At 51.2% G+C, this 57,541-nt stretch carries 56 protein-coding genes (1 of these 56 running past the window's edge); 30 read left to right on the top strand and 26 right to left on the bottom strand.

Features of this window, described 5'->3' with window-relative positions:
• Positions 1-1,041, top strand: the 3' portion of a protein-coding gene (locus B2R29_RS07820; RefSeq protein ID WP_301180528.1) for an AI-2E family transporter. The gene continues 132 nt to the left of window position 1, outside the view; the window shows 1,041 of its 1,173 coding nt (coding positions 133-1,173); its start codon lies off the left edge, out of view; the stop codon is at positions 1,039-1,041.
• 57 nt (positions 1,042-1,098) lie between these two features.
• Here B2R29_RS07820 and B2R29_RS07815 read toward each other — a convergent pair whose 3' ends face one another.
• The gene (locus B2R29_RS07815) at positions 1,099-1,434 is read right to left on the bottom strand and encodes a zinc ribbon domain-containing protein YjdM (RefSeq protein WP_301180527.1); all 336 of its coding nucleotides are present in this window, start codon (positions 1,432-1,434) and stop codon (positions 1,099-1,101) included.
• Positions 1,435-1,505: 71 nt separating this feature from the next.
• Entirely contained in the window at positions 1,506-1,721 is a 216-nt protein-coding gene (locus B2R29_RS07810) for a hypothetical protein (RefSeq protein WP_301180526.1), read from the bottom strand.
• A 159-nt stretch (positions 1,722-1,880) separates the two neighbouring features.
• On the opposite strand from B2R29_RS07810, the gene B2R29_RS07805 reads away from it, so the two are divergent.
• Positions 1,881-2,060 carry a DUF6435 family protein gene (locus B2R29_RS07805; protein WP_301180525.1) on the top strand — a complete coding sequence of 60 codons (180 nt, stop codon included), beginning with the start codon at positions 1,881-1,883 and terminating at the stop codon, positions 2,058-2,060.
• A gap of 481 nt (positions 2,061-2,541) precedes the next feature.
• Here B2R29_RS07805 and B2R29_RS07800 read toward each other — a convergent pair whose 3' ends face one another.
• From B2R29_RS07800 to rluD, 7 genes are all read right to left on the bottom strand, one after another.
• Positions 2,542-4,320: an ATP-dependent nuclease gene (locus tag B2R29_RS07800; protein ID WP_301180524.1), complete on the bottom strand. Its 1,779-nt coding sequence runs from the start codon at positions 4,318-4,320 to the stop codon at positions 2,542-2,544.
• A 115-nt stretch (positions 4,321-4,435) separates the two neighbouring features.
• A complete protein-coding gene (locus tag B2R29_RS07795) occupies positions 4,436-5,362 on the bottom strand; it encodes a hypothetical protein (protein WP_301180523.1) in 927 nt (308 codons plus the stop codon).
• A gap of 5 nt (positions 5,363-5,367) precedes the next feature.
• Positions 5,368-6,519, bottom strand: coding sequence for a hypothetical protein (locus B2R29_RS07790; protein WP_301180522.1), 1,152 nt, complete (start codon positions 6,517-6,519; stop codon positions 5,368-5,370).
• A 242-nt stretch (positions 6,520-6,761) separates the two neighbouring features.
• Positions 6,762-7,253, bottom strand: coding sequence for an acetolactate synthase small subunit (gene ilvN / locus B2R29_RS07785; RefSeq protein ID WP_297531337.1), 492 nt, complete (start codon positions 7,251-7,253; stop codon positions 6,762-6,764).
• Positions 7,254-7,255: 2 nt separating this feature from the next.
• Complete coding sequence (locus tag B2R29_RS07780) at positions 7,256-8,980, bottom strand: acetolactate synthase 3 large subunit (RefSeq protein WP_301180521.1); 1,725 nt, start codon at positions 8,978-8,980, stop codon at positions 7,256-7,258.
• A gap of 385 nt (positions 8,981-9,365) precedes the next feature.
• A complete protein-coding gene (gene pgeF, locus B2R29_RS07775) occupies positions 9,366-10,106 on the bottom strand; it encodes a peptidoglycan editing factor PgeF (protein WP_301180520.1) in 741 nt (246 codons plus the stop codon).
• Positions 10,106-11,071, bottom strand: a complete 966-nt coding sequence (gene rluD, locus B2R29_RS07770) for a 23S rRNA pseudouridine(1911/1915/1917) synthase RluD (protein WP_301180519.1) — start codon at positions 11,069-11,071, stop codon at positions 10,106-10,108. The genes pgeF and rluD overlap by 1 nt, the downstream gene beginning before the upstream one ends.
• Before the next feature lie 100 nt (positions 11,072-11,171).
• Between rluD and B2R29_RS07765 the strand changes: the two genes are divergently transcribed.
• Both B2R29_RS07765 and B2R29_RS07760 read left to right on the top strand, forming a co-directional pair.
• Complete coding sequence (locus tag B2R29_RS07765) at positions 11,172-12,011, top strand: outer membrane protein assembly factor BamD (protein ID WP_301180518.1); 840 nt, start codon at positions 11,172-11,174, stop codon at positions 12,009-12,011.
• Between the two features lie 299 nt (positions 12,012-12,310).
• Positions 12,311-12,520, top strand: a complete 210-nt coding sequence (locus tag B2R29_RS07760) for a cold-shock protein (protein WP_068440070.1) — start codon at positions 12,311-12,313, stop codon at positions 12,518-12,520.
• Between the two features lie 78 nt (positions 12,521-12,598).
• On the opposite strand, the gene B2R29_RS07755 is transcribed toward B2R29_RS07760, so the two are convergent.
• The 6 genes from B2R29_RS07755 to B2R29_RS07730 form a co-directional block, all read right to left on the bottom strand.
• Positions 12,599-13,429 (bottom strand): hypothetical protein, encoded by an 831-nt coding sequence (locus tag B2R29_RS07755; protein WP_301180517.1) that lies wholly within the window; start codon positions 13,427-13,429, stop codon positions 12,599-12,601.
• A gap of 176 nt (positions 13,430-13,605) precedes the next feature.
• Entirely contained in the window at positions 13,606-15,033 is a 1,428-nt protein-coding gene (locus tag B2R29_RS07750; RefSeq protein WP_301180516.1) for an aldehyde dehydrogenase family protein, read from the bottom strand.
• Position 15,034: 1 nt separating this feature from the next.
• Positions 15,035-15,469: an acyl-CoA thioesterase gene (locus B2R29_RS07745; RefSeq protein WP_301180515.1), complete on the bottom strand. Its 435-nt coding sequence runs from the start codon at positions 15,467-15,469 to the stop codon at positions 15,035-15,037.
• An 18-nt stretch (positions 15,470-15,487) separates the two neighbouring features.
• Positions 15,488-16,657, bottom strand: coding sequence for an iron-containing alcohol dehydrogenase (locus tag B2R29_RS07740; RefSeq protein WP_301180514.1), 1,170 nt, complete (start codon positions 16,655-16,657; stop codon positions 15,488-15,490).
• A gap of 26 nt (positions 16,658-16,683) precedes the next feature.
• Entirely contained in the window at positions 16,684-18,468 is a 1,785-nt protein-coding gene (locus tag B2R29_RS07735) for an acyl-CoA dehydrogenase C-terminal domain-containing protein (RefSeq protein ID WP_301180513.1), read from the bottom strand.
• A gap of 49 nt (positions 18,469-18,517) precedes the next feature.
• A complete protein-coding gene (locus B2R29_RS07730) occupies positions 18,518-19,780 on the bottom strand; it encodes a 3-hydroxyacyl-CoA dehydrogenase (protein ID WP_301180512.1) in 1,263 nt (420 codons plus the stop codon).
• A gap of 131 nt (positions 19,781-19,911) precedes the next feature.
• Between B2R29_RS07730 and B2R29_RS07725 the strand changes: the two genes are divergently transcribed.
• The 5 genes from B2R29_RS07725 to B2R29_RS07705 all read left to right on the top strand — a co-directional run bounded on the left by B2R29_RS07725 (position 19,912) and on the right by B2R29_RS07705 (position 25,547).
• Entirely contained in the window at positions 19,912-20,817 is a 906-nt protein-coding gene (locus B2R29_RS07725) for a LysR family transcriptional regulator (protein WP_301180511.1), read from the top strand.
• 105 nt (positions 20,818-20,922) lie between these two features.
• Positions 20,923-22,452: a cryptochrome/photolyase family protein gene (locus tag B2R29_RS07720; RefSeq protein WP_301180510.1), complete on the top strand. Its 1,530-nt coding sequence runs from the start codon at positions 20,923-20,925 to the stop codon at positions 22,450-22,452.
• A 1-nt stretch (position 22,453) separates the two neighbouring features.
• Entirely contained in the window at positions 22,454-22,642 is a 189-nt protein-coding gene (locus tag B2R29_RS07715; RefSeq protein ID WP_301180509.1) for a DUF2256 domain-containing protein, read from the top strand.
• The gene (locus B2R29_RS07710; RefSeq protein WP_301180508.1) at positions 22,642-24,027 is read left to right on the top strand and encodes a DASH family cryptochrome; all 1,386 of its coding nucleotides are present in this window, start codon (positions 22,642-22,644) and stop codon (positions 24,025-24,027) included. Before B2R29_RS07715 ends, B2R29_RS07710 begins: the two co-directional genes overlap by 1 nt.
• On the top strand, positions 24,024-25,547 hold the full coding sequence (locus B2R29_RS07705) for an FAD-binding domain-containing protein (protein ID WP_301180507.1): 1,524 nt from the start codon (positions 24,024-24,026) through the stop codon (positions 25,545-25,547). The genes B2R29_RS07710 and B2R29_RS07705 overlap by 4 nt, the downstream gene beginning before the upstream one ends.
• 10 nt (positions 25,548-25,557) lie before the next feature.
• On the opposite strand, the gene B2R29_RS07700 is transcribed toward B2R29_RS07705, so the two are convergent.
• The 8 genes from B2R29_RS07700 to B2R29_RS07665 form a co-directional block, all read right to left on the bottom strand.
• Complete coding sequence (locus B2R29_RS07700; protein WP_301180506.1) at positions 25,558-26,967, bottom strand: NAD(P)(+) transhydrogenase (Re/Si-specific) subunit beta; 1,410 nt, start codon at positions 26,965-26,967, stop codon at positions 25,558-25,560.
• Between the two features lie 14 nt (positions 26,968-26,981).
• Positions 26,982-27,266, bottom strand: coding sequence for an NAD(P) transhydrogenase subunit alpha (locus tag B2R29_RS07695; protein WP_068438061.1), 285 nt, complete (start codon positions 27,264-27,266; stop codon positions 26,982-26,984).
• An 11-nt stretch (positions 27,267-27,277) separates the two neighbouring features.
• Entirely contained in the window at positions 27,278-28,414 is a 1,137-nt protein-coding gene (locus B2R29_RS07690; RefSeq protein ID WP_301180505.1) for a Re/Si-specific NAD(P)(+) transhydrogenase subunit alpha, read from the bottom strand.
• Between the two features lie 130 nt (positions 28,415-28,544).
• The gene (gene mqo / locus B2R29_RS07685; protein WP_301180504.1) at positions 28,545-30,095 is read right to left on the bottom strand and encodes a malate dehydrogenase (quinone); all 1,551 of its coding nucleotides are present in this window, start codon (positions 30,093-30,095) and stop codon (positions 28,545-28,547) included.
• 287 nt (positions 30,096-30,382) lie between these two features.
• Positions 30,383-31,912, bottom strand: coding sequence for an FMN-binding glutamate synthase family protein (locus tag B2R29_RS07680; RefSeq protein WP_301180503.1), 1,530 nt, complete (start codon positions 31,910-31,912; stop codon positions 30,383-30,385).
• A 177-nt stretch (positions 31,913-32,089) separates the two neighbouring features.
• Entirely contained in the window at positions 32,090-32,419 is a 330-nt protein-coding gene (locus tag B2R29_RS07675) for a hypothetical protein (protein WP_068434966.1), read from the bottom strand.
• A 227-nt stretch (positions 32,420-32,646) separates the two neighbouring features.
• Positions 32,647-33,552 (bottom strand): TIGR01777 family oxidoreductase, encoded by a 906-nt coding sequence (locus B2R29_RS07670; protein ID WP_301180502.1) that lies wholly within the window; start codon positions 33,550-33,552, stop codon positions 32,647-32,649.
• A 50-nt stretch (positions 33,553-33,602) separates the two neighbouring features.
• Entirely contained in the window at positions 33,603-35,375 is a 1,773-nt protein-coding gene (locus tag B2R29_RS07665) for an acyl-CoA dehydrogenase C-terminal domain-containing protein (RefSeq protein ID WP_301180706.1), read from the bottom strand.
• 177 nt (positions 35,376-35,552) lie between these two features.
• Here B2R29_RS07665 and B2R29_RS07660 point away from each other — a divergent pair, with 177 nt between their 5' ends.
• The 16 genes from B2R29_RS07660 to B2R29_RS07585 all read left to right on the top strand — a co-directional run bounded on the left by B2R29_RS07660 (position 35,553) and on the right by B2R29_RS07585 (position 51,139).
• Positions 35,553-36,542 carry an NAD(P)/FAD-dependent oxidoreductase gene (locus tag B2R29_RS07660; RefSeq protein WP_301180501.1) on the top strand — a complete coding sequence of 330 codons (990 nt, stop codon included), beginning with the start codon at positions 35,553-35,555 and terminating at the stop codon, positions 36,540-36,542.
• Positions 36,535-36,933 (top strand): sirohydrochlorin chelatase, encoded by a 399-nt coding sequence (locus B2R29_RS07655; protein WP_301180500.1) that lies wholly within the window; start codon positions 36,535-36,537, stop codon positions 36,931-36,933. Before B2R29_RS07660 ends, B2R29_RS07655 begins: the two co-directional genes overlap by 8 nt.
• Before the next feature lie 116 nt (positions 36,934-37,049).
• On the top strand, positions 37,050-38,021 hold the full coding sequence (locus tag B2R29_RS07650) for a YbgA family protein (protein ID WP_301180499.1): 972 nt from the start codon (positions 37,050-37,052) through the stop codon (positions 38,019-38,021).
• Positions 38,022-38,023: 2 nt separating this feature from the next.
• Positions 38,024-38,875 carry a MerR family transcriptional regulator gene (locus tag B2R29_RS07645; protein WP_301180498.1) on the top strand — a complete coding sequence of 284 codons (852 nt, stop codon included), beginning with the start codon at positions 38,024-38,026 and terminating at the stop codon, positions 38,873-38,875.
• On the top strand, positions 38,872-40,293 hold the full coding sequence (gene phrB / locus B2R29_RS07640) for a deoxyribodipyrimidine photo-lyase (protein ID WP_301180497.1): 1,422 nt from the start codon (positions 38,872-38,874) through the stop codon (positions 40,291-40,293). Before B2R29_RS07645 ends, phrB begins: the two co-directional genes overlap by 4 nt.
• A gap of 24 nt (positions 40,294-40,317) precedes the next feature.
• Positions 40,318-41,271: an acyl-CoA desaturase gene (locus tag B2R29_RS07635; protein ID WP_301180496.1), complete on the top strand. Its 954-nt coding sequence runs from the start codon at positions 40,318-40,320 to the stop codon at positions 41,269-41,271.
• On the top strand, positions 41,246-41,737 hold the full coding sequence (locus tag B2R29_RS07630) for a nuclear transport factor 2 family protein (protein WP_301180495.1): 492 nt from the start codon (positions 41,246-41,248) through the stop codon (positions 41,735-41,737). The genes B2R29_RS07635 and B2R29_RS07630 overlap by 26 nt, the downstream gene beginning before the upstream one ends.
• Entirely contained in the window at positions 41,734-42,531 is a 798-nt protein-coding gene (locus tag B2R29_RS07625; protein ID WP_301180494.1) for an SDR family NAD(P)-dependent oxidoreductase, read from the top strand. Before B2R29_RS07630 ends, B2R29_RS07625 begins: the two co-directional genes overlap by 4 nt.
• On the top strand, positions 42,528-43,790 hold the full coding sequence (locus B2R29_RS07620) for an NAD(P)/FAD-dependent oxidoreductase (RefSeq protein ID WP_301180493.1): 1,263 nt from the start codon (positions 42,528-42,530) through the stop codon (positions 43,788-43,790). Before B2R29_RS07625 ends, B2R29_RS07620 begins: the two co-directional genes overlap by 4 nt.
• On the top strand, positions 43,787-44,686 hold the full coding sequence (locus B2R29_RS07615; protein WP_301180492.1) for a DUF1365 domain-containing protein: 900 nt from the start codon (positions 43,787-43,789) through the stop codon (positions 44,684-44,686). The genes B2R29_RS07620 and B2R29_RS07615 overlap by 4 nt, the downstream gene beginning before the upstream one ends.
• A complete protein-coding gene (locus B2R29_RS07610) occupies positions 44,683-45,933 on the top strand; it encodes an SAM-dependent methyltransferase (RefSeq protein ID WP_301180491.1) in 1,251 nt (416 codons plus the stop codon). Before B2R29_RS07615 ends, B2R29_RS07610 begins: the two co-directional genes overlap by 4 nt.
• The gene (locus B2R29_RS07605; RefSeq protein ID WP_301180490.1) at positions 45,933-46,457 is read left to right on the top strand and encodes a DUF2878 domain-containing protein; all 525 of its coding nucleotides are present in this window, start codon (positions 45,933-45,935) and stop codon (positions 46,455-46,457) included. The genes B2R29_RS07610 and B2R29_RS07605 overlap by 1 nt, the downstream gene beginning before the upstream one ends.
• On the top strand, positions 46,454-47,152 hold the full coding sequence (locus B2R29_RS07600; RefSeq protein ID WP_301180489.1) for a hypothetical protein: 699 nt from the start codon (positions 46,454-46,456) through the stop codon (positions 47,150-47,152). Before B2R29_RS07605 ends, B2R29_RS07600 begins: the two co-directional genes overlap by 4 nt.
• 23 nt (positions 47,153-47,175) lie before the next feature.
• Positions 47,176-49,200, top strand: a complete 2,025-nt coding sequence (locus B2R29_RS07595; RefSeq protein ID WP_301180488.1) for a TonB-dependent receptor plug domain-containing protein — start codon at positions 47,176-47,178, stop codon at positions 49,198-49,200.
• A 106-nt stretch (positions 49,201-49,306) separates the two neighbouring features.
• Positions 49,307-50,248, top strand: coding sequence for a LysR family transcriptional regulator (locus B2R29_RS07590; protein WP_300428667.1), 942 nt, complete (start codon positions 49,307-49,309; stop codon positions 50,246-50,248).
• 18 nt (positions 50,249-50,266) lie between these two features.
• Positions 50,267-51,139: a class I SAM-dependent methyltransferase gene (locus tag B2R29_RS07585; RefSeq protein ID WP_301180487.1), complete on the top strand. Its 873-nt coding sequence runs from the start codon at positions 50,267-50,269 to the stop codon at positions 51,137-51,139.
• Positions 51,140-51,156: 17 nt separating this feature from the next.
• On the opposite strand, the gene B2R29_RS07580 is transcribed toward B2R29_RS07585, so the two are convergent.
• Complete coding sequence (locus B2R29_RS07580; protein WP_301180486.1) at positions 51,157-51,774, bottom strand: histidine phosphatase family protein; 618 nt, start codon at positions 51,772-51,774, stop codon at positions 51,157-51,159.
• 92 nt (positions 51,775-51,866) lie between these two features.
• Between B2R29_RS07580 and B2R29_RS07575 the strand changes: the two genes are divergently transcribed.
• Positions 51,867-52,208 carry a PilZ domain-containing protein gene (locus B2R29_RS07575; protein ID WP_301180485.1) on the top strand — a complete coding sequence of 114 codons (342 nt, stop codon included), beginning with the start codon at positions 51,867-51,869 and terminating at the stop codon, positions 52,206-52,208.
• A gap of 45 nt (positions 52,209-52,253) precedes the next feature.
• Positions 52,254-53,171 (top strand): ROK family protein, encoded by a 918-nt coding sequence (locus B2R29_RS07570; RefSeq protein ID WP_301180484.1) that lies wholly within the window; start codon positions 52,254-52,256, stop codon positions 53,169-53,171.
• Between the two features lie 158 nt (positions 53,172-53,329).
• Here B2R29_RS07570 and ampE read toward each other — a convergent pair whose 3' ends face one another.
• The gene (gene ampE, locus B2R29_RS07565; protein WP_301180483.1) at positions 53,330-54,202 is read right to left on the bottom strand and encodes a regulatory signaling modulator protein AmpE; all 873 of its coding nucleotides are present in this window, start codon (positions 54,200-54,202) and stop codon (positions 53,330-53,332) included.
• Positions 54,199-54,771 carry a 1,6-anhydro-N-acetylmuramyl-L-alanine amidase AmpD gene (gene ampD, locus B2R29_RS07560; protein WP_301180482.1) on the bottom strand — a complete coding sequence of 191 codons (573 nt, stop codon included), beginning with the start codon at positions 54,769-54,771 and terminating at the stop codon, positions 54,199-54,201. The genes ampE and ampD overlap by 4 nt, the downstream gene beginning before the upstream one ends.
• Before the next feature lie 103 nt (positions 54,772-54,874).
• Here ampD and B2R29_RS07555 point away from each other — a divergent pair, with 103 nt between their 5' ends.
• From B2R29_RS07555 to B2R29_RS16950, 3 genes are all read left to right on the top strand, one after another.
• Entirely contained in the window at positions 54,875-56,251 is a 1,377-nt protein-coding gene (locus B2R29_RS07555; RefSeq protein ID WP_301180481.1) for an alanine/glycine:cation symporter family protein, read from the top strand.
• Positions 56,252-56,330: 79 nt separating this feature from the next.
• Positions 56,331-57,182: a carboxylating nicotinate-nucleotide diphosphorylase gene (gene nadC, locus B2R29_RS07550; protein ID WP_301180480.1), complete on the top strand. Its 852-nt coding sequence runs from the start codon at positions 56,331-56,333 to the stop codon at positions 57,180-57,182.
• Between the two features lie 290 nt (positions 57,183-57,472).
• Positions 57,473-57,541, top strand: a 69-nt coding sequence (locus tag B2R29_RS16950; protein WP_414716607.1) for a type IV pilin protein, incomplete at its 3' end; no start/stop codon positions are given.

Raw genomic sequence — 57,541 nt, 5'->3', positions numbered from 1 at the left:
GCCCAAACACTATTTCTGCCCATCATAGTGGCGGCGCTGTTTGCCTTGCTTCTCAGCCCCGTAGTCAGACTACTCAAGCGCTTCTACGTGCCTCGATCCTTCTCGGCACTGTTACTGCTCGCCATGCTAGGTGTTCCTTTCACCTTACTCGGCATGCAACTGGTAGAGCCTGCAGAGCGCTGGGCTGAACGCATTCCAGAACTATCTAATCAATTGACCGCCGAACTCGACGAAATCAGTGAGAAACTATCACCGACCGAACAACAGCCACAGACTCCCGTCAAAGAGAAAGAGAGCGGCGGTTGGTTCGGCTGGTTCAGCAAAGATGAACCCGAACCGCCAAAACCCGAACCAGAACCTGATCAGAACGCGGTATCTGACCGCTTCAAGCAAGGCGGTATTGAGTTGATGATTCAGGTACTGGGAGCCACACCTGTGATGCTGACTCAGTTCTTCACCTTTCTGATACTTGTTGTTTTCATGCTGGTGTTCGGCCCTTTGCTCTACTCCAGTTTTATGAGCAGCTTCAGCCAGAAGCAGGATAAACAGGCGGCGGACTCTCTGCTTAATGAGGTTCAGCGTGAGCTATCACGGTACATACTGACCGTGAGCGTTATCAATACGTGTTTAGGCATAGTCACAGGAGCCGCACTCTGGGCTGCTGGAGTACAGGATGCATTGCTATGGGGGGTAATGGTCGCCCTGCTGAACTTCGCGCCCTACGTCGGCCCGATTGCCGGAATGTTCGTACTCTACCTGGCAGGCATTGTTCAGTACGGTGCGGGCTGGATGGCAACGATGCCACCACTGATCTTCTTTGCGATTAACACCATTGAGGCGCAGTTCATTACACCCACGGTACTCGGCCATAATATGAGGCTGAATCCGCTGATACTGATTCTCTGGCTGATACTCTGGGGGTGGATGTGGGGCGCCGTCGGCGTATTGATCGCCGTCCCCCTACTGGTTTGCCTGAAGCTGGCAGCGGCACGCCTGAACGTACTATCAAGATGGGTGAAGCTGATAGAAACACCCGGCTGATGAGGATAGCGGGCTGAAGGGAATACCGGGCGAGCAAAAGCCGCCCGGTGTTAAATATCAGGCTTTCTTGACGAACTTAGCAGTCACCATAATCTCGCCCGCACCGGCAAACTTACAGTCCAGCTCGTGATCTTTGCCTTCAACAATGCGACGAATCGTGGTTTTAGAACCGATCTTCAGCGGCTGCGATGAACCTTTCACCTTCAGATCTTTGATCAGAGTGATCTGATCGCCTACTTCCAGCACCTTGCCGTTCGAGTCACGCACGACAAACGCATCGTCATCGCTATTGTCCGACGGATTCCACTCGTGACCGCATTCAGGGCACACCAGGTTCGCCTGATCTTCATAAACGTATTCAGACTGGCACTTAGGGCATGGAGGCAAAGACATAATGAACACTTCTTATCGAATTTTAAGGAGGCCGGAGTATACCCGAATAGCCCTACAAACGGTATGGGGTCTCAATCGTCATCCTGCATCGGGATGCCGTAGGTACCGGCATCCAGGCCAGCTAACCGCTCATTGATAGCCGCCTGCTCTACTACCGTTACCTCAACGACATCATCGGGCTGATAGAAGATGTGCTTCCCCTTTGCATCATCAAACCGAATCTTGCCCAGAATCACACCACGCTCACTAATGCAGTCCAGCTCTTGCTGGATCGGGAAAAACAACATACTGAACAGAACCTGAATAACGTGAAGAGGCGGCGATTATAGCTATCGGAGTAATCCCCCTCAATTTGTACAACTTACGTATAAGTTCTGGATTTTATGCCCCCTTCTCGTACACAATGGAGCGACTTAACTCACTGACTTACCTCTCTGGAGTCATGCATGTTCTCATTCTTGAAAAGCGACCCGACTAAGAAACTCAGAAAACAACACGCCATCCTGCTTGAACAGGCGATGCATGCGCAAAGGGGTGGCGACATCCGCACTTACTCTAAGTTATCGACGGAGGCCGAGGAGATTTATAAGAAGATTCAGGAGATGGAAGAGTCTGAGGGGAAGTAACGCAACGGGTTCGTAGATATCGCGCACCTGGTCAGTATAATTTTCGTGTCTGTTTGGTTAAGGCAAGTTCACTACTGATCTAAAGCGGCTTATCAGAGCCTTTGCCCAACGTATATACTCAAGACAGCTCTACAAAAAATCACTACCCAAAAGACTACCCATAGGTATACACCGATAACCCACAAGTAGTGAAATACGGCACGGATTTTACTTCTGGACGCCTGATAGTGGGGTTCGTCTTGCTCGTAGCGCCTGGCGACAGACTGAAAGACAAAACAGATTGGAACCAGAAGTAGAGCCACGATAAAACAAGGCAGAATAAACAACGGATGTATACCGCTAAGAACCGAGCCTATAGCCCCAGTACCCATCGCTGTATAAATTAATTTGACGAGTACGCCATCAAAATCAGAGTATCTCCCATTCAGCATCATCAATGGTTTTTCAATTATCCAAGGTTTCATCATTACCTTCTAACGCCTCAATCAGCCGACGCGTCAGCGATCGGCTGCATTGACTTGTTAGTTTCGAATTCCAGGCCATAAACTCTCTTATAGCTTTCCGATAGAGCTGTCTCAAGCGTGTCAAATACCTGAGTAAATCGGGTAGTCCAGCTTAGATCTTCTTGCTCGTTTGCCTTATCAATTAGATAGGTTCTCAATTGAATTTTGCTTTTCTCGTTCTTCATACTAAATGGTTGTAGTTTCCCTTCAACGTCAACCGAATAATCATCTCCAAACCAATCTGGATTGCTACCTTGTGCTTCAACAATCCATTCATGAGGAAAAAGCCCTTCCAGTGAAAAGCCGGTATGAAGACTGATGAAGTCTTTATTTGCATGAAATGGTATCTTTTTGTTGCCAAGATAACCTTGTAGATTTCTTCTGGTCTTATCTCCCGCGGGATCGCCATCTAAAATAGTTACAACAGGTCTTTCGTTTGCTATAAATTCGTATGTGGCTTTCATAAAGCCTTCCATACCAGAAACACCAGTGAAATCTAAAAACTCCGAATTTCTTACACAAGGCCAATTATAATTACCATCGCCATCAGGCTTGACCAATTTTAAAAACCATTGGAATGTTTCGCGATCTGACTTTCCCTCTACAAATACATTTAATAATCCCAAATTATAGTAGTCGCTAAACCTAACTCCTAAAGCATTCCGAATTGAAGAAGTGGCTTCAACATAAGATTTATACTGGATAATACGTGTTTGGTTATTATTGAGTTCTGTTCCAACTACTTTTCTTGGATCTTGTGCAACGAAGCCCAGAGAATGAGTTGTTGTCACCAATAGAGACTCACTACGCAATTGTTCAAGCATCTTATGACAAGATTCTGCCAATTGAGGATGGAGGTACGATTCAGGCTCTTCGATGAGCCATATTGTACTTTTTTTCAACTTCAACTCTTCTTTCGTTATCCATAAAAAAGAAGCCAGTATTGCAGATGCTTGAATGCCCATGCCTTTTCTATCAATACTTGTTTTATTTGGATCTGATAGGTGGAACTCAAATCGATCTATTAGTTGCTCCATTGAATTACTAGGCAAGCCAAAATGAGACTTAATATGTGAAAGGCCTGCGACTTCTAATTGAGTATCAAGAGCACTTGATATGTCAGATAGGTTGTTATTTATTTCAGATACTTTATCAGACAGAACACGGGTTACAGAGCGTTTAATGAAAGGAAGAAGCAAGGTTGAGTATAAATCGGCAATACTCTTAGATGACGGAACATAGTGACATACAAACTTTTCTAACAAGATGTTTACTGCGGTAATTTGTTTTCTTGAAAACTGTGCCTGAAACTCCTTCTTCATCTTTTCATTAGAGAAAAATCTATACAACGGTTTTCCCGACTTTGCAAATGATAAATATAAGGAAAAGCTAGAGCCAACTTCTTTTGGCTCCTCTAACATTGTGTTTAATTCATCGTACAGCTCAAAAAAGTCTTTGTCTGCTTCTCTATCTCCAGTAAAGCTTGCGACAAGGCTTGTTTGCCCTGAAGTTATCCCAAAAGTCAGATCTCGCTTAGCTTCGTACTCCAACACATTATCATAGCCGGTAAATATCATTTCTATGGCTTTTAGAATGTTGGTCTTTCCACTGCTATTTGGACCAACTATTGTAAGGCCATTACTCAAATCAACAAATTGCTCACTTCCTAGAGTACGGAAATTCCTAATTCTTAGGCTATCAAACTTCATCTCAATCCTTGTGCATCCTGTAGAAACTACCAGCTTATTAGTATGCATGCGCGTTTATCCTGGGATACTCTTTCGAGGTTTCCTGGATAACTCTTTGAACTGATTGAAGAATCTTCCATAACTCAAACCTCCCTTCCAGAAAAACGAGCATATAACTCTTCTACTATGACTTATTCTCGATCCAGTCCTGTCCATGCATAGATGTAATATCTCTCTCCTTCGGTTTTTTTGAAGGTTTCTCTTCAAACAACGGCCATTGATACTCACCCATGGTTTCAGCCAGAGACATATCCGGGCAATTGTCTTTCACCTTTTCCCACTCTGAAAGCGTCTTCTTTCCCACCTTAAGGCTCATCGACTCAATAATTGAATCGCACAGTGCCATCGTTGGCTTCGTCGTTATTTCATCGTGAAGAAGCAGTGCTGTCATATCAAAATAGATAATAACAAACTGACTTGAACTAATCGGGAATGCTACCACCCTTACTAATTCTGGATTATCTTTCCCACCATTAGCTATATAGTGCAGGTCAAATTTCACTCCCTGAACACTGTCTGATAACGGCAATAGCCTCCAATTTAATGGAGCACGACAATCAGGACGTTTACCCGATCGTTTGTAACCGTGACTATGGTCAAAATAGTCTGCGATAGCAGATTCAAATACTCGCGGATGAAAAAGGCTCAACCCTTTAAATTGTGAGTCATCAGCGACCGTATTCAGAATTCCCCGCATGGTTAATCTTGATTTTCGCCCAGAAAACCACTGCCCGACAAAGTACCAGGTATTTTCATAAAATCGTTCTTTAATCCAGGCATCAACGGGGCCTGGCCCTCGACCATATACTCTTTCAAGATACTGAATTTTTAATATATCCCGACCACCAGGCTTAATTGCATCCACAGACCAAAAATCACCACCAAAGCCGAACACGGGATTTGCCCAAGGAGCGTCAAAGTAGAAATTCACATCTCCGAATATCCACTTATTGAGCCTTGGTTTAGAAAAATATGGCCCACGAATCTCTGTTGCATTTCTAACTGCACCTTGCGTGTAAGCAAACGGGAAGAATTTTAACCAACCAAGCATGAGATTCATCCTCGTCCTAGTCGCTCTTTAATTGTTTTATAGGCAAACTGCAATGCTCCAATTCCCCCTGTAATAGTACCAACAGTCGCCAGAAGCGGTGAACCCGTTGCCAGACCACCACCGAGGGCACCAATACCTATAATTGTATTGGCAGTCATAGTGCCATTGGCTAACTCACGACCATAATCATCCCAGTTGTACGGATCAGATCGATCAGCAGCGCGTTGCGCATTGCCTATCGTGGCACTTAACGTCGCACGAACATGGCTATTACTTCTCAACAAGTCTTTATCCGCGATCATGCCCAGATGATTCACCGCGCTCAATGTTTGCTTAGGATCAGATGTTGCCCAACACATTTTTACGATATGGTTCTGTTCATTGAAGGTGACTCCTTTACTCGCTAGAGCAGTCAATGCTTGAGTCAGTACAACCGAACCGCCACGTTGAGATGTCCATTCCACACCTTTCTGACCTTTAGATTTCTCGATAACATCGGCCAGCAATCCCGCATACCCATAGGTCTGCCGAACCATGGCAGCATTATAATTTCGCATACCTTTCAGATCACATCCAAGTGGCGAATAGAAAAGGTCGAAATCGCATTTTAAAGCTGCACTACTACCGAACAACTGATCTAATTCCCTTGCCGCCCTATCAGCAGCATCTTTCGGCAAGGCGAAAGTAGTATCAGAAATAACGACTCTACGATCATTTTGGGCCTGAATACGACGATTCTGCCTGTACTTAGCCTCAACACTATCTCTCTCACGCGTAACACTATATACACCTGGCTTTTGCCGACTGCCTTTCTCTATCGCCATATACTCATCGCTCAAGTCGAGGCGAGTAATTGCCAGTACGTCATCAGGGCGACGCTCCACCATGGCAGCAATACCCGGAACATAAACGACAACCTGTTGAAGACTGTTCGTTTTAAAGTCGTTGATGTTAGGAATAAAAACGTTGTTTTTACCTGTCAGTCCTGTTGATAAGGCGGCAAGATGTTTCAAAGCAAGCAAGGGATAGTAATACCCTTCTTTTGCTGCTTTTTGCAAAATCAGAGCATCTTTTTCAGTGTTTGGGGTAAATACGACAGGCTTACCAATTCCTGGCGTATTCAGTTGCAGGCCGTCAGGAGTTTTTACGAGGTTCATCAAGCAATCCTTTGTATCGGGTCAGTAGGATGACCGCCAAGCGTCCATTTAATGTTTGTTCACAGGATACCTTTTGTTTATTCGGGTGAAAAGCACTCTGGTGGTTGAAAAGTAACGGTGGGCAATGCCCACCCTACGTGATGATTTTCAGGTGTGCAGGCAAAAAACAGAGCAACAAAAAAGGGCCCGAAGGCCCTTTCTGTGAGTCGATAATTTAAGAGGTGCGCAGTGCACACCCTACATCAGAGACTCAGTACTTTCTCACCACGTGCGATACCAGATACACCAGTACGTACGGTTTCGAGTACACAGCCAGCACCGATGGATTCGATGAAGGCTTCAAGCTTGTCGCTCGTGCCGGTCAGCTGGATGGTGTACACACTTGGACTGACGTCAACGATCTGGCCGCGGAAGATGTCAGCCGTACGTTTGATTTCAGCGCGCTGTGCACCAATCGCTTTGACTTTTATCAGCATCAGCTCGCGTTCAATGTGCGGGCCTTCTGACAGGTCAACCAGCTTAACCACTTCTACCAGTTTGTTGAGCTGCTTGGTGATCTGTTCGATCTTGCGCTCGTCGCCGGTGGTGGTCATGGTCATGCGCGACAGGGTTTCGTCTTCTGTTGGCGCGACCGTTAAGGTTTCGATGTTGTAGCCGCGCTGTGCAAACAGACCAACAACGCGGGACAAAGCACCTGGCTCGTTTTCAAGCAGGATTGAAATAATGTGTCTCATGATCAGGTACGCTCCGTCTTGCTCAGCCACATATCACGCATGGAGCCGGTTGGCACCTGCATTGGATATACGTGTTCGGTTTCATCAACTGCTACGTCGAGGAATACCAGACGGTCGTTGTACTTGCCGAAGGTGTCTTCAAGCGCTTGTGGCAACTGATCGCGATCGGTCACACGGATACCCACGTGGCCATACGCTTCTACCAGCTTAACGAAGTCAGGCAGTGACTCCATGTAGGAGTGTGAGTGACGACCTTCGTAGTTCATGTCCTGCCACTGGCGAACCATGCCCAGTGAGCCGTTGTTCAGACACAGGATTTTCACCGGGATGCCGTACTGCAGACAGGTCGACAGTTCCTGGATGTTCATCTGAATAGAACCTTCACCGGTAACACACACAACCATGTCGTCCGGGAAGTTCATTTTGATGCCCATTGCCGCCGGGAAACCAAAGCCCATGGTGCCCAGACCACCGGAGTTGATCCAACGGTTTGGCTTGTCGAACTTGTAGTACTGCGCTGCAAACATCTGGTGCTGACCCACGTCAGAGGTGATGAAGGCATCACCTTTGGTGGCCGTCCACATGGCTTCGATCACTTCTTGTGGCTTCATCAGCTGGCTGTCGTTTTTCTCGTAACGTCCGCCATGACGCTCACGCCATTCGTTGATCTGCTTCCACCAGGTTTCCAGTGCTTCTGCATCTGGCGTTTCACCTGCTTCATCCAGCAGTGCCATCATTTCATCCAGAACCGCGCCTACTGGGCCAACAATCGGCACATCAGCAATGATGGTTTTAGAGATTGATGATGGATCAATGTCTACGTGGATGATTTTCGCATCCGGGCAGAATTTGTTCGTTGCGTTGGTTACGCGGTCATCGAAGCGCGCACCAATACAGATAACCACGTCTGCGTTATGCATGGTCATGTTCGCTTCATAAGAACCATGCATGCCGAGCATGCCGATAAAGCGCTCGCCAGTCCCCGGATACGCACCCAGCCCCATCAGGGTGTTGGTGCATGGGAAGTTCAGGCGATCTACCAGAGCGCGCAGTTTGTCAGAGCTGCCATCAATGATGACACCACCACCGGAATAGATTACCGGGCGCTTAGCAGCCAACAGCAACTCAACGGCCTTTTTAATCTGACCGGAGTGACCACGCTGTGGCGGCGTGTAAGAACGCATTTTAATTTTCTTCGGATAGACGTACTCATAACGTTCGTTCGGCATCGTCATATCTTTCGGAATATCGATCACAACCGGGCCAGGGCGACCGGTGCTGGCAATGTAGAATGCTTTGGCAACGATCTCTGGAATATCTTCAGGACGACGAACCGCGAAGCTGTGCTTAACGATAGGACGCGAGACACCCAGCATGTCGGTTTCCTGGAATGCATCATCACCCACAAGGTGACTCATTACCTGACCGGAAATAACGACCATAGGGATGGAGTCGGTGAACGCTGTCGCAATACCCGTAATGGTGTTTGTTGCGCCAGGACCCGAAGTAACCATCACCACGCCCGCTTTACCCGTTGCGCGCGCATAACCATCAGCCATGTGAGCAGCAGCCTGCTCATGACGGACGAGTACGTGCTTCACCGCGCTCTGCTTGTACAGCGAGTCGTAGACGTGAAGCAGCGAACCGCCCGGATAACCATAAACGTATTCAACACCTGCTTCGTGAAGTGCACGAACCAGCATGTCTCCGCCGGAAATTAATTCCACCGTAAAATCCTCTGTTCTTGTGCTCGTCGTTGAGCACGAGTTACGTATGTTCGAGTCGGGTCTGCACCAACAACAGCTCAAACGGAACCGTTGGGGCAATCCCTTAAAAGGCTGGATGAGTCACTCTTAGTTCGTCATCAGATACCGGGTACCTGGTCCAGGAAGCCGGGGTCAGGGCCGGACACGGGGGGTAACCGCATCAAAGGCCATGTATGACACTTACCACGCTCCGGGTGTGTAGCATTGGGCAAGCTGTCATTTATGGCGTTTATTCTAACAGCAGATGTCGCACGTGTGAACCACCAAACCCCTGTAAAATCAAGGCTCAGGCCGGTTTTATCATGGTATTTAGTAAGGTTATGGCAACGGTGTTTTTACCTGGGGTTTATGACGCCGGTGACGACTCAATCCAGATCATGCTGGCCTGACGTCCTGTGACACCATCCCGCCGGTACGAGAAGTACTGCTCAGGCTCTGAAAACGTGCAGTGTTTTCCGCCCAGAACCTCCCCCACACCGGCCTGCATCAGCTGCCAGCGGGCAAGCTCATACAAGTCTGCGTACCAACGGTCATGGTGCCCTTTGTGAAAGCAAACGTCGGGAGCCTCAGCAAACGCCGCCTTTACTTCTGGCCCTACCTCAAACGCTTCGGGGCCAATCGCAGGACATAAGTAAGCACTTACCTTTGATGGCTCTTCAAAGGTATTCAGAGTTTCGAGCAGAACGCCCGCCGCCAGCCCTCGCCAACCCGCGTGCGCGGCGGCGACTTGTGTCCCTTTTTGATCGCAGAAAAGTACCGGCAGGCAGTCGGCCGTCATCACTGCGCAAACAATCCCTGGCTCACCCGTCATGACCGCATCCGCCTCTGGTACCCTATCGACGGTCGTCCCCGCCGCCTTGATGACCTCAATACCATGAACCTGTTTCAGCCATTGAATGGCTCGTGCTCCAGGCAAGGCGTTAAGTAAAGCAGCTCTGTTCGCTTCCACGGCTTCAGGCAGATCCCCTACGTGATCGCCGAGATTAAACCCGTGATACGGAGGCAGAGATACACCACCCCGACGCCCCGTATAACTGGCATGCACGCCTTCCGGGAGTCGCCATTCGGGTTGGTGCAGGTCAATCATTAATAGATGTCCTGCTGAGCTTCGTCGTCGGCCAATGTATTGAGCAGTTCAATAAAGTCATCCGGCAGCTCGATTTCCCACTCCATGATTTCTTCTGTTCGCGGATGGATCAGCGTGAGTGCTTTAGCGTGCAGTGCCTGCCGCGGGAATTTCGCCAGCATTTCCCGCAGCTCAGGGCTGACACCCTTTTTAAGGCGGGTTCGCGCAGCGTAAGTCGCATCACCGACAAGCGGATGACTGATGTGCGACATGTGCACACGAATCTGGTGGGTACGGCCCGTTTCCAGCTTGCAGCGGATATAGGTGTGCGACGGAAATTTATGTAACACGCGATAATGCGTGGTGGCATCTTTGCCCATGGGGCTAACAGCCATTTTCGTACGCTGAGTACCGTGCCGACCAATCGGTTCATCGACTGTACCGCCCGCCACCATGTGCCCCTGCACTACCGCCTCATACTCACGTCCCATGCTGCGGTCCTGCAATTGAGCAACAAGATGCGTCTGAGCTTGCAGTGTTTTTGCCACCACCATCAGACCGGTGGTGTCTTTGTCGAGGCGGTGAACAATGCCCGCGCGTGGGATATTGATCAGATCCGGGCAGTGAAACAGCAGACCATTGAGTAACGTACCGGTGCGGTTGCCTGCCGCAGGATGAACGACCAGGTTGGTGGGCTTGTTCAGGACCAGAATATCGTCGTCTTCGTAAACAATATCCAGTGGGATGTCTTCGGCCTGCCACTCGCCTTCTGCTTCAAGCTCAGCTTTTAAGGTCAGGGTCTCGCCCCCGACAAGCTTGTCGCGCCCGCGCACGGACTTTCCGTTCACCAGCAACTGGCCATCTTTAATCCATTGTTGCAGGCGTGAGCGCGAGTAATCAGGAAACAGCTTCGCAGCCACCTGATCCAGGCGTTTGTTCCCCTCGTCGAACGGGACCTCGACGGTGTGATCTATCTGATCAGACATATTAACCCTGTAGTAAACCTGTGAATGTGCGCGACGGATGATGATGACGCGCAGGTGTGTTCTAATACGGCGTATCGCGAAATTATATAGATGTATGAGAATGCACTCCATAAAGTCCATCCTGTTGGCACTGATCACAGCCTCTTTTCTTTCAGCCGGTCTGAGCGCCTGCTCTTCGAATCCTGAACGTGAAGTCCGTACCGAAGCTGAATACTACGACGAAGCCCGCGAGGCCATCGACGACGACAACATGCTCATCGCCGAAGACCGCCTGAAGCGACTGGAAAGCGAGTACCCGTTTGGTCAGTACGCTGAACATGCCCAGCTTGAGCTGATTTATGTCAGCTTCAAGATGTCTGACATGGAAGGCGTTCTGGCAAAATCAGAGCGTTTCATCCGTCTGCACCCGCAACACCCGAAGGTCGACTACGCCTATTACATGCGTGGTCTGGCAACCTATGAGCTGGGTTTTGCGTTCGTTGAACGTTACCTGAGTGACGAAACAGAGTACCGTAATCCGGTGCCTCTGCAGGACTCATTCGCGTATTTCTCTGAATTGCTGCGCCGCTTCCCTGACAGCGAATACAACGCCGACGCCCGCGCCCGGATGATCTACCTGCGTGAACGCCTGGCCAGCTACCAGATCAATGTCGCCAAATATTATATGAAGCGTCATGCCTATCTGGCGGCTGCGAACCGCTGCGAAGAAGTTCTGATTCACTACCAGAAGACACCCTATGTTGAAGATGCGCTGGCAATTATGACCGAAGCCTATCAGCTCCTTGAAATGGACGAACTGGCTGAGAAATCTCTTGCTCTGCTTAAGCTCAACTACCCAGACCACCCTCAACTGGTGGACGGCCAACTCAAAGAAAGTGGGCTGGCAGATGTTGATCGTCGCAGCTTCTGGAACATCATCAGCTTTGGCCTGATCGACTGATTATCCCGATGTTTTTGGCCCTGCCAGCCTGACTTTCCTCTCAGCTGGCAGGAAAAGTGAATTTTTTGTTACCCTAACGCACTCTTTAGCCAATATTTATTGACAGAAAGTCCATCCCGGCCCATAGTTCGTGCGGCAAGAAAGAAAGTCTCCTGTCTAAATACTCCATCTCGATGTCAGTTAGCTGTAATACCTCGGTTTGTAGTTTCTAAGTTCAGCCTTATTTCATGCTTTATCGTCCTCAGCGTGATTTAGAGTCGTGCGGGACACCACTGAATACAATCCGAAAGGTACAAATTATGTCTGATAAAACAACTGGCACAGTAAAATGGTTCAACGAATCTAAAGGTTTCGGCTTCATCGAGCAGGAATCTGGCCCTGACGTTTTCGCTCACTTCAGCGCGATCACTGGTTCTGGCTTTAAAACTCTGGCTGAAGGCCAGCGTGTTGAGTTCACCGTAACTCAAGGTCAGAAAGGCCCTCAGGCTGAGAACATCGTCGCTCTGTAATCAGAACGAGATGCATAGAAAAGCGCAGTCGGGACACCGACTGCGCTTTTTTTATAACCGTAGAAAAGCGGAGGAGGATTACTCCTCGCTCCAGATATCCGCCAGATTATGCATCGCGTCAGAAAAAGCCAGGTTCATCGCGTTCAGCATAGATGCTGTCGAAGCCTGAGTGAAATTGCGGCCAGCATCGGTGCGCAATACTGCGACATACTCTTCAAGGTCGGCTTCTGGGATGTCTTTCCAGGCGTATATCATATAAGCAACGACCATCTGATCCATCTGTCCACTCACCGCCTGTAGCTGAGCATCAATCACTGGTTCTATTGCGTCAAAATCCATCGGCTCTTCGGGGTTCTGCTTGGCAGACACAGCGGCATACACAGAGAGCGCGATACGCTTTTGAAATTCCTTCAACATATCAGCGGCATTGCTCAGCTCAGCAACCTCTGACGCCAGCGACAGAAGCTTTGTTCTGTCCTGAAGCTTCTGCACTTCTCCCATGAGCACTTCTGGCTGAACCAGAGTGGCATTATTTTCTGCTTCTGTGATGTTTTTAGCTTTGTCAGAGCTATACCACTTGAGCATGGTCTCTGTTTCAGAATCGGTAAGAGAGGACTTCAGCTCACCGCGAACATGATCAGCGAGTTTCTCCTCACGAAATGCAGTGGCGAGCACATCCCCTGATTTTTTCAGAGCACTGTCGCTCATACCAGTGGTTTCAGGAGACAATCCTGACGCCATCATCGGGCCCAGCGATTCCAGCTGATGCTGAATGCCTGAAAGCTCCATCAGACGATCGACTTTAGACTGAGCGAAAGAGAACGACGCCATCAGCATCAGCAGGCTGAAGGTAGTGAATCTGAGCAAGCGATTGTTGATAGGTTTTGAGGTAATACGTGTTACGGCCATGAAGATACCTTATATCCTTGGTTGAGAATGATTATTCAGAATTGGGCAGTGCGCGTAAGAGAATGGAGAGGCGAAGCAGCGAGGTCAATTGTCCATATGCGCCCGCCCAGAGTAATTAACTGGGCGGGCACCAAGTGACAACCTGACTCGATAGACTGGCTGACTTGAAAGACTGGCTACTGAGGCGTACGTACCACCATCAGACGCAGTTCGGTCATGTCTTCGAGTGCATAGCGGATGCCCTCACGACCGATACCAGAGTCTTTTACGCCGCCATACGGCATGTGATCGACGCGCCAGCTCGGTACATCACCAATAACGACACCGCCGACTTCGAGTTCGTCCCAGGCTTTCTGTGCTTTATACAGATCGCGGGTAAAGATACCGGCCTGCAGACCATAACGACTGTCATTCACTTTCTTAAGAACTGTGTCGTAATCATCGAACGGCTCAAGAATCGCCACCGGGCCAAAGGCTTCTTCGGCGCTGAGGTCGCAATCCGCAGGCACATTCTCAAACAGACTGGCCTGAAGCATGTTTCCTTCACGCTCGCCACCGCACAGCAGGGTTGCACCGCGGTCCAGTGCGTCTTTGATCCAGCCGTGCAGACGCTCCGCTTCGCCTTCTGAAATCATCGGGCCGATAAAGGTCTCCGGGTCTTTAGGGTCACCGCTCTTCAGTGCTTTGGTTTTCGCAACCAGCTTCTCTTTAAATTCATCGTACACATCGCTGTGAACGTACAGGCGCTGCACACCAATACAGCTCTGACCTGACTGGTAAAACGCACCAATGATGACTCGCGATATGGCATCATCGAGGTCCCAATCGTTATCAACCACACACGCCGCATTACCACCAAGTTCAAGCACGACGGGCTTTTTACCGGCACGTGCTTTCAGTGCCCAGCCGACTTCGGGCGAGCCGGTAAAGCTCAGCAGCTTCAGGCGATCATCTTCGGTGAGCATATCGGCGCTGTCACGGCGACAAGGCAAGATCGAAAACGCGCCTTTCGGGAGATCCGTTTCTGCGAGAATTTCACCAATCACCAAAGCCCCGATTGGCGTCATGCTGGCCGGTTTAAGAACAAACGGACAACCGGCAGCAATCGCAGGAGCGACTTTGTGTGCAGCGAGATTCAGCGGAAAGTTAAACGGGCTGATAAAGGCACACGGGCCAATCGGCACGCGCTGAGTCATACCACGATAGCCTTTGGCACGCGGGCTGATATCCAGAGGCAGTGTCTCACCGAGCATGCGCGGTGTTTCTTCTGCGGCAATTTTAAAGGTGTCGATCAGGCGGCCGACTTCGCCTTTTGCATCATTAATTGGCTTACCGGCTTCAATGCAAAGCGCTTCTGCCAATTCGTCCGCGCGCTCAGTAAAGCGTTTTACGCAGTGCTGAAGGACGGCCTGACGTTCGTACACCGTCATATTACGCATTGCCTCGGCTGCGCCTTCGGCGGCGGCGATGGCTTCATCGAGAACATCCGGCGTCGCCAGTGGTACTTCGTAGGCCACTTCGCCGCTGTATTTATCGGTGACTTTCAGGTCTGTATTGGCGTATACCGCTTCGCCTGCGAGATAATAGGGATAGGTCTTACTCATATCAGATCACCAGTTGCGAGAGTGCATTTCGTATCGGTTCAGGTATTGGGACGGATTTATTCGCCGCGCGTTCCACAAACACATGAATAAAGTCGCCAAAGGCACAGGCCTGCTCTTCGCCTTCTTTAAATATGGCCACACCGTAAGTCACCGAGCTGTTGCCCAGTTTGTTAACCCGCAAGCCCACTTCAATGGCGTCAGGATACGCAATCGGCGCTAAGTAATTGCAATGCGAATTCACCACAAAACCTACAATCGGTGCATCGTGAATATCCAGCCCGCCCTCTTCGATTAAATGACGGTTAACCGCAGAGTCGAAGTAAGAGTAATAGGTAACGTTATTCACATGACCGTAAATATCGTTATCCATCCAGCGCGTCGTGATGGGTACGAATTTTTTATAATCACTGCGTAACAGCGGCTTTTCACTGCTCATGGGTCATCCTTTTTCAAATTAATAAGCGGCGGTATAAATAGCCAGAGCATCCGCTTCGCTAACTTCGCGCGGATTATTAATGAGCAAACGTTGTTGCAGCATGGCTTCGCTGGCGAGCATGGGAATGGCATCCTCCGGAATATCACATTCACGCAACGTCATCGGCAGGCCCGTCTCTTTGATGCGCTGTTCAAGCCAGGTAATGAGTGCATCTGTGATTTGCGCCGGACTGCCTTCGGGTGCATCCAACCCCATGATGTAAGGCGCAAGCTCAGCATACTGCGCCGCTGCCGTGTCATTCGCTGCGTTAAAGCGCATCACATGCGGCAATACCAAAGAATTACTCAGACCGTGCGGAATATGAAAATGACCGCCCAGCGGATACGCCAGCGCATGCACTGCCGCCACTGGCGCATTAGCAAATGCCTGACCCGCGTATAGTGCACCGAGCAGCATATTACTGCGCGCTTCCAGGTTATGCCCTTCGTTGACCGCAGCCATTAAATTTGACGACAGTAACCGCAAGGCTTCTTTAGCCAGCATATCGGATACAGGGTTTTTCTTGTGCACTGAGGTATACGCCTCGATCGCGTGCACCATGGCATCAATACCGGTGGCCGCCGTCACATGCGCTGGCAGGCCTTTGGTCAGCTCCGCGTCTAATAGAGCAATGTCGGGCTGCAATACCGGCGATACCACACCTGCCTTGGTCGTCGCGCCTGTGGTCACAATCGCAATCGGTGTGACTTCAGACCCTGTGCCAGCGGTGGTCGGCACCTGCAATAAAGGCAGACGTTTACCACGCGCATTGCCAACACCATACATATCGCTGAGCGGCTGTTTGCATTCAGAGTGTGCAAGCAACGCCACCAGCTTGGCGACATCCATTGAACTGCCACCACCAAAACCAACCACGTAATCTGCTTTTGCAGCGCGCGCTTGATTCGCAGCGTCGGTGACAGTGCTGTCGGCCGGGTCGGCTTCAACGTCTTTGAATAAGGTTAACTGAATGCCGGATTCTTTAAATGCAGGCAATACGTCTTCGAGCAGGCCGACGTTGATGATGCCCGGGTCAGTCACCAGCATCACACTACGAGCGCCCTGCTCTTCACAGATAGCGGCAAGGCGTCGGGCCGAACCCGGCTCGTTGATGATGGTACGGGTCGTCGTAAAGGTAAATGCTGTCATTATTATTCTCCTTTTTACGTCTCAGGTTACTGGCGCACAAATTGTTCAGCGGTCAGCCCAAACAGGTTATCCGCCGACGATTGCAGTACCTGACGGTGCAATTCAGCACGCGGTAAAATACGCTCAAAGTAGAAACGCGACGACGCCAGCTTTGCCTCATAAAAGGCGCTGTCGCCAGAGCCGTCATCGAGTTTTTTCTGCGCCGTTAACGCCATACGTAACCAGCCATAAGCCAGAAGTACATAGGATGAGAAATTCAGAAAATCCGTCGCACAGGCGCCGATTTCTTCCGGGTTATCAGCTGCGCGCTGAATAATATCCTGTGCCAGTTTGCGCCAGTGGGCGTTCGCTGAAGTCAGTGCTGCGACCTGCTCACGCAGGGATTCGTGCAGATCGTTGGCCTCGCATAAGGCGTCGATTTCGTCCTGCAGGCGCGACAGCTCAGCCCCCTGATCGCCCATGACTTTACGACGCATCAGATCCAGCGCCTGAATGCCGTTGGTACCTTCATAAATCTGGGTAATTCGACCATCGCGCACCAGCTGCTCCATACCCCATTCGCGTATAAAGCCATGACCGCCATATACCTGCATGCCGATGTTCGCGGCCTCTGCGCTCATATCAGTGAGGAAGGACTTCACGACCGGAATCAGAAGAGCTGCACGCACAGCAGCTTTTTCGCGCTCTTCAGCGTCTGGGTGATGTTGCTCCATATCCAGATACTGGGCGGCTTCATACGCCAGAATACGGCAACCTTCGACTAAGGTTTTCTGCGTCAGCAACATACGGCGTACATCCGGATGCACGATAATCGGGTCAGCCGGTTTTTCAGGGGCTTTCGGGCCAGTCAGTGAACGCGACTGCAAACGATCAATCGCGTATTCCACCGCGCCCTGATACGCCATTTCGGCAACGCCGAGGCCTTGCAGCCCGACCTGAAAACGGGCGTCGTTCATCATGGTAAACATACACGCCAGGCCGCGGTTTTCTGTGCCGATCAACCAGCCTTTGGCGCCATCGAAATTCATCACACAGGTGGCCGCCGCTTTAATCCCCATTTTGTGCTCAACAGAACCACAGGCAACGCCGTTGCGGCTGCCATCTTCAAGCATCTTAGGTACGAGGAAAAGCGAAATACCTTTTACACCCGCCGGAGCATCCGGCAGACGTGCCAGCACCAGATGAACAATGTTATCGGTGAAATCCTGCTCGCCACCACTGATAAAGATTTTGGTGCCGGAAATCGCATAACTGCCATCGGCCTGAGGCTCGGCTTTGGTACGCAGCAGCGCCAGGTCTGTGCCGGCGTGCGGTTCGGTCAGGCACATGGTGCCAGTCCATTCACCAGAAATCATTTTCGGCAGGTAGGTAGTTTTCAACTCGTCAGTGCCGTGCATATTCAACGCAAACACAGCACCGTCGGTCAGGCCGGTATACACGCGAAATGATAAATTGGCACTCATCATCATTTCCTGGAATGGCGCTGCCATAGAGACCGGGAAGCCCTGCCCGCCGAAATCTTCGCCGCCGGTCATTGAGGCCCAGCCGTTCTCGCAGAACTGACGATAAGCATCAGCAAAGCCTTCTGGTGTGGTGACTTCACCGTCTTTAAATGTGATGCCTTCTTCATCACCACTGCGATTCAGTGGCGCCAGTACGCCTTCATTGAATTTGGCGCCCTCTTCCAATACAGCATCAACAATCTCGGCGGTCAGGTCATCGCGCCCCAGGCGCGCAAAATGTGCCGTAGAATCGAGTACGTCGTGCAGAATAAAACGCATGTCCTGCAGTGGAGCCTTATACGCTGTCATAGTAAAAAACCTGTTTCTGAATTTTTATTGTCTGTTTTTTTGCGTTTGCTTAGTTCGAAATATCTGCAAACTTACCGCCGCTTTCCGCCAGCTGTTTCAGCAGTGGTGCCGGAGCACAGGCTTCACCGTGTTGTTCGGCAAGTGCCTCGGTACGCGCAAGAATATCGGCTAAACCGCATTCATCCGCATAGGCCATCGGGCCACCGCGTTCTTTCGGGAAGCCATAACCATTCAGGTACACCTTATCGATGTCGGCACTGTTGCGGGCAATGCCTTCTTCAAGGATTTTCGCGCCTTCGTTAATGAGTGCCAGAATGCAGCGGTCGACGATCTCTTCATCGCTGATTTGACGACGCTCAAAGCCTGCTTTTTCTGACGTCTCGACGACTAAGGCTTCGACCGTTTCATCAACGATGGCTTCACGGCTGCCTTTTTCATAGCGGTAGTAACCCTTGCCGGATTTCTGGCCAAAGCGCTCCTGTTCACACAGTTGATTATCCACTCGTACGTTCAGTTCTTCTGCTGAACCTTCTGGCAACTGCTCGCCCGAGAGCTGGCGCGAACGCCACTCAAGATCAATCCCAACAACGTCGTACATACGGAACGGCCCCATCGCCATACCGAAGTTCTGCAAGGCACTGTCTACCTGAGCCGGCAAGGCACCTTCGAGCAGCAGGCGACGAGCCTGAAAGACATAGGGCTTAAGCATGCGGTTACCGATAAAGCCATGGCAGTTACCGGCAACAACAGCGACCTTACCGATATGCTGACCCAGCTCTTCGGCTAACTTGAGAACCGCAGGAGCAGTTTTCTCACCGCGCACGATTTCGAGTAGCTTCATGATGTGCGCCGGGCTGAAGAAATGTAAACCGAGCACCTGCTCTGGGCGAGAGGTTGCCGCGGCAATCGCATCAACATCGAGGTATGACGTGTTGGTCGCCAGGATGGCGTTCGCGTTCAGCGTCTCATCCAATTGCTTGAAGATCGTCTTTTTGAGGTCGATGTTTTCGTATACGGCTTCAATCGCCAGCTGAACGTCTGCAATTTCAGCGTAATCGCCACTCAGACTGAAACAAGCCAGGCGCTCATCCGCCTGAGCCTGCGTGATGCGTTCACGCTTCACCATCCCGGCATAGATGCCTTCGATGTAACTCATGGCTTGTGAACGAACCTCTTCATTCAGATCAAGCAGAGTGACATTGATACCCGCATTAGCAAAAGAAATAGCGATGCCGCGCCCCATGGTACCGGCGCCAATCACTGCAACCTGTTGAATGTCGTTTACGTTTGAAGGGAGGTTTGCTTGAGTCATATACCTTGCCTGTCCCGTGTGTTATCCGGGTTACTATTAAGTTGTTATGCTTGTTCGATCAGTTTCTCGGCTCATTCTGACCAAGATTGAAGAAGCACATGAAATTAAACATAGTGATATAGCTTATTGTGATGATGAATATCCGCAACTTTGACCTGAACCTGCTGGTCATCTTCGACGCACTTATGCGCGAACGCAATGTGTCGCGGGTCGCCGACCAGCTGGCTCTGAGCCAACCGGCCATCAGCAACGCTCTCAACCGTCTGCGCAGCCTGCTTGATGACCAGTTGCTCATCCGTACGGCACAAGGCATGCAGCCGACCGCGTTGGCATTGTCACTGGAAGCACCTATACGTCAGGCCATTCAACAGATTGAGACCACTCTGTCGGGAGGTCATCAATTTGACCCTCAATCCAGCCGCAGACGTTTCCGTATCGCCACTACAGACTACGCCGAACTGGCGCTGATGCCACGTTTATTGGCTTACATGCGCACAACAGCACCCGGCATCGAATTCGACATCCTTGACCTGCCACCAGATACGCCTACGAAAGCACTGGAGGATGGCAACCTCGATCTCTGTATCGGGCGTTTTGGCGAACTGCCGCCCCGTATCCGTCGCACGCCATTTCTGAAAGAGAACCTGGTCGTCGCTTACGACCCACAACAGCTCGATCTGACCACTGGGCTTGATCTCGACCAGTTTCTTGCCCTGCGCCATATTTGGGTATCCGGCGGACAGCACCGTGGCGTTGTTGATATGTGGCTCGACGATAATAATCTTGAGCGTGACATCGTCCTTGTGACCCCAAATTACCTGGGCGCTACCCACCTGATCATAGGCAACGATATGGTGGTTGTACTGCCCAAGCGTATGGCAGATCAGTATTCTGGCCTGCTGCCCATCAAGCTTGCCCCTCTGCCTTTGCCGATTCCTCCGTTTGATGTGGATATCATCACATCGTCCCTTCGTGGTGACGACCTCGCGCTGGACTGGCTTATCGGCACACTGCAGCAGGAATTTACCGCAATCTGACCAACAGACAGCTCTGGTAGTCTGCGTTGGCAGGCTCGCACACTGGCAAATCCAGCCATATAGTTATACATTAGTTATACTTTCAAACGTAGAAATGTATAACTTATGCGCCTCGGGCTGATTCTCGGTGATCAACTGACTCATGACCTCGCTAGTCTTCGCGTCCTCGACCCGAAGGTCGATCGCCTGATCATGGCCGAGGTCCGCGACGAAGCCACCTACGTCAAACACCACAAACAGAAGATAGCCCTGCTGTTCAGCGCCATGCGTCACTTCGCGCAGGAGTTGAGAGATGCTGGCTGGCAGGTCGATTACTACGAGTACAATTCACAGGGAAACTTCAAATCCCTGTTTGATGTGGTGGCACATTACACCAAAGAGTACTCAGCAGAACGGCTGGTTCTGACTCAATGTGGTGAATACCGACTTCAGAATGCCATGGATCGCGAGTGGTCAAAGGCCCTGAATATTCCAGTGGAGGTCTATGGCGACGATCGTTTTATTGCGACGACCAAAGAGTTTGCTGACTGGGCAGACGGCCGTAAGCAATTACGCATGGAATACTTTTATCGGGAAATGCGCCGTAAAACCGGCTATCTGATGAAAGATGGCGAGCCCGAAGGCGGACAATGGAACTACGACGCGGACAACCGCAAAAAGTGGGATGGAAAAACCCCCTTCCCTAACCCTCCGGTATTTGAGCGCGATGATATCGACCGGGAAGTCATCAAACTTGTTGAAGAAAACTTCGACGATCACCCCGGCTCCCTTGAAGACTTTCATTGGGCGACGACAAAAGCACAGGCCTCAACCGCACTGGGCTTTTTTATTCAGCATTGCCTGACGAATTTTGGTGATTTTCAGGATGCCATGGTGCGTGGTGAAAAGGCCTTGTTCCATAGCCTGCTATCACCCTACCTGAACTGCGGCTTACTGACCGCAAAACAAGTATGTGATGCCGCCCAACGTGCCTGGAACGATGATCGTGCTCCGCTTAATGCAGTAGAAGGTTTTATTCGCCAGATTATCGGCTGGCGCGAGTACGTACGAGGCATTTACTGGCTACACATGCCCCGCTACGCGAAACAGAATACTTTAAAGAACAAGCGCTCACTGCCCCGCTATTACTGGGATGGCAACACTAAAATGGCCTGCATGTCGGACTGTTTTAAAAATACGTTTGATCATGCTTATGCGCATCATATTCAGCGTTTAATGGTCACGGGAAATTTTGCCCTGCTGACCGGCATTAAGCCCGAAGAAATCTGCGACTGGTATCTGGCGGTGTATGCCGATGCGTACGACTGGGTCGAACTTCCTAACACCCTCGGAATGGTCATGCATGCGGACGGTGGCTACCTCGGCAGTAAGCCCTACGCTGCATCCGGCAACTACATTCATAAAATGTCGGATTATTGCTCCCACTGCCACTACTCGGTCAAAACCCAGATAGAAGAAGACAGCTGCCCGTTCAATAGCCTCTATTGGCATTTCATTGACCGACATCGTGATGACTTTAAAAACAATCATCGTATGGGAATGATTTACCGGACTCTCGATAAGATGAAAGACGACAAAAAGGATCGGATTATTGCCCGCGCCGACGATCTTCTGAGTCGCCTGGATAATCTCTGATATGGCACATAAAAAAGCAAACCTACCAGAGAAGAACTGTGCTCATTGTGAACGACCATTTTGCTGGCGGCGAAAATGGGCGCGTGACTGGGACAACGTTCGCTATTGCTCGCAACGTTGTAAGCGTGCAGCCAAATCAGCGCCAGCTGCAAATCTGTGCGCAAGCGCGAGTGTGGAGGACGAGTTCTGATGCAGAAGACGACCCAAGTATTGTGGCTGCGGAATGATCTGCGTCTGCATGACCACGAGGGATTCCGGCTTGCCGTTGAAGACGGTGCGCCGCTGGCCGTTGTTTATATCTTACCTGAGCATTGGCTGACGACAGACGACGATGGCATGAGCAGGCTGGGTAGCGCTAAAGCACATTTTTTACGCGCCTCACTGATTGACCTTCATCGACAACTTGAAGATCAGACCATTAACTTCCATATGTACCACGGCCACCCGGTCGATATTATCACGCGCCTGCGGGATGAACTCTGTGGTGATATGAAACTGCTGACAGCCGATGCACAGGCCCCTGAAGAACGCCAATGGCTTGAAGCCATCAAAAACTATGACATCGACCTGGTGACCTATGAGAGTCAGACACTGTTCAGTCAAACTCAAGTAGAGTCACTACTGAACGACTTTCCTGCGTCTTTCTCTAAATTCCGTAAAACGGTAGAGAAATGGCCAGATAAATTTTTTATTCCGGAAAGTAAAGAAGCAACACGTCTCCTGATTCATGAACAACCACTGAGGACCAGCGCATCCATCAGTTGGCCGCAAAGCGAATACGCTGTTTCGCTTGGCTGTCAGGGGGGAGAAAGACCAGGAAAAGCCTGGTTAAACCGCTATCTATGGCAAGAAAAAGCCATCTCCCATTACAAAGAAACACGGAATGCGCTGACTGGCGAACTGTTCAGTAGTCACTTCAGTCCGTGGCTGGCATGGGGGTGTCTGTCACCGCGATACATCTGGCACGAAATACTGAAGTACGAGGCCAGCTATGGAGAAAACGAACATACCTATTGGCTGAGGTTCGAACTACTCTGGCGCGAGTATTTCCACTGGTCTATGCGTGTACATGGTGAACGCCTGTTTGCACGCTCTGGCATTCAGAGAAAAAGCATTGAGGCGTCAGAAAACAGCGTCCATTGGCAGGCCTGGTGCAACGCCAGCACTGGCGTCCCTATGATTGACGCAGGACTGCGAGAACTCAGACATTCCGGATTTGTTTCTAACCGACTACGTCAGAACATGGCCAGCTATTTTATCCATCAACTCAAGCTGGACTGGCGCCTAGGGGCTCGGTGGTTTGAGATGTACCTGTGCGATTTTGATGTCGCCAGCAATTACGGTAATTGGTCTTACCTTGCAGGTGTGGGTCATGACCCAAGACCGGTTCGTGAGTTCAACCTGAACAAGCAGCTGCAGCAGTATGATCCGGAACTCAGCCATATCCGCCGTTGGTGCCCGGAAATTGAAGAGAATAGTCTGCAGGAAATTCTCGATCATCAGGCTGGAAGAAAACTGCTCGCGTCTTTCCCCCCTCCCGTCGTCACCGTTCCTGCTTTCGATCTCACATCATGACCCAGATCGTCTGGTTTAAGCGTGACTTACGACTTGAGGATCACGCAGCGCTCTGGCATGCCGCACAATCAGGCACTGTTCTGGCTCTGTATATTTTTGAGCCGGATTACTGGCAACTGGATGACACCAGTCAGCGCCAGTGGGCCTTCACACGAGAAGCATTGATCGATCTGAATAAACAGCTGAAAAAAATTGGCGGCGAGCTTATCTGTATGAGCGGTGATGCGGTGCTTCGTTTTAATAAGCTCGCAGAAAGCCTGACCATTCAAGGTGTTCATAGCCACGAAGAGACCGGGAACCTCTGGACCTACTCACGTGACCTGAAGCTGAAAAAGCTACTGAAGAAATCAAATATTCCATGGACAGAGTACCCACAGAATGGTGTACGACGCCCTCATGGTAGTCGCGATAACTGGGCATCTCATTGGAATCAATGGATGACGCAGGCGCAATATCCAAAGCCTGAGCACATTCATTTTCTGGCCGTAAATAGAAATGACGATTTTCTGAAGCCTGAACAATTACCAGAACGTGTTTCCTGCCATCTGCCTGACGTGGCGAACCCACAACACGGAGGGCGGGCTGCTGGTTTAAGTGTACTCTCAGACTTTCTGAACCAACGTGGGGAATATTATCGCGGCTCAATCAGTTCGCCGCTGACCGCAGAAACAGGCTGTTCACGTTTGAGCCCCTATCTGGCACTTGGCTGCATCGGTATGCGCGAACTGGTTCAGGCCGTCAGGACCCGACGCAGATCCGCAGAAGGACGCTGGAAGGCCAGTTTATCCGCCTTTGAATCCCGGCTCTGGTGGCACTGCCATTTTATTCAGAAGCTCGAAGATCAGCCGGATATGGAAATTCACAATCTGCATCCTCTGACAGAGCAACTCAACCGCCCCTTCGATGAGGCAAAGTTCGAGGCCTGGAAAACGGGCAACACGGGCTGGCCAATGGTCGACGCCTCTATGCGCTATTTAATTGCCAACGGCTGGGTTAACTTCCGCATGCGCGCCATGCTTATTTCAATTGCGTCTTATCCTCTCGCACTGCCCTGGCAACCTGTATCGCGCTATCTGGCATCACTGTTTACCGATTACGAGCCGGGTATTCATTACCCGCAGGTGCAGATGCAGGCAGGCACTACCGGGATTAATATTCCACGTATGTACAACCCTATCCTGCAGGCGCAAAGGCTGGATGCCAAAGGGTTGTTTGTGCGTCGTTGGGTGCCCGAATTAGAGCATGTCTCAGATCAGTGGATATTCGAGCCCTGGTTGATGCCACGCTCACTTCAGGAAAAATCAAACTGCATTATTGGTAAGGATTACCCCACTCCTCTGGTCGACTTCGCTGCGGCAACCCGACAAGCGCGGGCAGACCTGAAGTCTGTTCGTGACTCTGAATTTTTTACCACCGCTCAGGTTATTGGCGAGAAGCATGGCTCGCGTAAACGCAGTAACAACCGACATTCTTCAGGCAAAAAAAAGGCCCGCAGTGCGGGCCAAATGACGTTGTTTTAAACAGCGAACTTTACAGGTCCTTCAACGCCGAAATTGTATCCTGCAGAACCTTCTTAGCATCGCCTGCCACCATGAGTGAGTTATCACGGATGAAGAGTTCGTTAGGAATACCTGCAAAGCCAGGTGACAGACCACGTTTAACAACAACGACAGTCTTAGCATGGTGCACATCGAGAATTGGCATACCGAAGATTGGTGAATTCGGATCTTCTGCAGCCGCTGGGTTAACCACGTCGTTCGCACCGAGAACAATCGCAACATCAGTCTGCGAGAATTCAGGGTTGATCGCGTCCATTTCTACCAGCTGGTCGTACGGTACTTCTGCTTCTGCCAGAAGTACGTTCATGTGACCCGGCATACGACCGGCAACCGGGTGAATAGCGTATTTAACTTTCGCACCCTGTTTTTCCAGCATGCCCGCCAGTTCACGTGTTGCGTGCTGCGCCTGAGCGACGGCCAGACCGTAACCCGGTACGAATACGACGTTCTGAGCGCCATCAAGCAGCATCGCCAGCTCATCAGCAGAAGAGAACTTCACTTTACCTTCGTAGAAAGCATCATTTTCTGAACGGCTTACGCCTGAGCTTTCAGACATAGAACCACCGAACAGTACGTTCGTCAGTGAGCGGTTCATTGCTTTACACATAATGCTGGTAAGGATGATGCCGGACGCACCTACTAAAGAACCAGTAATAATCAGACCATTGTTACCCAGTACGAAACCTGCGGCAGCACCAGCCAGACCTGAGTATGAGTTCAACAGTGCAACAACCACCGGCATATCTGCGCCACCGATTGGCATCACCAGACAGATACCCAACACCAGACACAGAACAATCAGGCCAGCGATCAGCAGATCAGAGTTAACAGGATCAACCGCAGCGAAGTACGCGGCACCGGCCAACAATGCAGCCAGGCTCAGTTTTACAATCCACTTGAACAGGCGAACCTGCTTAGCATCACCGATTTTTCCTTTCAGTTTACCAACAGCAATAAAAGAACCGGTCAGAGTCACGGCACCGATCAGGATCGACAGAATAACGGCGATTGACCAATCGTAGGTAGGAACGAACTGACCCATTTCAGCCAGTTTCTGGCTTTCGAGATAGTTAGCAGACGCCACCAGCAGGGATGCACCGCCACCAATACCGTTCAGAGCAGCAACCAGCTCCGGCATGTCAGTCATTGCGACTTTCTTGGCGATAAACGCACCAATCGTACCGCCAATCAGCACACCAATAATGATGTACTCGTAGCTCACGACATTGTGGTCCAGCAGAGCAGCAATGATCGCCACCAGCATACCGGTTGCAGACATCTGGTTACCACGAACCGCTGTCTTTGGCTTGGTCATGCCTTTAATGCCGAGAATAAAGAGTACGGCGGCGACCAGATAACCGATGTTAATTACAGTTTCCATGAATTAATCGCCCCTTACTTCTTTTTAAACATGTTGAGCATGCGGTCAGTAACCATAAAGCCCGCCACAATATTAATGGTCGCCAGCGCGATCGCTGCCACACCCAGAACCGTCGACAGAACGGTGGTGTGCTCGCTGCCGCCAGAGCTGATGATGGCACCCACAACAACAATGCCCGAAATAGCGTTAGTGCCACTCATCAGTGGCGTGTGCAGTGTTGGTGGTACTTTATTAATCACTTCCACACCAACGAATACAGCCAGCACAAAAATCGTGAGGCTCAGGATAAACATTTCCATAAGACTACTCCTTACGCGTTTCCAGCCAGTTGAGCACTGAGCCCTTCGTGTTTTACTTCACCGTTTTCGGTCACCAGAGTGGCCGCAACAATATCGTCTTCCATATCCACAGACAGTTCACCATCATCCGCCATATTCAGCAGGAAGGTAGAAATGTTTTTGGTCAGAAGCTGGGAAGCATGTACAGGCACACGACCTGGGTGATCGGTGTAACCGATGATAGTCACGCCATCGAGGTACACTTTATCGTTCGCGACAGTGCCTTCGACGTTACCGCCGCGCTCTGCGGCCAGATCGACAATCACTGAACCTTTTTTCATGTAGTGCAGCATGTCTTTGGTGATCAGACGCGGAGATGGCTTACCTGGGATAGCAGCGGTGGTGATGACGAGATCTGCCTGAGAGATCTTAGTAGTCATCTGCTCACGCTGCTTGCGATAAAATTCTTCTGATTTTTCGCTAGCGTAACCAGAGCTGTTGCCTTCTTCGGTCTCAAGATCAAATTCAACGAACTTAGCACCCAGAGATTCAACCTGCTCACGCACTTCTGCGCGGGTATCGTACGCTTCTACCACAGCACCCAAACGACGAGCAGTAGAAATAGCCATCAGACCGGCAACACCAGCGCCGATAATGAATACTTTAGCCGGGTGGATAGTACCTGCGGCAGTCATCAGCATCGGGAAATACTGAGGCAAGGCCATGGCGCCCGTCAGTACAGAGCGGTAACCACTGATCGCGCCCATAGAGCTGAGTACGTCCATTGACTGCGCACGGGTAGTGCGTGGAATAAATTCCAGAGCGAAAGAACGTACTTTCTGTGCTGCCAGTTTTTCTACCATGGGCAGATTAAACCAGGCATCCATCAGGCAGATCAGCGTGCTGTTTTCTTTCAGCAGCGGCAGCTCTTCTTCCTGAGGGTTGCGCACTTTCAGAATAATATCCGCCTGCTCGTAAAGAGACTCTGCAGACGGCGCAATACTCGCACCGCACGCACGATATTCTTCATCGCCAAAGTGTGCGCCATCACCAGCACCTTCCTGAACAACGACGGCAAAGCCTTTGTCCAGAAGCGCCTGTATACCCGAAGGTATAATGGCAACCCGGGCTTCCCCAGGATAAATTTCCTTAGGTACACCAATCAGCATGGTTAGTACTCCTGTTAATTTAAATTTAAAGTCTGAAGTTTTTAAAACAAACAAGAGCCGCCTGCGGTCAGGTAACTGACTGCATAAGCGGCTTTTTTGTAAATATGGAATTAACTACATGAAACTTCTGTCAGCCAAAGGAACGGCGTTGCTCCTGTCGTTCCTGGTGGTGAGTTTCCTCTGAGGTCTCATTGCCGGCAATGGCCTGCAAACCCAGCGTAGTCAGAGTATGACGGCGAACGTCCTGCAGCAGATGTGCATTATCTACCAGAGATTCACCGTAAGAAGGCACCAGAGCCTTCAGTTTTGATTTCCAACCACCGTCCATACGCATACGGAAACAGCGTTCTAACACTTCGATCATCGCCTTGGCCGCCACTGATGCACCCGGAGATGCACCGAGTAACGCTGCCAGAGAACCGTCTTCGGCAGCCACCAGTTCGGTACCGAACTCCAGCTTGCCGCGGCCCTTTTCATCCTTCTTAATAATCTGCACGCGCTGACCAGCTTGCGCCAGCGTCCAGTCCTCTGCTTTTGCAGAAGGCAGGTATTGTTGGAGTGTTGCAACACGGTCTTTGTGTGACTGCATCACCTCGCTAATAAGATAGCGGGTCAGATCCATGTTATTCAGGCCTACGTCGATCATGGGTTTCAGATTGTTAGCGCTGACGGATTTTAACAGATCTAGACGTGACCCTGCCTTAAGAAATTGCGTTGTGAACCCCGCATACGGTCCAAACAGCAGTGCAGGTTTGCCATTAATGATACGTGTGTCGAGGTGTGGCACTGACATCGGAGGTGCTCCGATGGCTGCTTTACCGTACACCTTAGCGTGATGTTGCTTAATTACTTCTTCGTTCTGACAGACTAACCACTGACCAGATACCGGGAAGCCGCCGTAACCTTTGCTTTCCGGAATATCTGATTTCTGCAGCAAGGGTAATGCTCCACCACCCGCACCCAGGAAAACAAACCCTGCCGTGATGGCTTCTTTCTTGCCAGTGCTGCGATCCTTAATAGTAACGTGCCAGTTATTGCCACCGTTCTTTTTCAGGTTGGTCACTTCATGGCCAAGACGCAGATCAAAACCATGTTGCTTTTCAAGGCTGGCCACCATGTTGCGAGTGAGAGAACCAAAATCAACGTCGGCACCGTAAGCCACACGCGTCGCCGCAACAGGCTCTCCATCAGCGCGCTCACCCATCACGAGAGGCATCCACTCAGTGAGAGTATCGGCATCTTCACTGTATTCAATATCTGCAAAGAGGTGATGATCTTTCAGCTTTTCATAGCGTTTACGCAGGAATTCAACGTTTTTCTGCCCCCAGACAAAACTGATGTGTGGCGTTGAATTAATGAATTGATCAGGAGAAGGCAGATCGCCAGACTCAACCAGAGACGACCACAGCTGCTGTGAAATCTCGTAGTTAGCATTGATCGTGAGCGCTCGCTCAATGGCCACCTGGCCATCGGCATCTTGCGGCGTGTAATTGAGTTCGCAGTAGCCCGCGTGCCCGGTACCGGCATTGTTCCAGCCGTCGGTGCTCTCTGCAGCAATCTGATCCAGACGTTCTACCATCAGGATGTTCAACGAAGAATCCAGTTTCTTCAGTAATGTCGCCAGTGTTGTGCTCATTACGCCACTGCCTACGAGCAGGGCATCTACTTTATTCGTTGCCATCTTGATTTCTCCAGTAGGCGAAGATCATATTGTCCGATTAGCGCGGGTGTGCGCAGCGACAGCCGGGCTTGTGGCCCTGACTGTCTGAATATGTGCCTATGATACAACGAACGCTGAAAAGCTAATCTGTATAGTTTTTTATTATAAGTATAAGTCAAAGCTTATAGATAAAAGATGCCGTATCCATACGAGTTATACGAAAGTCAGGCTAGAAGCTGGCAGAAGTCGACGCCAAAGCAGGCGAAAAGCGGCGGCAGGCCTGCCCTGCCGCAGAGAAAAGAGGGGATTCAGGATGCCTCGGCAGCCCCTTCGGTTGGCGGGTGGAAACCTTCTTTGCCGTATAACTCTGATAGGAGTCGGGCCTCGCCATTTGGCTGCACCATACGGGCGTGATGTCGCTGTAACTGGCGCGGATCTTCTACACCGCAACTGTGAGCGATCACGCCCACTTCTTTGACCAAGGTACTGGCAAAATGAGCAACACGCTCAGCCTTATCTTTCGGAACCAGGCCCCGCTGCAACCTGGGGTCGTGGGTTGTAATGCCGGTCGGACAGGTATTCTTATTGCACTGCAACGCCTGAATGCAACCCAGAGCGAACATGAATCCGCGTGCGGACGTTACGAAATCTGCACCGACACAAATCGCCCAAGCGACCCGATCTGGCGTGATCAGTTTGCCGGAGGCAATGACTTTAATTCGAGGGCGTAATTCAAATTCGTCGAGGGTATCCACCAGCATAGGCAGCGCCTGAGCCAGTGGCAGCCCCATGTAATCAATTAACGATTGAGGCGCCGCGCCTGTTCCGCCTTCTGCACCGTCTAAGGTTATAAAGTCCGGGGCACTGTCTTTGCCACGCAGGTGAATCTCACGACATAACTCCCGTATCCAGTCATTCCCACCCAGTACCACTTTGAATCCAGTGGGTTTACCGGTGATATCACGAACGTGGTTGATCATATCGAGCAGGTCGCTGACCGAACGGACTTCGGGCTGGCCGTTCGGGCTGATGGAGTCTTCCCCAACAGGAATATGACGAATCGCGGCGATTTCCTCCCCCACTTTGGCGCCCGGTAATATGCCGCCTTTTCCGGGCTTAGCGCCCTGGCTTAGTTTGATCTCAAACATTTTCACCTGCGGACGGTGCGCAATTTCGATCAGTTTCTCATCATCGAGAGAGCCATCTTCTTTGCGAACGCCGTACTTGGCCGTTCCAATCTGAAAAACTATGTCGCAATCCCCCTCAAGATGGTAAGGAGACAACCCGCCCTCTCCTGTATTCATCCAACAGCCCGCTTTTGCTGCTCCCCGTGAGAGCGCCTGCACAGCCGGCTTCGACAAGGCGCCGTAGCTCATGCCAGAAATATTGATCAACGCGCTGGTACTGTAGGGGGTACGACAATTTTTGCCTATGGTGAGTACCTGAGACTCGCTCAGATCTTTGCTTAGCGATGGAAATGGGCTATTCACAAACATGACGGTGCCCGCGGTATCAAGGCGTCGCGTTGAGCCAAAGGCAACCGTTGTGCTCAGGTTCTTAGCCGCGCGATAGACCCAACTCCGGTCTGCCCGGTTAAACGGCATTTCTTCTCTGTCCATGGCAAAGAAATACTGGCGAAAAAATTCACCCAGATGCTCAAACAGGTAACGGAAGCGACCAATGACCGGGAAATTACGCCGTACCGTATGCTGTGTCTGGAGTCGGTCTGACACATAGGCCCACAAAAACCAGAGTGTTCCGAGCAGGATTCCGCCCAAAAAAAGCGCCAGCAGAGCAAGTACGCCCCAAGCGGCGGCATAAAAAATATCGTCGGTCATGCAGAATCTCCTGTGTCTGCACACAGGGTAAAACAGTCTATTGAGTCGTAAAAGTCACTTTATCAATAATCTCACGAGACAGAGCGTTGCCGGTGTAAAAAATAATGTAAGAGACACAAAAAAAGCAGCCCGAAGGCTGCTTTCTGGTGCTGTGGCATGGCCAACTTAACCCCGGCTTCATGCCATTGGGGTGATGTTCTTTACGTTCTTCGCGGTGAAGTAGGCAAACCCACCGTCGATGTCGCCAACTTCAACCCGATTTGGCGCCAGAGGCGAGCTTTTAATCGCTGCGATATAAAGCCCCTTACTGGCGACAAGATTCTTGTCGACGTCGTTAAAATGCGGTTGGGAAAAAGCGAACGTTTTACGTTCACAACCCCGTTCTAATGTGAGAATCAGCTGAGCATCTGCAAGATCCGATGCACGTGAAAAGTTTACGTAACTCACCTGATAACTCTGATCGAATTCAAAAAGGTACTGATCGAGTGTCTGACGGCTGATGCTCATGATGCTTATTACCTGTAGCAGTTCTGTCTGTGTACAGTCTTAGGTTTAGCTGGCGATGGGCGCCTTTTCCATCGCGGATAACAGAAAACTACACGAAACTTCCGGGTGTCATTTTTCCGTGTTTTCAGCATGAATGAAGAGAACAAATGGGAAAGTTAAGGTAGGAATGCTACCTATGACAGGTGTCAATTATCCGTTCTGATTCACACCCCGTTACGCGGCTGAGATTACCACTCAGCCGCAATTACCTCTAATGCCTGGCTTAAATTGGGGTACTGGAAAGTAAATCCGGCGGTCATGAGCGCCGTGGGTAGAACTTTCTGACCCTGAAGCAACAGCTCTGACATTTCACCGAACACCATACCAGCTGCAAAGGCAGGCATAGGAAAGAGGGTTGGACGATTTATGGCTCTGCCAAGTGTGCGCGTAAACTCACGATTCATCGCTGGGTAGGGAGCCGTCATATTGACCGCGCCGCTTAATGAATGCTCCGTGATGAAGTCTAATGCACGTATATAATCGTCACGGTGAATCCATGAGATAATCTGATCACCAGACCCGATTACGCCACCTAAGCCCAGACTGAATGGCAGCCACATCCGCTTCAACATGCCACCGTGCTGGCCGAGCACAATACCAGTACGCAACCAGACAATCCGTTCAGAAATTTCCTGCAAAGGATCGGCCGCTTGTTCCCAATCGATACACAGACTGGCTGAAAAACCCGTACCTGGTGCGGATGATTCATTAAACGAGGGGGTAGAACCCGCCACGCTGCCGTAGTACCCCACCGCGGAACCGGTAAGTACTAACTCGAAGTGCTGGCCGGTCGATTTCGCCCAGCGGACAAGACTTTCAGTCAAGGTCACTCGACTGGCCCTGAGTTCGGCCTTACGAGGCTCGCTCCAGCGTTTATCGGCTATTCCCTCGCCCGCCAGATTGATCACCCAGTCGACCTTATCCGTCACTTCAGCGAAGTCTTTTACGAACTTCACTGACTTGCCGAGCAACCTCGCTCCTCTGCCAGGATCACGGGTCAGAACTGTAATTCTGTGCCCGAGTGATCCCCAATGAGGTACCAGCTTTGAACCGATAAATCCGGTGCCGCCTGTGATCAGGATGTGTTTGCTCATGGCTCTATCCTCCCGGCCGCAGTGGCCACCAGATTTATTGGGTACGCCCATCAGAACTGATCGGCGGTCATTCCCATCAGACTGTCTTTACCCGTTTCGATTTCGGCCAGCAGAGACAGTGTTTGTGGCAGAAGTTTATGCATGTAGAAAGCCGCTGTCTCTTTCTTGGCTGCATAAAAGTCGGTTTCGGTCGAACCATCGGCCAACGCCTGTTCTGCCGTCACCACCATACGACTCCAGAAATAAGCGATCGCCGTCAGAGCAAACAAACGCAGATACGGCGTTGCCGCAGAACCAGCCTGCTCGCGGTCGCTCATACCGTTTTGCATCAACCACATCGTCGCTTTCTGCAGACGGCCGGTTGCAGCTTTCAGCTCGTCACCGAACGGCACGCCGCCCTCGGTCTTGATATAGCTGTCCAGCATAGCGAAGAAACTCTTTACTGCACGACCGCCGGCATGACCCAGTTTACGACCCACAAGGTCGAGCGCCTGAATACCGTTGGTGCCTTCATAAATGCGGGTGATACGCGAGTCACGTACGAATTGCTCTACCGGCCAGTCCTGAGTGAACCCAGAACCGCCCATAAGCTGCAGACCATCGTTTGCGCAGAAGAAACCTTCATCGGTCAGGAATGCCTTCACGATAGGCGTTAACAGCTGCACCATGTCGTCTGCCTGCTGACGCTCTTCTTCTGTTGCCGCCTTGTGTGCGATATCAAGCTGCATCGAAGTAAAGTAAGCCAACGCCCGACCGCCCTCAATTGTTGCTTTCTGGCGCAACAGCATGCGACGTACATCCGGGTGAACAATAATCGGATCAGCCGCTTTCTCAGGCGCCTGCGGGCCTGCCAGAGAACGGGACTGGAGACGCTCTTTGGCAAAGTCACGAGACACCTGATATGCCGCCTCAGCAATGCCCAGGCCTTGCAGACCCACCATCAGGCGAGCACTGTTCATCATCACAAACATCGCCTGCAAACCTTTGTGCGGCTCGCCAATCAACCAGCCTTTGGCGTTTTCGAAGTTCATGACACACGTGGCTGATGCTTTGATGCCCATCTTGTGCTCAAGGCCACCGCAGAATGCTGGGTTGCGCGAGCCGTCATCCAGAAATTTGGGGACAAGGAACAAAGAAATACCTTTTGAACCACCCGGAGCGTCCGGCAGTTTAGCCAGTACAAGGTGCACAATGTTATCCACGAGATCGTGTTCACCACCGGTGATCCAGATCTTGTTACCAGTAATAGCGTACGATCCGTCCGCCTGGGGCTCTGCTTTCGTGCGAATAAGGCCCAGATCCGTACCGCACTGAGGCTCTGTCAGACACATGGTGCCCGACCACTCACCACTGATCAGCTTTGGCAGATACTTCTCTTTCAGCTCGTCGGAACCATAGCTGGTCAGAGCGTTCACGGCGCCGTGCGTCAGCCCCGGGTACATACCCAGAGACAGGTTGGCGGAGCAAACCATTTCTTCGGCAAGGGTATTCAATGTGTGGGGCAACCCTTGGCCACCGTACTCAACAGGCCCAGCCAGCGCCGTCCATCCGGCTTCAGCAAACTGACGGTAGGCGTCCGGGAATCCTTCGGGCGTTTTGACCGATTTGGTTTCGGTATCGTAGTGGCAACCTTCACGGTCGCCTGACGTATTAAGTGGGGCCAACACGTTCTCAGCCAGCTTGGCGCCCTCAGTCAGCATCGCATCCATAATTTCTCGCGTTGCATCCTCGCAGCCCGGAAGCTCTGGCAAAACAGTGTCGCCGTTCAGTACTTCGTAGAGCACGAACTGCATTTCACGGAGTGGAGCACGATAAGTCATGATATTTCCTCAATAATCAATAGTTATACGTTAGTTATACACAAGAGAATAAATTTGTACAACCGATAAAATACCGCCACAATACTCAGGTACTTAACCCCACCGCACTTGTACAAGTAAGAAGCGTCCGGGTTATAACTTCAAGATCGCAGATTATATGAGCCACCCGGGATCAGAGTTATGAAAAAGATCGCCATCATAGGCGCCGGAGTCGCTGGACTGACCGCACTTCAAACACTCAGTAAACATGGCTGCTCCGTCACTGTTTTCGATAAATCGAGAGGCTCAGGCGGGCGTCTTTCCAGTAAGAAATCCGGAGCATCCAGCTGGGATATGGGAGCCCAATTCATGCGCGCCCACACCGACGAGTTCAGAACGCAGCTAAAGATGTGGGAAGCGGATGGGTGGGTCGCCCATTGGGATGTCACACCGTGGGCAATTAACGGGACACAAAGAACCGCTTCACCTGACGATATAGACCGCTATGTAGGCATGCCACGGATGACGGGCCTGAGCCGTAAACTGCTGGAGGCGGCCGACGATTTCATTACCCAGACCCGCATCGTTGAAACGCAATTCAATAGCGATTCCGGTACATGGTCACTGACTGACGAAGATGGCACTGAGTTCGGACCATTCGATGAACTCATTATCAACACACCGCCACAACAGGCACTGCCTTTATTGCCAGCAGAGTCACAACTTAACGAACAAGTCAGCGGCGTTCATATGTTGCCGTGCTGGACTCTGTTACTTGGCTTCGAGAACTCTCTCGAATGCGCCTTTGACGCTGCGTTCGTTAAGTCCGGACCGATTTCATGGATAGCCAGAAACAACAGTAAACCCGGCCGCGACGCACGCGAGGCCTGGGTCATTCAGGCAAACCATGAGTGGAGTGAACGCAAAAAAGATGCACCGCGAGAGCAGGTTCAACAGGAGCTTGAAGAAGCGTTCGCTATCGCGACAGGCTGCACTGTAGCGGCCTCCGATATCTGGCTGCATCGTTGGCTCTACTCGCTACCTGCTAACTCGTCGGGGCTTGGCGCTCTGCGTGACGAAGCTCATAATCTGACTTTGTGCGGCGACTGGTGCCTCAAGCCCTCAATAGAAGGGGCATGGCTGAGTGGTCGCGCCGCCGCCAACATTCTCACAGGAACCCACCATGACTGACTCAAAGACAGCCACCCTGTTGCTCGCTCACGGCAGCAGCGATGCTAACTGGCTTGCGCCGTTCTCAAACCTTTTGACGAACATACGAAAGGGGCTCGAAGGTGAACGGGTCGAGCTCTCTTACATGGAGCTTGCTGAGCCCTCGATGGAAGGGCAGATCATCAAACTCGCCGAAGAAGGCTTCAACCACATTGATATTATGCCTTTGTTCTTTGCCGCTGGACGCCATCTGCGCAAAGACGTACCCGGTCAACTTGACGCCTTGCAGGTCACCCTCGCAGAACAAGGACACGAGGTGACTATTGAGTTACATCCTCCGGTCGGGCTTGAGCCTGAAGTCACTGATGCCCTGCGCAATATCGTGATACGGCAGGTCAATTCAGGGCGCTGACTTCATCGGCAAGCATTAAGTTATACAAAAATGGGATTTCTTGTACAATTTTTATTGACTTGTACAAGATACCCGTCGCAGAATGAACTTATACAAATAACCCTCAGGAGTTGTACATGGTTTATTCATCTGACAACAAAATCCCTGTAGGCATCAGTGCCTGTCTCACAGGCCAGGCCGTCCGGTTCAATGGCAGCCACAAGCGCTCCCGCTTCTGCACGGATGTCCTCAGCGACTATTTCAACCTACGCCCCATGTGCCCGGAAGTGGCCATTGGGATGGGCACCCCCCGTGAACCTATCCGCCTGGTCAGCGAATCCCCCTCGGATGAAAGCGTGCGCGCTGTAGGCGTCGATTCACCTGATATAGATGTAACAGATGATCTCAGGTCTGAGGCGGTCAAAGTCAGCGCTCTCAATCAGGATCTCTGTGGATTTATCTTTATGCAGAAAAGCCCCAGCTGTGGCGTTTTCGGTGTAAAGCGCTACCTCAAAAATGGTCACCCTGAAGGGAAAGCCTCAGGTATTTTCGCCAGTGAATTTGCGCGCCTGAACCCGCTCCTACCCATTGAAGAAGCCGGTCGGTTAAATGATGCAGCACTGCGAGAGAACTTTATGGTTCGGGTGTTTACCTATCGCGATTGGCAGCTTTTTACTCAAACCACTGTGACACCGGCCCGCCTGATCGACTTTCACTCTCGCTACAAGTACCTGATCATGGCGCACAGCACCGTGCACTATAAAGAGACTGGGCGTCTGCTCAGCGATCTTTCAGGGGATATCAATGGTATTGCCAGCGAGTACTTCGCACTTCTTATGACAGCACTGGCCAAGCCTGCCAGCCGCAAGACACATACCAATACTCTGATGCACCTGCAGGGGTACCTTAAAAATTTAATCAGTCCCGCAGACAAAGAAGAGCTGGCGCGGATTATTCTGGAATATCGTCGGGGCATTATTCCGCTCGTCGTTCCGCTGACCCTGCTTAAACACCACCTGAACCACCATCAGGAAGCGAATGCGTATGCACGACAGCAGGTTTACCTGAACCCCCACCCATATGAGCTGGGGCTGAGGAATACGCTGTGAATATGGCAGAGTGCGTCGGCTACCCGATACGAGAATTTGCGCGCCTGACCGGGGTGAACCCGGTCACGCTCAGAGCGTGGGAACGCCGCTACGGCATTATTCAACCATTGCGCACTGCCAAAGGGCATCGGTATTACACCGACGAACACGTCACTCAAGTTAAGTCGATTCTGTACTGGCTGGATCAGGGCTACCCGATACGGCAAGTAAAGCTGCTATTGAATGAGCCACCTGCGAATCCATCATCGCCTTCGGATGAATGGGAAGACCTCATAAGCCGCCAATTGGCCTCTGCGCGTGACCTGAACTCACGTGCCCTCGACGATGAATGGAGTAATGGTCTCGCCAGCTACCCCATGGCTGTTTATTACGAACGTTGCCTGTTGCCCGTTATTACGGAGCTACGCCAAGCCAGCAGCGACACTCTGATTCTGAACGCGTATACCCACTTACTGCAGCGCAAGCTCTCACAACTCATACAACTCCAGCAGAAGCATGCGGAAGGACCCGGTTTACTGATGTGTACCAATCACGAACAGGCTGAACTTCATCTTCTGGCAGCCTCTTACGCACTCGGAGCAGCCGGATTCCGACTGGAATACTTCGGAGTGCATCTGAATCCGGATGACGTTCGTATAGTGTCAGACATGCTGGATTTTTCCTGGGTCTGGGCACACGTTCACCCGACAGGTCATGACGAACAGGTGCTGTGGCAGAGTCTGTCGGAGAAATGCCGCATACCCGTTTACTTTTCGGGCGACATTCCCGATGACATTGATGAAGCACAGGCACTGCAACAACCCATGAGTAAGCAGATACAGACATTTATACAACACGCAGGAGGCCGCTCATGACACGCCTCATGTGGTTCAGAACTGACTTGCGGGTACTCGATAATCCGGCACTGATGCACAGCCGCCGGGATGATGAGGAGGCAACGCTGGCCATCTACTTCGTTACTGAAGCGCAATGGCAGCAGCATGACCTTGGTGAACGCAGAATCAATCTGATGAAGCAGGCCGCCTGCAACCTGCAGCAGTCACTTGATGAGTTGGGCATACCCCTTCTCATTCTGAAGAAGGATACATTTACCGAAGCCAAAGAGGCTCTTCAGCACCTCATCGAGACCTATGATATCTCTGAGCTGAATTACAACCTCGAATACGAAGTCAACGAGCGTCATCGTGATATTGAGCTGTGCCAGTGGTCTAAGGACAACGCTATCCAGATCAATAAGTTTCACGACCAGTGCATTGTCCCGCCGGGTGATCTGAAAACTCAGAATGGCGACCCTTACCGGGTCTACTCGCCCTTCCGTAAGGCGTGGTTACGTCTGCAGAAAGACTACATCAACGCACCGTCTTCAGCCCCTGGGCAGCAGGATATGCACACTATCTCCCACGACATCCGCGACCACTGGGCAGATAACAGCTGGTCCCCCGAGTTCACCGAGGACGCCCTCTGGGACCCAAGTGAAGACACTGCTCACGAGCAGCTAAAAGAATTTCTGGATAAAGACGGTCTGCAGTACCACGAGCAGCGTGATCTTCCAGAGTTGGATGCGACGAGCCGGCTTTCATTTTATCTCGCACTGGGCGTGCTATCGCCACGCCAGTGTATTTACACCGCCTGGCAACGAAACGGATGTTTACTCAGTGGCGGAGAGAATGGCCTCGATAGTTGGATTAATGAACTCGTCTGGCGCGAATTCTACCGCCACCTGATTGTGGCCTATCCTGAACTATGCAAGCACCGGGCATTCCGCTCGGATTATGAGAATGTGCCATGGCGCGACAGCGCCAGCGACTTCGAGCGTTGGTGCAAAGGAGAAACGGGCTACCCCATCGTTGATGCAGCGATGAAGCAACTGGTAGACCAGGGCTGGATGCACAATCGATTGCGTATGGTGACGGCCATGTTCCTTACCAAACACCTGCTGATCGACTGGCATAAGGGAGAGAAGTTTTTCAGCCAACACCTGGTGGATGCCGACCTTGCATCGAACAATGGGGGTTGGCAGTGGAGTGCGTCTACTGGAGCAGACGGAGCGCCTTACTTCCGGATATTCAATCCGGTGACGCAATCTGAACGGTTTGATGAGCAAGGGCACTTTATTGCTCGTTACCTGCCAGAGCTGAACGGCCTGTCGCCGAAAGCCCGGCACTTTCCGGATGACAAGGCCCGAAAAGCCTGTGGTTATCCTGAGGCAATCGTAGATCATAAAGCGGCGCGGCAACGTGCGCTGGATACATTCAAAAGCATGGAGAACTGAGGCAAACGCCCAGTGAGAACAGGTATGACGAGCATTCGTAAAAAATCCTGGTTACTGAACATCGCCCGCTGGTTCGACTCTTACGCTGGCAATGAAGCAGAAATGACCAGTACTCAATTCAACTGGGTGCGGGTGATTCCGTTTCTGTTACTTCACCTGGCGTGCTTTGCAGCACTCTGGACGGGAGTGAGCACGGTCGCACTGGCAACCTGCCTCGGACTTTTCTGGCTGAGGATGTTTGCGATTACGGCGTTCTACCACCGTTACTTCGCGCATCGCAGCTACAAAACCAACCGTTTCTGGCAATTTATATTTGCTCTGTTGGGGAATATGTCAGCGCAGCGGGGGCCTCTCTGGTGGGCTGCTCATCATCGTGCTCACCACCAGCACGCTGATACCGAACAGGATCTGCACTCACCCGTACAACGTGGCTTCTGGTGGAGCCACATGGGCTGGTTCACCTGCGATGCCAGTTTCAAAACTCAGCTGCACCGTATAAAAGACTTTGCACGCTTTCCGGAGCTTAAATTCCTGGATCGCTACGACAGCTTCGCCCCCCTACTGCTGATACTCATTCTGTTTGTTGCAGGCGAAATCATGGCGGCTTTCGCACCGGGCCTGAATACCAATGGCGCTCAGATGGTGGTCTGGGGATTCGTTATTTCAACCGTCATTCTCTTTCACTCCACGGTGACTATTAATTCGCTCGGTCATATCTGGGGCTCGCGTCGTTTTAAAACGAAAGACGACAGCCGTAACAATGGTGTACTCGCATTGCTGACGCTCGGCGAGGGCTGGCACAACAACCACCACCGCTGGGCCGTGTCTGCGCGACAGGGGTTCTATTGGTGGGAGATCGATATTACCTACATGATACTCAAAGCCATGAGCTGGGTCGGAATCGTACACAGTCTGAACCCTGTGCCTGCTCATGTTCTGAAGGAGGGGCGTAATGGACAACGCACGCACAACGAGTGATCCGGCGAATACAGAGCAGACAAATGACCCGAGAATAGGAGCCTTCTACAAGCTCTATCACACACTCAGCCCAGAAACAGCAGGCACTGAAAAATTAAGACGCTGCCTGGAACAGGTATACCACCCGGATATCGCGTTCAGTGATCCTATGCACCGGATAACCGGCATGGATGCACTCGAGAAATATTTCGAGGGGCTGTACGAAAATATCACCTATATCGACTTCCAGTTTCACAACGCCTGGGTTGAATCGGATACCGGTTCTGTTCACTGGACCATGCGCTATCGCCATCCGCGATTAAAGGCCGGTAAGCACGACATTAAGGTGGACGGAGTCACTCTTCTGCGCTGGGAAAATAATCTGGTCGTTCAGCACCAGGACATCTTCGACGCAGGTAGCCTCCTCTACGAACACCTCCCAGTCATTGGCTGGCTTATTCACAAATTGAAGGAGCGAATGGCATGACTCAGGCCCTCCCACTCAGTGAGCAGATTGTCTGGCTCACCGGAGCATCATCCGGGATCGGCGAAGCGCTGACGGACGAACTTGCACCGCGATGCAAAGCACTTTTCATCAGCGCCCGCTCAGAAGAGAAACTGCGTCCATTGGCCGAACGACACGCCAACGTGACTGTGATTACCGCAGACATTACTGATGAGAAAAGCCTCGGGGAAGCGGCCTCGGTCATTCATCAAAAGTACGGGTATCTGGACACCTTGATTGCGAACGCGGGTACCTGCGAGTACGTCGACGTTACTGATTTTGATACGGCACTGTTTCGCCGGGTTTTTGAAACCAACGTGATGGGCCTGGTCAATACCACAGCGGCAGCTCTACCCTTGTTGCAGAAGAGTCAGCGCGGTTACCTGGTCGGGGTTGGCAGCAGTGTTTCAATGCTGGCGATGCCGCGGGCGCAGGCCTATGGCGCGAGCAAAGCGGCAGTGGCTCATTTTCTTGAGAGTATGAAAGCCGACCTCAAAAGCATGGATATCGACGTGTCTCTGGTGAGTCCCGGATTTGTGAAAACACCACTGACAGACGTAAATGACTTCCCGATGCCGATGCGCATCAGTGCTGCACGAGCGGCGGAAGAGATTGTTAAAGGCGTCGAGAAACGTCAATGGCATATTCATTTCCCCAAAGGCTTCACCCGTATTCTCTGGTTTATCGGGCAACTGCCTGCTTTCTTACGTCACCGGATTACCGCTCAGATGTCACGCACTGACGAAGCGCTGCAAAAACAGGAATCAGATTCATGAAAAAACGCGTCGCGATTATTGGCTCAGGAGTCGCAGGACTTACCTGTGCGTGGCTATTGAGAGAAAAGTACGATGTCTCCCTCTTCGAGGCAAATGACTATGCCGGTGGCCACACGCAGACCACAGATGTTGAGGTGAACGGTACCACCTGGCCGGTAAATACAGGGTTTATCGTATACAACGACTGGACCTATCCGAATTTTATCCGCCTGATGGATTTACTCGGTGTAAAAAGTGAAGAGTCTGACATGAGCTTCAGCGTGAAGTGTGAACAGTCTGGTCTGGAGTACAACGGACACACACTGAATACACTCTTTGCGCAGCGCCGGAACATATTCAAGCCTGCATTCTGGGGCATGATCCGCGACATCCTTAAGTTCAATAAGGAAACTCGCGAAGAACTGGCCAACGACAGTGTTGATCAGACTGAAACCCTCGGCAGCTACCTTCAGCGAAAAGGATATGGCGAAGCCTTCAGAACAAAATACATCATTCCTATGGGAGCCGCGGTCTGGTCAGCCAGTGAAGAGATGATGATGCAGTTTCCGGTCTATTTCTTCCTTCGCTTCTTTAACAATCATGGCATGCTCAGTGTTGATGAGCGCCCTCAATGGCGAGTCATTTCCAACGGTTCACGCAGCTACGTTGCACGAATACTCGAAGACCTGCCTCAGGATCAGGTGCATCTGAATACACCCATTGACGGGGTCAGTCGCTCCAAGGATGGTGTCATCGTCAGCAGTCACCGGGGGCATGAGCACTTTGATGAAGTGATTTTTGCCTGCCACAGTGATCAGGCGCTGGGGATGTTGAAAGATGCGACCGACGACGAAAAAAATATCCTGGGTGCTATTCCTTACAAAATGAATGATGTGGTTCTGCACACCGATCACAAAATCCTGCCTCAGAGACGATTGGCGTGGGCGGCCTGGAACTACCATATCGGTGAACAAAGTCAGGATTCAGTTGCGGTAACCTACTACATGAACCGCCTACAGAATTTCGACGATGCACCGGTCGATTTCTGCGTCACCTTGAATAAAACCGAAGCCATTAATCCGGATAAAATTATCCGACAGTTCCGTTACGCGCATCCGGTATTCACTCTGGAGGGTATGGCTGCACAACAGAGACACAGCGAAATTAGTGGTAAAAACCACTCTCATTTTTGTGGTGCCTATTGGTTTAATGGCTTCCACGAAGACGGTGTCCGCAGTGCTTTACGCGTCACTGAAGCCTTAGGGGTGCCCCTGCCATGAGTGCAACCCAGAGTGCAATATTCACAGGCACCGTTCGCCATCGTCGTTTTCATCCGGTTCAGCATGCACTGAGTTACAGCGCCTTTATGGTTTGGCTGAACCTGGACGAAGCCAATGATGTTCTGCGCCGCTCGGCACTCTGGGGGCAATCGATCTTTTCTCTCGCACGCTTTCGCCGAGAAGATTACTTTGCACTTGCAGGGCTACCGCTTTCTTCAACCGCGGAGAATCTTAAACTGCATGTCTGCGAAGCATTCCGCCGGGAAACGGGTTTAGTACCTGACCAGATCTGTATGATGACCAACCTGCGTTACTTCGGATATCTGATCAACCCGGTCACGTTCTATTACGCATACGATGCTGATGGCCAACACCTCGGGATTCTCTCTGAGATCACCAACACACCGTGGGATGAAAAATTTCACTACACCCTTCTGAGTCGGCAAGCGACAGCGAATCAGGCCAGGCACACAGCTAACACCGACCATCAGCGCGGAATCACGCCAGAACATACTCAGCAGCATGCTGACGGACATCAACGCCACCGTTATCGCTTTAATAAAGTGTTTCATGTGTCGCCATTCAATCCGCTTGATATGACCTACATCTGGAGCATGCCAGAAGTAACAGATGAGTGCCTGATTCACATGCAAACGATGAATAAAGGCAGGCTCGACTTCGATGCGACCATGACCATGAATCGACATCCCATGACTTCGACGATGATGCGCAGAATTTTACTGCAGTACCCTCTGATGACGATGAAGGTTGTCTGGGGAATCTACAGCAATGCCTTACGCCTCTGGCTGAAGAAAAGCCCTTTTTATGATCATCCTGAAAATGATCCCGAGCAGGACCACAAAAAATCTATCGCCCCACGACAGGAGCACCTATGAAAACACTGACAGTCACTGCCGAAAATATGCCTTGGATGGATCGGTTCTGCCGCAACGGCCTGATCGATACACTCGAAAAACTTCACACAGGTTCTCTGGAAATTGTCGAGGGTGATAACACATTGCAGTTCGGCAAAGCCGGATCTGATATGCATTCACGTATTGAAATTCTGGACAGCGAGGCGTATCGAAGTATTGCCCTGAACGGCAGCGTAGGCGCTGGTGAATCCTACATGACAGGAGATTGGACCTGCTCTGATCTGCCTATGTTGATCAGAATCCTGTCGCGAAATAAGGATGTCGTGGACCAGATAGACAGCGGCCTTGCAAACCTAGGCAAGTTCGCCCTGAAATGGCTTCATTCTCTGAACCGCAATACAGAAAAAGGCTCACGACGTAATATCGCTGCACATTATGATCTGGGCAACGATATGTTCGAACTCTTCCTCGATCCCTCCATGATGTATTCCAGCGGTATATTTCCGAGTGAAGATGCGACCATGGAAGAAGCATCTGTTTATAAGCTTGATCGTATTTGTAAGAAACTAGACCTGCAGCCGACTGATCACCTTGTTGAAATAGGCACAGGCTGGGGAAGCATGGCCATCCACGCGGCCAAGCATTACGGTTGCAAGGTAACCACGACTACGATTTCTGAACAGCAGTACGCCTGGGCTGAAGAGAAGGTCAAAGCCGAAGGCCTTGAAGACAAGATCACCCTTCTCAAAAAAGATTATCGCGCGCTCGAAGGTGAATACGACAAGCTTGTCTCTATCGAAATGATTGAAGCGGTTGGTTGGGAATATTTAGACACCTACACGGCAACAATCAGCCGCCTGCTGAAGCCAGAAGGTATCGCCCTGATACAAGCGATCACCATTGAAGATCAACGGTACGAACAAGCTAAAAAAGACGTCGATTTTATTAAACGTTACATTTTTCCGGGCAGTTTTATTCCGTGCGTCACGGCCATCCAGAATTCGTTTACCCAATGCACTGATATGAAAATGTCGCACATGGAAGATATTACCCCACATTACGCTCGTACTCTGGATGCATGGCGGAAGCGCTTTCTTGCAAATAAGAAAGACATCATGGAAAAAGGTTACGGCGAAGACTTCATCCGCCTATGGGATTTCTACTTCGCCTACTGCGAGGGTGGATTTGCTGAGCGGGTTATTGGTGATGTTCACCTGATGTTCGCGAAACCACTGAATCGCAGTGAACCGGTGCTTGGTAATCTCTGATGTCTGCAACGCAGCTGAAGGTTATTAATGCGGTTGCATTCCAGCTTTGCTGGTTTGCCTGCGTGCTAGGAGGAAGCTTGTGGGCCCTCCCCGCTGTTCTGGCATTTATGATCTGGCACCGAAAAGTCGCAACAAAAGAAGAATGGCTGTTTATATCGGTACTCAGTCTCAGCGGGATTGCGCTAGACACACTCTGGTATCAGCTTGGCGTGTTCAGCTTCGATAACTACACCATGCCGGTGATCCCGGCCTGGCTCGCACTCTTATGGCTCGCCTTTTCAGCAACGCTGTTACATTCATTACATACGATATTTTCAAGGGCCTGGCTGATCGTTCCTCTGGCTGCTATCTCTGCGCCGGTCAGTTACTACGCTGGTCAGAAATTCGGAGCCCTTACCTTAGGCCCGGATGCCCTATGGATTATTTCAGCGTCGTGGGGAGGGCTGATGCTGGCCGCATACTTCGCTCACTCATCCAATATCATTCCTACATTTTCATCGCCTACAGAGAGAGAAAAGCCGTGATTAAGTATTTTACGACTGTCTTACTCATTCTTGTATCAAGCACGCTCATTGCCGAAGAATCGGTTCTTTCATATCGTGGAGATGCCTTTAGCATGGAGGGCGGCGAACTCTTGTATACCGAGTATCATCGTTTAACACTTAAGGACGGCAAGCCCCTCACTCGCGAGACTCGCTACCAGACATCGGATACCGAAGAATTCGCAAAAAAGCAGAATCAGTACAGTGATAACACGGCCACGCCTGATTTTAATCTCACTGACACACGTTATGGTTATTCTGAGGAGGTTACCTATGACGATGGTAAGTGGCGTGTCAGCTACAGCGAACCTGAGGAATCGGACAAAGGAACGCTAGGAAAACCGGACTACACGCCGGTGATTGATGCAGGCTTTGATGAGTTCGTGCGTTCTGTCTGGCCGAAGCTGCTAGATGAAGAAACCGTCCGGTTTTCATTTGCTGTGCCTTCGCGGCTGGAGTGGGTGAACTTTCGCCTGATTCCTCTGGAACGGGAGGATGGAAAGCTGACCGTCGAAATGCGTTTAAGCTCACGACTTCTGTCCTGGCTTCTTGACCCGGTTAAGCTGACCTACGACGAAGAAACTCAGCGACTACTGACCTATCGGGGCCTTACGAATATCAGAAATAAGGACGGCGAAGGCATCAAGGCTGAAATCCGATACACTTACCCGGATTAAACGACGATTTAAAGGAAAGTAAGATGCGTCCGTTTGCAGTTGTGCTGATCACTGTTCTCAGCTCTCAGGCCGTACAGCTTCATGCAGAAGTCACGTTGGATAAAGTGACGACAACCGGAGAAGAAGTCGAGTCTCCCCGCCCCACGACAGAAAAGCTGCTGAAAATTCCGGGCGCAGGCAATGATCCATTGCGAGCATTGGAAGCGCTTCCCGGAGTCGTCTTTGGCAATGGTCGTGAAGCCGCCCCCGCGGTGCGTGGCTCATCACCCGATGATAATGCCTACTACCTCGATTTTCTGCCCGTGGGCTATCTGTTTCATAACGATGGCTCCAGTATTATCAACGATGCATTGGTTGACGGTTTTGAGCTTTACCCTGCGGCCTTCGGCCCGGAGTTTAACAACGCCACGGGGGCTGTTATCACAGCCGACTCTCGCTCACCTTATTTTGATGATCAACAAACCATCGTTGACCTCAGTTTATTGCGTGCTGGGGTTTTGTTTGATGTTCCGGTCAACGAATCTAACGCCGCCTTCCTGAGTGCCCGCATGAGCCTGTTTCAGTATTACCTCGAAAATCTGGTCGACGACGAAGATTTTCAGTTTACTACCGTGCCTGAGTTCTACGATTATCAGGGGGCGTGGGAATACCGTCCGGACTCAGTCTCTGCGCTGCGCTTTCAGGCCATTGGCGCCAGAGATAAAGCGGGCTTTGATTTCCCTGAAGACTCCGACTTTGTACAACAAGACCCTGCACTCAGTGGTGGGCTCGAAGCAGAGCAGTATTTTAATAGTCAGGGGATTGTTTATGAGCGCTTCTTTTCTTCAGGCCTGAGTATGAAAACCGGCGTATCTCAGCTCGAAGAAAGCTTCGAGTTCAGCATCGGTCAGGGTAATTTCATCGACGCTAAGAGCAATCGCTACGGCGTGCGCTCACAATTCATTTACCCTATGTCGTTATCGCACGAGTTGCAATTTGGCGCTGAGTATTCCGAGCAGAACATCAACTACAAAGGTCGTTTTTCTGCACCTCCCTGTGATGAATTTTCAAGCGATTGTCGTCTCGTTACCGCAACTGAAGAGCTGACAGGTTCAGGAAATTTTGCAATTCGCGAATTCAACGCCAATCTGGCGGATCAATGGGACGTACTCCCGGGGTGGCAGGTGACACCGGGAGTACTTGCTTCCTATAACGAATTTACCGAAAACAGCTACCTTGAACCCCGACTGAACAGTCGCGTCCGTGTGGCACTGCCTTTGACCTGGACACTCGGATTTGGTGAATATCACGCATTGTCGGGTAACCCTGGCCAATACACGCCTGAGTTCGGAAACCCCGAGATCAATGAGACACGCTCGACTCACTACGAGACAGGACTTGAATATCAACTGAAAGACGGTCTGAACCTGACCTCTGAACTTTACTACAAAGACATCACAGATATTGTTGTGTCACGAGTACCGCAAAATAATTATCCGGGATTAACCACTGAGGAATACAACGCGCTTCCACGTTATACCAACGACGGTAGCGGGCAATCGTGGGGAATTGAAACGCTTCTGAATGCCGACTACAGCGACCGATGGTATGGCTGGGTATCACTGACCCTTTCCCGTACGGAGAGAAGTAATGATATTACCGGTGAAAACTTCCGCTATTCCTACGACAAGCCCATCGTAATAAACGCAGTAGGAAATTATCGATGGAATGACCGCTGGACCTTCGGACTTAAATGGCGCTACGAAAGCGGACAACTGGTGACGCCGCTGGATGGCGTTGAAGAAGACACTGAGACGCCCGGCCTGTTCAATCCGATCTACGGCGATCCATTTTCTGAGCGGCTTCCGGCCTACCACCGCCTGGACTTCAGAGCGGACCGCGCCTATCAGTTCAGTCGCTGGAGTATGGACCTCTATTTTGAGGTGATTAACCTCTATGCCCGGGAAAATGTCGTTGGTTACCGTTACCTCAATGCCGATTACAGTGAGCGAGAAGACGTTAATGACCTGCCTCCAATTGCTTCGTTTGGAGTCCGCATGGTCTTCTGATCCGGCAGACTGGATATAAAACGCGATCAATTGTCCCATATATCTTTTCAATTGATATTTTTAAAGCCATACTGTCCAAAGTTAAACATCAAGGAAACATGACCGCATGCAAATAGGTAAACGCGAAGAATTCGATCTTAACGAAATGGCTATCTTCGTCCATGTTGTTGAGGCGGGCAGTTTTACTGGCGCAGCGCGTCATCTGGGCCTCCCAAAATCGACGGTCAGCCGCAAGATCACGCAACTGGAAGAACGGCTTGGTGTGCGCCTGATCCAACGCACCACGCGCAGTCTGCGCCTTACCGACACAGGCAACGCATACTACAACCAGTGCGCACGTATCCTTGGTGAGATTGAAGAAGCAAACATCGCAGTTACGCGCATGCAGAGCACCCCAACGGGGACTCTTCGTATTACGGCACCTGTACTGTTTGGTTCCACAGTATTGTCTGGCCTGATCGCCGATTACTGTGATCAGCACCCTCAGGTGACTGTCGACATGGTATTGAGCGATCAGAAGCTTGATCTGGTTCAGGACGGTATTGATGTCGCTTTTCGCGTCGGTACCCTTGAGGACTCATCGCTCATTGGCAGACACCTTGGTGATGTGCGTTCCATTCTTTGTGTCAGCAGCGATTATGTGAAAAAGCACGGTGAACCAAAGCACCCGGATACTCTGGGGGAACATGAGTTGATGACACTGTCGCAGTGGCCAAGCTGGCAGTTGTGTGGCCCCTCGGGTCAGACTCACAGCCATAACGTCCACGCTCGCATTCAGGTGAACGATTTTGCCAGCCTTTACACTCTGGCACTATCGGGTGCTGGCATTGCTCCATTACCGACTCTGATTGCCGCCCCCGCGATACGTGCAGGCTCTCTCGTCCAGGTATTACCAGAATGGCCTTTCGAAGCCAGCCCGATTCATGCACTCTATCCGAGTAACCGACACCTTTCTGCGAAGGTACGCAGTTTCGTAGAATTCGTTATTGAATCTGTCCGTCCTACCCCACCATGGGAAGTCGGACACGACATTGCACGCACCGAATAATAAATACGAGGTTCAGGGATGAGATCAGGCATTCTCCGAAATACCACCGCGACAATCGCTATAACCGCAATCGCCGCCGTCGTGGCGGCATGCTCACCAGAGTCTGCTGAAACGGTTAAAGAGAAGCTACCGCTAAAAGAAGTCGTCTCTCCTGAAGAGCAAACGACATCACCAAAAGTTGCCCCAACCCGCTCTGCCGCTGAACTGGCGAGAGACCAGTACAGGCACCCCGCAGAAACACTGATGTTTTTTGACGTAGACCCTGATCATACCGTGGTTGAATTATGGCCCGGTGGTGGTTGGTATACCGCGATATTAGCGCCCTACCTCAAAAACAATGGACAGCTAATTGCTGCGCACTTCCCAGCCGATAGCGAAGTCGGCTTTTTCCAGAAGAGCCGCGCCGCGTTTAATAAGCGTTTTCTCCTTCAGCCTGAAATCTATGGCAACATATATGTGACTGAACTTGCACCACCGCAGAAGCTGACGATTGCAGAAGCCGGTGAGGCTGATCGCGTACTGACTTTCCGTAACGTGCATAACTGGATGCGTAATCGCCAGGAACAGGCTGTCTTCGATGAGGCCTTCCGCGTACTGAAACAGGGTGGAATTTTAGGCGTTGTAGAACATCGTGCTCCCGACTCATTTTCTCGCGAAAAGATGGTCGAAACAGGTTATGTTACTGAATCATACGTAACACAATTGGCCATCAATGCAGGCTTTGTTCCTGCAGGGCACTCAGAGATTAATGCTAACCCTAAAGATAGCCGTGATCACGCTCACGGAGTCTGGTCTCTGCCACCGACCTTGCGTGGTGGCGATGCAAACCGGGCTGAATTTCTGGCGATTGGTGAAAGTGATCGCATGACACTCAAATTCAGAAAGCCCTGAGCCTGAAACAAATTAACTCAGAGCTCTGTGCCATCCATACCGATCATGGTCGTCCAGTGTTTGTTCTCATGATCGGTATCTACGCGTAACCGTAGCATCCCTGCGTAGGGAATTCCTAGTCGATTCATCGCCTCTGGCGCCAGTGACAACAAGTGCTGAGCCAGTACTCTCATTACGCCCCCATGGGTAACAATCAATGTATGCTGACCGGCATGCTGTTCAAGAATATGCGCCCAACCGTCCAGCACCCGCGCCTGTAATTGCCCTACCGGCTCTCCTTGCGGTGCACAGAAGTTCATCGGATCTTCCCAGAGCTGGCGAACATGGGTCTGTTCGGCTGACATGACCTGTTTAATGGGAACATTTTCCCAGGCACCGTAATCAATCTCGGCCCAGCGCTCGTCGATATGCAAAGGCAAACCGGATTGACCGGCCACCCGCTCTGCGCTTTCACTGCAACGGCTCAGCGGAGAAGACACAACACGCTGCCAGTCTCCCGGGTTACGCTCCAGTCTTTGTTGAAACTGTCGACGACCATTATCAGTCAGCCGATGATCTGTCCGCCCACGAAATACCTCGCCCCCCTCGGGCTCTCCATGGCGAATAACGTCAAGGAACGTGACTATACTGCTCATTCTTTATCGGGCTCCGGCGAAGAGGCTTTCAGTGTCTAAACTTAGATCGACATGGTAACAAATTTACCCTAATCATCTTCAGGAGTATGAACATGAGCGCGCAATCATTTGCAGAAATGCGTATGGAGCCACGCTGGCAACTGAAAAGCACCGTCAGCGTGTTCCAAAAAGGAGGCAACGACTGCCTTGGCTTACTGGTTAACTGGTCCAGAAGCGGCTTAATGATATCCAGCTACCAGGCCTTACAAGAAGGCGAAACACTCGATGTCGATCTCGTTGATATCCTGCAGGACAACGACCGTCGTACGGCCCCTTGCCGAATTGAAATAGTCTGGAGCCGACAGCTGAACCCGAGCCTCTACGGAAGCGGTTGTCGCCTGGTCGAAGGGTCCGCAATGTTCGACGCAATGATGCAGGACTATTGCGACGAGTGAGCAGCATCGTACACTGTCCTGACATTCTTATTCGACAGGACAGCCATGCTGCAGTTTGGCATAGACCTCGGTGGTACTAAGACAGAAATCATCGCTCTGGATCAGAGCGGTCAGGAACTCCTGCGCCGCCGCAGCCCGACCCCCCGCGAAAGCTACGATGCAATTCTCAGCAATATTCTGAGTCTGGTGAACGACGCCGCGTCTGAACTGGCCCAGCCATACACGCTCGGGCTGGGCATTCCCGGCGCACTCTCCTATCAGACCGGATTGGTGAAAAACGCGAATACCACCTGCCTGATCGGCAAAGACCTGAAGGGTGACTTACAACGCGCCCTCGGCCAACCTGTTGTTATCGCCAATGATGCCGATTGCCTTGCCCTGTCAGAAGCTACCGATGGCGCCGGAGCGGGCTTTCACTCTGTATTTGCAGTGATCGTTGGCACAGGATGCGGTGGAGGCTGGGTCGTCAGGGGGAACCTGGTATCCGGGCCAAACGCCATTGCGGGAGAATGGGGTCATAACCCACTGCCATGGCGCGAAGATTCAGATGCGGTGCTGAACTGCTACTGCGGTTTATCCGGCTGTCAGGAGACAATCCTCTCCGGCACTGGCATTCGCTTACAAGCCAGAGAAGAAACGGGCAAAGACCAGGCCGCAGAAATCTGGGTAGCTGCCGCGGAGGCCGGCGACGAAGAAGCTCAGGGCGTCCTGTTCAGACACCACAGACGACTGGCGAAAGCGCTCGCCGCGGTGATTAACCTGATGGACCCACACGTGATCGTGCTGGGCGGAGGGGTCTCGAATATTGCCAGCGTATACGACGTGGTACCGCAGCTTTGGCAGGAGTGGGTCTTCTCTGATTCGGTGGTGACACCTCTGAAGAAATCGATTCACGGTGACTCCAGCGGAGTACGTGGTGCCGCCTGGCTGGGTGCTCAGGCGGCACAATCAAGTACAGGCTAACCGGCTAAGCGGCTGTTAACAGGCCGTTGAAACACGTTTTCGAGGCAGTCAGTGCAAGGCAAAAACAGGCGAAAAGCGGAGTTTATAAGTCATAAATGAGCATTATGAGCCTGTTTTTAACGAAGCAATGACAACGCAGATAGTTTTTCAGCAGCCTGTTAGAGCAGATACCCGCCCACAGTCGCGGCGCCAATAATAACCATCCACACCGACAATGAGCGGATGTGCAGGCGCTGCCAGCGATCAAGTTCGGCAGCGGCTTCTTCGGCATTCTCATCGACAGGGGATGACATCTGAACGGACTGCCCGGCCAATGATTCATTGGCAACCCGATAAAGAACATCGGCACTATTTGCTGTGCGATCCCAAAGGTAAGAATGCAGCACGGGAAATGCTCGCAGAAAGTCTCCGGCGAGCGCATAAGTCAGCCCCAATAAACGAACGGGAATCCACTCAATCCAGTGCAGGTAACGCCAGCCTTGCGCATCACAGTGTGTTGCACGTGCGTATTGAAGAGAAAACCACGCCAGCAGAATCCCTGCAATATCGGCAACCATATACCAGAACACCATAAGGAAAAAGAACTCAAACCAGCGGTGCAGAAGTGCCCGGATAACCTGGTGATTCATGGTGGTCAGGTCATCGGTGACCCTCACCTCGGGCACAGCAAGATACTGGTCAGCGCAATGGTAGGCCCCTTGTGTATCGCCCTTTTTTAAGTCACTGCGATAGGCTTCGAGATGCTTGCCGATGCTGATATGCGATAGCACGTAGAGCAGGACAAGAATCTTTAGTAACACACTCAGCAAACCAAAGGCATAAGGGTCAGCCAGCAACATCGCCGCCGTAATCGTGACAACCGGCAGAACCACGACAACCGAGTACCTGAAATGGCGATGCCAGCTCATAAAGCGCGGCAGTTTTTCTACCTGCTTCAGCCACCAGGCGAAGGTGCGGCTACTGGTGCTGCGATGGGGTAAAGGGAAACGTTGCTGCCATAACAAAACGACAAAAAGAACGAGAAACTTCATTTTTTCTCCTCAGGGCGACCGTCAGCCGTGACGAGCAAGGCACGGTAACGCGTCCAGTCAAAGGCAGGCCCCGGATCTGTCTTCCTGCCAGGGGCAATATCTTCATGCCCGGTTATCCGTTCATCGGTTATTTTGCGGTAATGCTGCCTGATACACTCAGTCACTACCGCGAGCTGTTGATACTGGGCGTCGGTATAGGGTTCAGTATCGGTTCCTTCCAGCTCTATACCTATAGAATAGTCGTTGCAGTTATCGCGGCCACAAAATTGCGACTGCCCCGCATGCCAGGCACGATCATTCAGACTCACAAACTGAGAAACTGCCCCGTCACGCTCGATAAACAGATGACTCGAGACCTGCAAGTCTGCAATGGTCTCAAAATACGGATGTTGCGCCGTATCAAGTTGATTGCAAAAAAAGCGCTGCACGCAACCACTGCCGTACTGGCCCGGAGGCAAACTGATGTTGTGAATCACCAGCAGAGAGATATCGTCAGTGTCCGGGCGGGGTCCAAAATTCGGGGACGGAATCCACAAGGCGGTATCCAGGCGGCCATTCGTAATATTCATTATTTTCCAAAGCAATCAATGTTGTTCCTCAGGCCTTCAAGTTTGGCATAAACACAGCAGGCCGATATAGTCCGAAGACCAGCGAATATGACAGGAAGATAAAATGGAGTTTCTGAATACTCTCAACGGCATTGTCTGGGGCTGGCCAATGCTGGCTCTGATTGCTCTGACAGGTCTTTTTCTCACCATCGGCCTGAGGGCCTACCCTATCCGGCATTTGAAAACCGGGTTTGTAGAATTATGGCAAGGCCGCCACAAACACGGTGAAGGAGAGATTTCTGGTTTTAATGCCCTGATGACCTCGCTGTCAGCAACCATCGGCACAGGCAACATAGCGGGGGTCGCGACGGCTGTCGCTATGGGTGGCCCCGGCGCCATATTCTGGATGTGGATCATCGCTCTTGTCGGGATGGCTACTAAATATTCAGAAGCCGTACTCGCGGTTCGCTTTCGCGAAAAAAACGAAAAAGGCCATTTTGTCGGTGGCCCCATGTACTACATCCGCAACGGCCTTGGCCCTAAGTTCAAATGGCTGGCTGTCGCCTTTGCTTTCTTTGGTATGCTTGCAGGGTTTGGTATTGGTAACGGTGTGCAAGCGAACTCGGTGGCCGACGCCATGTCGCATATTTCACCGGACGGCACTGGAATTCCTGAGTGGTTAACCGGCCTGGTGGTTGCTGCTCTGGTTGGCCTGGTCCTTATTGGTGGAATCCGCAGAATTTCAGATGTTGCCGGCAAGCTGGTTCCCTTTATGGCGATTACCTATGTGATTGCTGGCGTCGTATTGTTGGTGATCTACGCCAATGAAATTCCGGCAGCCATCGAATTAATTGTCACGCACGCCTTCACTCCGATCTCTGCTGCTGGAGGCTTTGCCGGTGCAACCGTCTGGGCTGCAATCCGCTTTGGCGTCGCTCGCGGGGTCTTCTCAAACGAAGCGGGTCTCGGTAGCGCTCCTATTGCACACGCGACAGCAACCACAGACAGCCCCGTCCGTCAGGGGACGATCGCCATGCTGGGTACCTTTATAGACACTATTGTGATCTGCACTATTACCGGTCTGGTGATCGTTGCCTCTGGCGCGTGGCAAACCGGTGCTTCGGGGGCCAGCCTGACCGCATCGGCTTTTGATGCGGGTCTCCCGGTGGTTGGTCAATACATTGTCACGCTGGGGCTGGCTGTATTTGCTTTCACCACTATTATCGGCTGGTCATTTTATGGTGAACGCTGCACGGAATACCTATTTGGTATCAAAGCCGTGCCGGTATTCCGGCTTGTCTGGGTTGCCGCAATCCCGATTGGCGCAACACAGGAACTGAATGTCGCTTGGCTCATCGCAGATACTCTGAACGCCATGATGGCTCTGCCAAACCTCGTTGCACTGATTCTGCTCAGCCCGGTCGTGTTCAGTCTTACCCGCGAATATCTCCAGAATGGCTCAGGGAAAGACCCTAAGAGTGGTTCGAAGAAAGCCAGCTGAGCGGTATCAGTCAGGGCGCGACTTCGTGTAGAATCGCGCCCTCATGATAGGAACCCACTCATAGAACGAAGCCTCTGCCATGGACCTCACCCAGCATCAGACAGACATCCGCAATGCAGTTACCCGCGCCATTGAAGAAGACATTGGCACTGGTGACATTACAGCGCAATTAATACCTGCGGAGCAGACGAGCCATGCACGTATTATCTCTCGCGAACGCGCAGTCATTGCCGGACAAGCCTGGGTAACGGAAGTCTTCAGGCAAGTAGATCCAACAGTAGAAGTCGATTGGAAGGTGAAAGATGGCAACCTGGTCGAAGCTGACCAGGTACTGTTTGAGCTGAAAGGCTCATCACGCTCACTGCTGAGCGGCGAGCGCTGCGCTTTAAACTTCCTGCAGACCCTTTCAGGTACCGCGACGCTTTGCGAGCACTACGCCTCTCTGGTTGAGGGTACGGGTGTAAAACTACTGGATACCCGTAAAACCATCCCAGGCCTTCGTATCGCACAGAAGTATGCGGTGTCCGTTGGCGGATGCTTCAATCACCGCATCGGCCTTTATGATGCTTTTCTGATTAAAGAAAACCACATCATGGCAGCCGGTAGCATTTCAGACGCTGTACGTCAGGCCCATGGCATTGCACCGGGCAAACCGGTCGAAGTCGAAGTTGAAACCATGACGCAACTGGAAGAAGCGATCGACGCTGGCGTCGACATCATCATGCTGGATAACTTCAGCCCTGCCGATATGAAGGTCGCTGTCGCGTTCACGCGAGAAAAAAGCGCAGGCAATATCAAACTCGAGGCCTCAGGTGGTATTACCAAAGACACTTTGCGCCATTATGCAGAAACAGGCGTAGATTATATTTCTATCGGTGCACTCACTAAAGACTGCAAGGCGATTGACCTGTCGATGAGGATGGTTGGCTAAGCCATTAAGCCTCTGTCATTTTGCGCCGCATCTCCCGAAAATGCCCACCAGAGTGACGATAATTGTCACTCTTTGCCAACTTTTTGCGCGTTTTTCGAACAGATATTTTTATGACGCCAAAAAATGTGACTTAAGCCCGGAAACAGGGCTTGCTGGTCTCAGAGAAGCTTGGCAAACTCCATCCCACAGTCATGATTAATGACAGGTAAGACCGCCGGAAGGACCACACAACAAACGGGCCAGAAAGCAGTCACCCAATAACAAATCTCGAAAGAGAGTGGAGAAGCCCTATGAAAAACATGAAAGCACAACAAGGTTTTACCCTTATTGAATTGATGATCGTTGTTGCGATCATCGGT

Origin of the sequence: Thalassolituus sp. UBA3500, assembly GCF_002377545.1 — a bacterium.
Lineage (GTDB): Bacteria > Pseudomonadota > Gammaproteobacteria > Pseudomonadales > Oceanobacteraceae > Thalassolituus.
Note: the sequence above shows the minus strand (reverse complement) of the source record. Positions and strands in the feature narration are given on the sequence as shown.

What these genes read in the sequence shown, in the direction of transcription:
- B2R29_RS07675 (WP_068434966.1), bottom strand. Translation starts at nt 32,419, where the DNA reads ATGAGCATCAGCCGTCAGACACTCGATCAGTACCTTTTTGAATTCGAT.
- B2R29_RS07800 (WP_301180524.1), bottom strand. Translation starts at nt 4,320, where the DNA reads ATGCATACTAATAAGCTGGTAGTTTCTACAGGATGCACAAGGATTGAG.
- B2R29_RS07635 (WP_301180496.1), top strand. Translation starts at nt 40,318, where the DNA reads ATGACGAGCATTCGTAAAAAATCCTGGTTACTGAACATCGCCCGCTGG.
- B2R29_RS07710 (WP_301180508.1), top strand. Translation starts at nt 22,642, where the DNA reads ATGCAGAAGACGACCCAAGTATTGTGGCTGCGGAATGATCTGCGTCTG.
- B2R29_RS07715 (WP_301180509.1), top strand. Translation starts at nt 22,454, where the DNA reads ATGGCACATAAAAAAGCAAACCTACCAGAGAAGAACTGTGCTCATTGT.
- B2R29_RS07605 (WP_301180490.1), top strand. Translation starts at nt 45,933, where the DNA reads ATGTCTGCAACGCAGCTGAAGGTTATTAATGCGGTTGCATTCCAGCTT.
- B2R29_RS07740 (WP_301180514.1), bottom strand. Translation starts at nt 16,657, where the DNA reads ATGACAGCATTTACCTTTACGACGACCCGTACCATCATCAACGAGCCG.
- B2R29_RS07765 (WP_301180518.1), top strand. Translation starts at nt 11,172, where the DNA reads ATGCACTCCATAAAGTCCATCCTGTTGGCACTGATCACAGCCTCTTTT.
- B2R29_RS07700 (WP_301180506.1), bottom strand. Translation starts at nt 26,967, where the DNA reads ATGGAAACTGTAATTAACATCGGTTATCTGGTCGCCGCCGTACTCTTT.
- B2R29_RS07575 (WP_301180485.1), top strand. Translation starts at nt 51,867, where the DNA reads ATGAGCGCGCAATCATTTGCAGAAATGCGTATGGAGCCACGCTGGCAA.
- B2R29_RS07630 (WP_301180495.1), top strand. Translation starts at nt 41,246, where the DNA reads ATGGACAACGCACGCACAACGAGTGATCCGGCGAATACAGAGCAGACA.
- B2R29_RS07585 (WP_301180487.1), top strand. Translation starts at nt 50,267, where the DNA reads ATGAGATCAGGCATTCTCCGAAATACCACCGCGACAATCGCTATAACC.
- B2R29_RS07570 (WP_301180484.1), top strand. Translation starts at nt 52,254, where the DNA reads ATGCTGCAGTTTGGCATAGACCTCGGTGGTACTAAGACAGAAATCATC.
- B2R29_RS07680 (WP_301180503.1), bottom strand. Translation starts at nt 31,912, where the DNA reads ATGACCGACGATATTTTTTATGCCGCCGCTTGGGGCGTACTTGCTCTG.
- B2R29_RS07735 (WP_301180513.1), bottom strand. Translation starts at nt 18,468, where the DNA reads ATGACAGCGTATAAGGCTCCACTGCAGGACATGCGTTTTATTCTGCAC.
- ampD (WP_301180482.1), bottom strand. Translation starts at nt 54,771, where the DNA reads ATGAATATTACGAATGGCCGCCTGGATACCGCCTTGTGGATTCCGTCC.
- B2R29_RS07695 (WP_068438061.1), bottom strand. Translation starts at nt 27,266, where the DNA reads ATGGAAATGTTTATCCTGAGCCTCACGATTTTTGTGCTGGCTGTATTC.
- B2R29_RS07620 (WP_301180493.1), top strand. Translation starts at nt 42,528, where the DNA reads ATGAAAAAACGCGTCGCGATTATTGGCTCAGGAGTCGCAGGACTTACC.
- B2R29_RS07650 (WP_301180499.1), top strand. Translation starts at nt 37,050, where the DNA reads ATGGTTTATTCATCTGACAACAAAATCCCTGTAGGCATCAGTGCCTGT.
- B2R29_RS07660 (WP_301180501.1), top strand. Translation starts at nt 35,553, where the DNA reads ATGAAAAAGATCGCCATCATAGGCGCCGGAGTCGCTGGACTGACCGCA.
- B2R29_RS07725 (WP_301180511.1), top strand. Translation starts at nt 19,912, where the DNA reads ATGATGAATATCCGCAACTTTGACCTGAACCTGCTGGTCATCTTCGAC.
- B2R29_RS07805 (WP_301180525.1), top strand. Translation starts at nt 1,881, where the DNA reads ATGTTCTCATTCTTGAAAAGCGACCCGACTAAGAAACTCAGAAAACAA.
- B2R29_RS07555 (WP_301180481.1), top strand. Translation starts at nt 54,875, where the DNA reads ATGGAGTTTCTGAATACTCTCAACGGCATTGTCTGGGGCTGGCCAATG.
- rluD (WP_301180519.1), bottom strand. Translation starts at nt 11,071, where the DNA reads ATGTCTGATCAGATAGATCACACCGTCGAGGTCCCGTTCGACGAGGGG.
- B2R29_RS07750 (WP_301180516.1), bottom strand. Translation starts at nt 15,033, where the DNA reads ATGAGTAAGACCTATCCCTATTATCTCGCAGGCGAAGCGGTATACGCC.
- B2R29_RS07625 (WP_301180494.1), top strand. Translation starts at nt 41,734, where the DNA reads ATGACTCAGGCCCTCCCACTCAGTGAGCAGATTGTCTGGCTCACCGGA.
- B2R29_RS07720 (WP_301180510.1), top strand. Translation starts at nt 20,923, where the DNA reads ATGCGCCTCGGGCTGATTCTCGGTGATCAACTGACTCATGACCTCGCT.
- mqo (WP_301180504.1), bottom strand. Translation starts at nt 30,095, where the DNA reads ATGGCAACGAATAAAGTAGATGCCCTGCTCGTAGGCAGTGGCGTAATG.
- B2R29_RS07760 (WP_068440070.1), top strand. Translation starts at nt 12,311, where the DNA reads ATGTCTGATAAAACAACTGGCACAGTAAAATGGTTCAACGAATCTAAA.
- B2R29_RS07670 (WP_301180502.1), bottom strand. Translation starts at nt 33,552, where the DNA reads ATGAGCAAACACATCCTGATCACAGGCGGCACCGGATTTATCGGTTCA.
- B2R29_RS07795 (WP_301180523.1), bottom strand. Translation starts at nt 5,362, where the DNA reads ATGCTTGGTTGGTTAAAATTCTTCCCGTTTGCTTACACGCAAGGTGCA.
- B2R29_RS07705 (WP_301180507.1), top strand. Translation starts at nt 24,024, where the DNA reads ATGACCCAGATCGTCTGGTTTAAGCGTGACTTACGACTTGAGGATCAC.
- ilvN (WP_297531337.1), bottom strand. Translation starts at nt 7,253, where the DNA reads ATGAGACACATTATTTCAATCCTGCTTGAAAACGAGCCAGGTGCTTTG.
- ampE (WP_301180483.1), bottom strand. Translation starts at nt 54,202, where the DNA reads ATGAAGTTTCTCGTTCTTTTTGTCGTTTTGTTATGGCAGCAACGTTTC.
- B2R29_RS07590 (WP_300428667.1), top strand. Translation starts at nt 49,307, where the DNA reads ATGCAAATAGGTAAACGCGAAGAATTCGATCTTAACGAAATGGCTATC.
- B2R29_RS07655 (WP_301180500.1), top strand. Translation starts at nt 36,535, where the DNA reads ATGACTGACTCAAAGACAGCCACCCTGTTGCTCGCTCACGGCAGCAGC.
- B2R29_RS07615 (WP_301180492.1), top strand. Translation starts at nt 43,787, where the DNA reads ATGAGTGCAACCCAGAGTGCAATATTCACAGGCACCGTTCGCCATCGT.
- nadC (WP_301180480.1), top strand. Translation starts at nt 56,331, where the DNA reads ATGGACCTCACCCAGCATCAGACAGACATCCGCAATGCAGTTACCCGC.
- B2R29_RS07595 (WP_301180488.1), top strand. Translation starts at nt 47,176, where the DNA reads ATGCGTCCGTTTGCAGTTGTGCTGATCACTGTTCTCAGCTCTCAGGCC.
- B2R29_RS07790 (WP_301180522.1), bottom strand. Translation starts at nt 6,519, where the DNA reads ATGAACCTCGTAAAAACTCCTGACGGCCTGCAACTGAATACGCCAGGA.
- B2R29_RS07745 (WP_301180515.1), bottom strand. Translation starts at nt 15,469, where the DNA reads ATGAGCAGTGAAAAGCCGCTGTTACGCAGTGATTATAAAAAATTCGTA.
- B2R29_RS07730 (WP_301180512.1), bottom strand. Translation starts at nt 19,780, where the DNA reads ATGACTCAAGCAAACCTCCCTTCAAACGTAAACGACATTCAACAGGTT.
- B2R29_RS07580 (WP_301180486.1), bottom strand. Translation starts at nt 51,774, where the DNA reads ATGAGCAGTATAGTCACGTTCCTTGACGTTATTCGCCATGGAGAGCCC.
- pgeF (WP_301180520.1), bottom strand. Translation starts at nt 10,106, where the DNA reads ATGATTGACCTGCACCAACCCGAATGGCGACTCCCGGAAGGCGTGCAT.
- phrB (WP_301180497.1), top strand. Translation starts at nt 38,872, where the DNA reads ATGACACGCCTCATGTGGTTCAGAACTGACTTGCGGGTACTCGATAAT.
- B2R29_RS07690 (WP_301180505.1), bottom strand. Translation starts at nt 28,414, where the DNA reads ATGCTGATTGGTGTACCTAAGGAAATTTATCCTGGGGAAGCCCGGGTT.
- B2R29_RS07810 (WP_301180526.1), bottom strand. Translation starts at nt 1,721, where the DNA reads ATGTTGTTTTTCCCGATCCAGCAAGAGCTGGACTGCATTAGTGAGCGT.
- B2R29_RS07645 (WP_301180498.1), top strand. Translation starts at nt 38,024, where the DNA reads ATGGCAGAGTGCGTCGGCTACCCGATACGAGAATTTGCGCGCCTGACC.
- B2R29_RS07815 (WP_301180527.1), bottom strand. Translation starts at nt 1,434, where the DNA reads ATGTCTTTGCCTCCATGCCCTAAGTGCCAGTCTGAATACGTTTATGAA.
- B2R29_RS07610 (WP_301180491.1), top strand. Translation starts at nt 44,683, where the DNA reads ATGAAAACACTGACAGTCACTGCCGAAAATATGCCTTGGATGGATCGG.
- B2R29_RS07755 (WP_301180517.1), bottom strand. Translation starts at nt 13,429, where the DNA reads ATGGCCGTAACACGTATTACCTCAAAACCTATCAACAATCGCTTGCTC.